The sequence below is a fragment of the Citrobacter sp. LJND-P06 genome (genome assembly GCF_058188415.1).
The window spans coordinates 1842578-1899922 of the sequence record NZ_CP187317.1 but is presented as its reverse complement, the minus strand read 5'-3'; the positions used below and the strand labels follow the sequence as shown (position 1 = coordinate 1899922).

Genomic DNA, 57345 nt, shown 5'->3' with positions numbered 1-57345 from the left:
CAGAGGTCGGTTCATCAAACAAAATGACCTCCGGGCGCATGGCCAGCGCACGTGCGATCGCCACACGTTGCTGCTGCCCGCCGGATAAGCGCCGCGGGTAGCTGGTCTCTTTTCCGGCCAGCCCAACTTTTGCCAGCAGTTCATACGCACGGGCCGTTGCTTCCGCTTTTGATTCACCTTTGACAATCACCGGGCCTTCAATGATGTTTTCCACCACCGTACGATGCGGAAACAAATTGAAGTTCTGGAATACAAAACCCACATGTTGACGCAACTGGCGAATCAGTCCCTTCTGCTGATTTAAGGACCGGGCGGTATCAATGGTGATATCCCCCACTTTAATCGTACCGGCTTCCGGCACTTCCAGAAGATTGATACTGCGCAGTAAGGTGGTTTTGCCCGAACCGCTCGGCCCAATAATGGCGACGACCTCACCCGGTTTGACCTCGAGATCGATGCCATGCAGCACCGTCTGCCCATGGAATTTTTTCACCAGGTTTTTGACTTCGATGGCACTCATTTCGGATCTTTCTCCTGGCGGTTAAGCTGGTCTTCAAAGTAGTTCTGCAGCGCCGATAGCACCGTCGCCATCACCCAATAGATCAACGAGGCGGCCAGATACATGGTGAAGACTTCCAGCGTACGCGAGGTGATCAACTGCGCCTGACGGAACAGTTCCGGTACCTGAATCGTCGCCGCCAGCGAGGTATCTTTCACCAGGCTGATAAAGCTGTTGCTCAGCGGCGGCAGTGCCACTCGGGCAGCCTGCGGTAAAATGGCGCGGCGCAGCGTTTGCCACGGCGTCATGCCGATACTCGCCGCAGCCTCCCACTGACCTTTGTCAATGGAGGAGATCGCCGCACGCAGCGTTTCAGAGGTGTAAGCCGCCGTATTGAGCGACAAACCGATCATCGCCGCCGGGATGGGGTCCAGCTCAATACCAAACTGCGGCAGACCGTAGTAGATCATAAACAGTTGGGCAATCAGCGGCGTCCCCCGGAAAATGGAGATATAAAAGCGCGCCAGCCACCGAACAGGCAACAGCGGCGACATGCGCATCAGCGCCAGAATAAATCCCAGCAGCAGACCAAAAAACATCCCGCCAATACTCAGTTGCAGCGTGAACACCGCCCCTTTGAGCAGATACGGCAGAGAATCAATCACCAGTTGGATACTTTCTTGCATTCGCGTTTTTCGACCTGGTTGTTATACGTGAGGATGGTAGGCAAACAACGCAGGCGCGCCACCGGTATGAATAAACAGAATTGGCCCTTCGTCTTTGAAGCGTTTCTGACTGATGCCATCAATCAGGCCCGCCATCGCTTTCCCTGTATAAACAGGATCCAGCAAAATGCCCTCGAGACGCGCCAGCAGTTTCACCGCTTCCATCCCTTCGTCGTTCGGCATACCGTAGCCCGGCGCAAAATAGTCGTCCCACAGCAGGATCTCCGCCGATGCGGTCAGTTCTAATTCTTTGGCAATCGCCTGTTGCAGGGCGACCACTTTGGGCTGCTGGTCGGCAACTTTACGCGAAACGGTCACCCCGACCAGCTCAACCTCCGGCATCAGGTGTTCAAGCCCTACCGCCAGCCCCGCATGCGTGCCGGCGCTGCCAGACGCCACCACTACGGAAGAGAGTTGCACCGCACCTTCACACTGCTGGGCAATTTCCAGCGCGCTTTCGACATACCCCAATGCGCCCAGGGCGCTGGAGCCGCCAACCGGTATCACATAAGGGCGGAATCCTTGCGCTTCCACGCGGGTGGCCAGTTCATGGAGTTGTGCTTCCGGGTCGTTCAACGCGGCGCACATTTCGATTTGAACATTAAACAGATCGAGCAGCAGGCGGTTACCGTTAGTCAGATAATTTTCCGCCGTGGTGCCAATGGGATTTTCCAGTAACGCAATACAGTGCAATCCCAGTTTTGCCGCCACCGCCGCCGTCTGGCGGACATGGTTAGACTGAATCGCGCCTGCCGTGATCAGCGTATCCGCCCCTTCGCGCAGCGCATCCGCCGCCAGAAACTCCAGCTTACGCAGTTTATTGCCGCCCATCGCCATTGGCGTGACGTCATCCCGTTTGATGAAAATATCGCGTCCCAGATAGTCAGAAAAACGCGGCAAGTATTCGAGCGGCGTTGGCGCGCCGATAAATTCCAGACGTGGAAAGCGCGTTAAATTATGCAGTGGCATGTAGCCTCCGATGTTTATTGTGTTGTGGTGTTCTTTTTATTATGCACGTTCATTCGGATGAAATAAAAAAGGCGCCCGTGAAAGCGCCTTTTTTTTGCATTGTTGACGATTATTTCGTCACATCTGCGCCAAACCATTTTTCAGACAGCGCTTTCAGCGAACCATCTTTCTGCATATCGGCAATCGCCGCGTCCACCGCTTTGTGCAAATCCTCGTTACCTTTACGCAGCGCAACGCCGGATTCCTGACGGGAGAACGCTTCACCGGTCACCGCCAGCGTGTCTTTGGTTTTCTTCACCAGATCCAGCGCCGCCAGGCGATCCACCAGGATAGCGTCGATACGACCCACGCGCAGATCCTGATATTTGGTCGGGTCATCGTCGTAAGTGCGAATATCGACACCTTCAACGTTCTGGCGCAACCACTCTTCGTAGTTGGTTCCCAGACCCACCCCCACTTTCTTACCTTTCAGATCCGCAGCGGTTTTAATGCTGCCTTCATTGCCTTTTTTCACCAGCGCCTGGATACCCGAAACGGTATACGGGGTAGAGAAGTCGTATTTCTTCTTACGTTCGTCGGAGATGGTCACCTGATTAATGACGACATCAATACGTTTGGAATCCAGCGATGCCAGCATACCGTCCCATTTGGTCGGTTTCAGCTCAGCTTTAACCCCCAGATGTTTCGCCAACTCCTGCGCAAACTCCACTTCAAAACCGGTCAACTTACCGTCATCGCCCTGAAAACTGAACGGAGGATATGTCCCTTCCAGTCCTACCAGCAGCGTGCCGCGCTCTTTCACTTTGTTTAACAGACCTTCATCTGCAAAAGTCTTCACGCTCATTCCGGCGACGAGTGCAACAGCCATCACACCCATCAGAGCCTGACGTCCCAGAAGTGCTAATTTCATAGTTACCCCGAAAGTTGTTATTTATCACGGTAGTGTAGAGGGTTTGCCATTAATCACAAAAACGACTCCGCTACATCTTATGCTTTTTTAATATATATCAGAAGTCGCGGAACAGCAGGAATTCTGCATCTGTCCAGGGGGGACATGCGCTTTGTATTGTTCATACTTGCGCAGCGCGATCCGATAGTTATTGGTGCTGGTTTCGGGTAACCAGGGGGACAGGCTTTCATCAAGAAAACCATCCTCTACCAAATCGTGGGTGATGTTTTGTTCCGTGAGATGATTGCCGAGTCGGCGCAGGCGGACGACGTATTCGCGCACCGTGCCATGACTCATTTCGGTCTGCTCAAATAAAAATTGTTTAAAGCCGATGATGTCGAAAAAGTCGCTTTGCGCTTTGCAGTGCAAATCACCGCAAAAACGGCACAGCGCGACCCACTCTTTTTGCTCCTGCTGCCAGGCGGCGTCATCAAACAGCGAATCCAGTCTGGAAATGGCAATTTTGTTCACAATCTGCCCGCAACGAACCAGCGTTATCCTGTCGAGCAGTTTGTGGCAATGCGCGCAATGCGTCTGGCTGTGTTTAAAATCTTTGAGGTAGCGGCTTAGTGGCCGTCTTTTAGATTGCTGCACCGTCATGAGAACTCCTGGTAGTCAATTCGTTGTGCGGCATTTTTTAGGCGGCGCTAAAACCGCCTATAACTTACCCAGCTTGGTGCGTAGACGTTTGATCGCCTGACTGTGCAACTGGCTCACCCGTGACTCGCCAACCTCCAGAACGGCGCCAATCTCTTTGAGATTGAGCTCTTCCTGGTAATAGAGCGTCAACACCAGTTGTTCACGTTCCGGCAGTGCCTCAATGGCATCCATCACGCGCTGGCGTAAATTGCTTTCAAGAAGCTGTTGTAACGGGTTTTCCTGCTGATGTTCTTCAGTCACCAGCTCGACGCTATCGCCATGCTCTTCCCGCCACTCGTCATAGGAGAAGAGCTGGCTGTTATTGGTATCGAGCAACATCTGGCGATACTCATGCACAGGAATCGCCAGACGCTCCGCCACTTCAGTTTCCGTCGCGTTACGCCCTAATTCCTGTTCCAGTTGCCCCATCGCCTGCGCCACTTCGCGAGCATTGCGTCGGACGCTACGCGGCACCCAATCCCGGCTGCGTAGTTCATCCAGCATCGCTCCACGAATACGCTGCACTGCGTAAGTGGTAAATGCCGTTCCTTGCAGAGCATCATATCGGTCAACTGCATTTAATAACCCGATGCCGCCCGCCTGTAGCAGGTCGTCCAGTTCCACGCTCGCGGGCAATCGCACCTGAAGGCGCAATGCTTCGTGACGCACCAGCGGTACATAACGCTGCCACAGCGAGTGTTTATCCATTACACCTTCAGCGGTATACAGTGAATTCACGATAAACAGCCCTGCGTTAAATGAGTTATCGGCATGATTATCCGTTTCTGCAGGGGTTTTAATCGGATGAATAGTGGGTGAAATGAGGGGTTATTTAGGGGTTACGGGTAAATGACGGGCGTAAAAAACCCCGCCGAAGCGGGGTTTGCGCGAAAAGTGTGAATTATCGCAGCAGAGACAGAACGTTCTGCGGAACCTGGTTGGCCTGAGCCAGAACAGAGGTACCCGCCTGTTGCAGGATCTGTGCTTTGGACATGTTGGACACTTCGGTCGCGTAGTCAGCATCTTCGATACGGCTACGTGCAGAAGACAGGTTGTTTACGGTGTTACCCAGGTTGGTGATGGCAGAATCGAAACGGTTCTGTACCGCACCGAGGTCGGAACGCAGTGCGTCAACCTGTGCCAGCGCATCGTCAATGGTTTCCAGAGGATTGTTGGTGGATTGCTGAGATTTGGCTGCATCTTCATTAATCAATGTTGCAGCGCCACCAGCTGTTTTACCTAAGTAAACTGTTTTATCGACCATAGTACCTGTACCTGTACCATCATCAAATTTCGCTGTTACGTGGTCGCCTTTAGCATTGACATCATACGTTTTACCGTTGATCTGCAGAGTGCTGCCATCTTTAACCGCATTTTGCAAATCAAGGTCAGACATTTTAGCAGCGCGATTAGCATTACCCGTAGCAGTAGTTAACTGTCCAGTTATGCCATCAGTATAAATCTTATCACTACCCGCTTTTATCGTCGCAGTAGTGGTATCCGCCGCAGTACTGTTCTCAATTGTAATATTGACTTCTTTACCACCAATTGTTGCAGAAAGTACTGCGTTACCGTCTGCATCAGCAGTTTTTACGGTAAAGTCAACACCTTTCACACTCGTCGCGGTTCCTGCAGGTTTACCGACAACCGCCGCAGCGAGAGTCTTAGCTTCTGCTGCACCAAAAGTTACCTCAGTATTCGGAGACTCAGCCAGATCGGTAAAATCACCCGTAGCAGCATCAATATATTGTTCTTTGCCACCTTTAGAAACTGCACCAGATTCAATATCCACATTGAAAGTATTAGCACCAATTTTGTAGTTATCAGTACCGGTTGCTTTGAATTGTGCAACTAAATCCCCACTGGTGGCTTTTTTAGCCCCATTTACATTGAAACCATCCATGCCCAGGCTCTTGGAATCAATCTTTTTCAGATCGATATCGATGGTTTCGCCGTCGTTGGCGCCAACCTGGATTTTCATCGTGTTGTCGGAAGCCAGGACTTTCACACCGTTGAACTGAGTCTGACCGGATACGCGGTCGATTTCGCTCAGGCGCTGAGTGATTTCGTTCTGGATGGAGGTCAGGTCGCTGTCGGAGTTAGTTCCGTTAGTTGCCTGAACGGTCAGTTCACGTACACGCTGCAGGTTGTTGTTGATTTCGTTCAGCGCGCCTTCGGTGGTCTGCGCAATGGAGATACCGTCGTTAGCGTTACGGGAAGCCTGAGTCAGACCTTTGATGTTAGAGGTGAAACGGTTAGCGATCGCCTGGCCAGCCGCATCGTCTTTCGCGCTGTTGATACGCAGACCGGAAGACAGACGCTCAATAGCGGAGCTCAGAGTAGACTGAGATTTGTTCAGGTTATTCTGGGTCAACAGCGACAGGCTGTTTGTATTAATGACTTGTGCCATGATCTTTTCCTTATCAATTACAACTTGATGTTTATTGGGCTGTTCTGTTGCCCACGGTTTCTTACCGTAACCCTTGTATCGGCACCTTAAATTCGAACTTTAGAAAATTTTTAATTTCTGCCCTCTTTTTTCTTAGCCCACGAAATACCCTCTTTATTCACCATTATTCCGCGCATTATTTTCCTGAAACTATTATTAAACTTTGCCAACAGATTGCCGATAACGCGGTTAACTACTGTTTGCAATCACAAGGAATAAGGCATGGCTTCGATTTCATCACTGGGCGTCGGCTCAAATTTACCGCTGGATGCATTGTTGACGAACCTGACCACTGCAGAAAAAGGACGTTTAACGCCGATCACGCAACAGCAGAGCGCGAACACTGCGCGCCTGACGGCTTATGGCACGCTGAAAAGCGCGCTGGAAAAATTTCAGACCGCCAATACCACGCTGAATAATGCCGATCTGTTTAAGAGCACCACTGTGACCAGTAGCACCGAAGACCTGACCGCCTCCACCACCACAGGCGCAGCACCTGGCATCTACACCATTAGCGTCAATAAACTGGCGCAGGCGCAATCGTTAAGTACCAATATTGATATCAGTTCAACAAAAGATGCGTTGGGCGATACCTCCGCTGAAAGTCGCACCCTCAAAATTGAACAAAAAGGCCGCAAAGAGCCGCTGGAAATTAAACTCACGAAAGATCAGACCTCGCTGGAAGGTATTCGTGACGCAATTAACGATGCCGATAGCGGTATTTCCGCGAGCATCGTTAAAGTGAAAGAAGGCGATTATCAACTGGTGCTGACGTCCGATACCGGTACCGAAAATCAAATGACCGTTTCGGTGGAAGGCGACAGCAAGCTCAACGATTTGCTGGCCTACGACAGCACTACGGGCACCGGCAATATGAAACAACTGGTCAGCGCGCAAAATGCGCAATTGACCGTTAACGGTATTGATATTGAACGCCCGAGTAACACCATTACCGATGCGCCGCAGGGCGTCACGCTCAATCTGACCAAAGAGGTGACTGACGCACGCCTCACCGTGACCAAAAGTAATGATAAAGCGACAGAAGCGATTAAAGGTTGGGTGGATGCGTACAACTCGCTGATGGATACCTTTACCTCCCTGACGAAATACACCGAAGTAGACCCAGGTGCGGAAGCGCAGGATCAGAGCAACGGCGCGCTGATCGGCGACAGCGTGGTTCGCACAATCCAGACCGGTATTCGCGCGCAGTTTGCCAACAGCGGCAGCGATGGCCCGTTCAAAACCTTAAGTGAAATCGGCATTACCACTGACGGGACGTCCGGCAAGCTGAAGATTGACGATGAGAAACTGGGCAAAGCGCTGAAAGAGAATACGACGGCAACGCGCCAGTTGCTGGTCGGTGACGGTAAAGAAACCGGTATTACCACCAAAATTGCCACCGAAGTGAAAGCCTACCTCGCCGATGACGGCATTATCGACAGCGCCGAGGACAGTATTAATGCGACATTGAAAAAGCTGACCAAACAGTATCTTGCAGTAAGCGCCAGTATCGACGACACCGTCGCCCGTTATAAGGCGCAGTTTACGCAGCTGGATACCATGATGAGCAAACTCAATGGCACAAGTAGCTACCTGAACCAGCAGTTTTCTGCCATGAGCAGCTCCTGATAACACGAGGTAACCATGTATACCGCCAGCGGTACAAAAGCCTATGCAAAAATCGGCGTGGAAAGCGCCGTAATGAGCGCCAGCCCGCATCAGCTAATCGAAATGTTGTTTGACGGCGCCAACAGCGCCCTGGTGCGCGCACGCTTGTTTATGCAACAGGGCGACACTGTCGCGAAAGGCGAAGCGTTAAGCAAAGCCATCAACATTATCGACAATGGACTTAAAGCCGGTCTGGATGAGGAGAACGGCGGCGACGTCGCGACCAATCTGTCGTCACTGTACGACTACATGATCCGCCGTTTGCTGCAGGCAAACTTACGTAATGACAGTCAGGCCATTGAAGAAGTGGAAGGGTTACTCGGCAATATTGCAGAAGCCTGGAAGCAGATCTCACCGAAAGCATCTTCCCAGGAGTCTCGTTAATGACCTTAGCCGTGGAGTTTATCAACCGTTGGCAGCGCATTGCGCTGCTCAGTCAATCGCTGCTGGAACTTGCGCAGCGGGGTGAATGGGATCTGTTACTGGAACAGGAAGTTTCCTATCTACAAAGCATTGAAACGGTTGTGGAAATACAAACTCCACCGGGGATTACGCGAAGCGTTCAGGAGCTGATTGCGGGCTATATTAAACAGACGCTGGATAACGAACAGCGTCTGAAAGTCCTGCTGCAACAGCGTCTGGATGAGCTCAGCAGCCTGATAGGCCAGTCAACGCGCCAGAAGTCACTCAACCATGCCTATGGTCGTCTCTCGGGCATGCTGCTGGTGCCCGACGCCCCTGCCGCGCCTCAATAAAATCCCGCTTAGCATCAATTATCTTCCATACTCCAGAGGTCGGCTAAACGACTTCTGGAGCACGGAAGATGAAAAACCCCACGTTATTGCAGTACTTCCACTGGTATTACCCTGAGGGCGGCAAGCTGTGGCTTGAACTGGCTGAACGCGCGGGCGGACTTAACGATATCGGTATCAATATGGTCTGGCTACCCCCGGCCTACAAAGGCGCTTCTGGCGGTTATTCCGTGGGTTATGACTCCTACGACATGTTCGATCTCGGCGAGTTTGATCAAAAAGGCACTGTTGCCACCAAATACGGTGACAAAGCCCAGTTGCTGGGGGCGATTGATGCGCTCAGGCACAATAACATTGCCGTTCTGCTGGATGTGGTGGTCAACCATAAAATGGGTGCAGACGAGAAAGAAGCCATCAGAGTACAGCGCGTCAACGAGCAGGATCGCACGCAGATTGATGACGAGATCATCGAATGTGAAGGCTGGACGCGCTACACCTTCCCTGCCCGCGCCGGTCAGTATTCACAGTTCATCTGGGACTTCAAATGTTTTAGCGGCATCGACCATATCGAAAATCCCACCGAAGACGGCATTTTTAAGATAGTCAACGACTACACCGGCGAAGGCTGGAACGACCAGGTCGATAACGAACTGGGTAACTTCGACTATCTGATGGGCGAAAATATCGACTTTCGCAATCACGCGGTAACGGAGGAGATCAAATACTGGGCGCGCTGGGTGATGGAACAAACCCAGTGCGATGGCTTCCGCCTGGACGCCGTCAAACACATTCCCGCCTGGTTTTACAAAGAGTGGATCGAACACGTCCAGGAAGTGGCGCCAAAACCGCTTTTTATCGTCGCAGAGTACTGGTCGCATGAGGTGGACAAACTGCAAACCTATATCAACCAGGTCGACGGGAAAACCATGCTCTTCGACGCCCCTTTGCAAATGAAGTTTCACGAAGCGTCGCGTCAGGGGCGTGAGTACGACATGAGCCAGATTTTTACCGGAACGCTGGTCGAAGCCGATCCGTTCCACGCCGTGACACTGGTCGCTAACCACGACACTCAGCCCCTACAGGCGCTGGAAGCCCCCGTCGAACCGTGGTTTAAGCCGCTGGCCTATGCGCTGATCCTGCTACGGGAAAACGGCGTACCGTCTGTTTTCTATCCCGACTTATACGGTGCCCACTATGAAGACGAGGGTGGCGACGGGGAAATTTACCCCATTGATATGCCGGTGATTGAGCAACTCGATGAGCTTATTCTTGCCCGTCAGCGTTTCGCCCACGGCATCCAGACGCTCTGGTTTGATCACCCTAACTGTATCGCGTTCAGCCGTAGCGGAACCCAGGAAGACCCAGGATGTGTGGTGGTGCTCTCGAATGGCGACGATGGCGAGAAGACGATCACCTTAGGCGCGAATTACGGCAATAAAACCTGGCGTGATTTTCTCGGAAACCGAGAGGAAAGTGTGCTCACCGATGAAAACGGCGAAGCAACGTTTTACTGTAACGGAGGAAGCGTCAGCGTGTGGGTGATTGAAGAGGCCATATAAAATACCACCCCGGCAGCACAATACCGCCGGGGTTTGCCTGTCAGGGCAACGGCGTCGCCAGTGGCGATTTTTGTAATTCCTCTGCGCACTCCGTCGTCGGGCGATCCACGCGTTGCAGCGTCATGCCGTCATACGTCAGCGTGTTCCCGGTACGTTCAATCGGGTAGATCTCACGTTTGGTCGTCACGTTGGTCAGCTCGCCCGAAAACATAGTCAGTTTCCCCGGCACGGCAATCACACGCTGCCACTGGCGGCAATCCAGCGTATCGCCCTCTTTTGTCACCACCAGGCTGGCAATAGCTTCCGGGCTCATCATCTTGCGCTGTGGCCCCTTCGACTGCCAGTACCCTTCCAGACCGGCGGGCGCAGGCGTTTTCACCACCTCGTTATAATTTTCCACCTCGGCACACCCGGCAAGAACCAGTAGTGCACCAACGATTGCTAATTTTTTCATCATTCATCCTGCATGCGAAGAAAATGGGATTGTGGCATTAAAGCCCTGATGTCGCCAGCCTTTCTGGGAGCATGGCTTACTTTGATCTCGTCGGTATTACTTCTTTTTAGTCGTGGGAAAAAAATATTATCGGTGTACTATCCGCACTTCTTTATATTCCTTCTGAGTTCAGAGGCTAAAAAGTATGTCCTGGCACCACTTCAAACACACTTATCTGATTAAATTCTGGGCCCCGGCCCCTGCGGTCATCGCAGCAGGTATTCTCTCCACCTATTATTTCGGCATCACCGGCACGTTCTGGGCGGTAACGGGGGAATTTACCCGTTGGGGCGGTCAACTCCTGCAATTGTTTGGCGTTCACGCCGAAGAGTGGGGTTACTACAAGATCATTCATCTGGAAGGCTCTCCCCTGACCCGCATCGACGGTATGATGATCCTCGGCATGTTCGGCGGCTGTTTTGCCGCAGCGCTGTGGGCCAACAACGTCAAATTGCGTATGCCACGCAGCCGTATTCGCATCATGCAAGCAATTATAGGCGGAATCATCGCCGGCTTCGGTGCCCGTCTGGCAATGGGCTGTAATCTGGCCGCATTCTTCACGGGCATTCCGCAGTTTTCCCTCCATGCCTGGTTCTTCGCACTGGCTACAGCGATAGGCTCCTGGTTCGGCGCCCGCTTCACCCTGCTGCCCATTTTTCGTATCCCGGTAAAAATGCAGAAAGTCTCTGCGGCTTCTCCGTTGACGCAAAAGCCGGATCAGGCCCGTCGCCGCTTCCGTCTGGGCATGCTGGTCTTTATCGGGATGATCGGATGGGCGCTGTTGACGGCAATGGATAAGCCGAAACTGGGGCTGGCGATGCTGTTCGGCGTCGGATTCGGTCTGCTGATTGAACGCGCGCAAATCTGTTTCACCTCGGCGTTTCGCGATCTGTGGATCACCGGACGTACCCATATGGCGAAAGCGATCATCTTCGGTATGGCGGTCAGCGCCATCGGCATCTTCAGCTACGTGCAATTAGGCGTAGAGGCGAAGATCATGTGGGCGGGTCCGAACGCGGTGATCGGTGGTCTGCTGTTTGGCTTTGGCATCGTACTGGCGGGCGGTTGCGAAACCGGCTGGATGTACCGTGCGGTCGAAGGCCAGGTCCACTACTGGTGGGTCGGGTTAGGCAACGTGATAGGCTCCACCCTGCTGGCCTATTACTGGGATGACTTCGCTCCCGCGCTGGCTACCAGTTGGGATAAAGTGAACTTACTCAACACCTTTGGTCCGTTGGGCGGATTGTTGGTCACTTACCTGCTGCTGTTTGCCGCGCTGATGTTGATCATTGGCTGGGAAAAACGTTTCTTCCGTCGTGCCGGGCTGACGCCTGCTAAGGAATCTGTATGAAAGAGATAGTCCCTGATTATCGCCTCGATATGGTCGGCGAACCGTGTCCCTATCCGGCGGTCGCCACGCTGGAAGCGATGCCGCAACTGAAAAAAGGGGAAATACTGGAAGTGGTCAGCGATTGCCCGCAATCCATTAATAACATTCCGTTAGATGCGAAAAATCACGGCTATACGGTGCTGGATATTCAGCAGGATGGCCCAACGATTCGCTATTTGATTCAGAAGTAAAAACATTCTCCCGTTGCGCCGTGCAACGGGAGTCTCTCTGTCACCCGTCAGCGCGCAGAACTTGCTTTGAGTTTCCCGGATTTTTTCAGCATGCGGATCCCTAAGCAGGCCAACAGCACGGTCAGCGCAAGCGCCCCTGAAACCATCCAGTCTTGCGGAGCCGTGTTCAGCCCCCTGGCGCTCAGTGCCACCAGCATCAACAGGCTAATACACATCGTGCTGTATTCTTTCACAATCACCCGACGCCAGTGAAAAGAAAAGGTGCGCAGCGTCTGGGGCAGCCCTGCCAGACGTGGCAACAAGCGCGGCGTGGAGGCGCAATATTGCCGATATGTTTCACCAAAACGTCCTTCAAGGTAGCGTTCTTCTGCGGCAATAATACAGGCGTACGCCAGGAAGAGGACTGGCATCGTTATCGTCAGATACCACAGGTTATTGGCCATCACGCCAAAGCCAATGATTAACAAAAGATTGCCGAGGTACAATGGGTTTCGGCAGTGCGCAAATAATCCGCTCTGCACCAGATTATCGGCATACACCTGACGATTACGCCCGCCACGCACAATGTAATCCAGCCCCACGGTCAGAATACGAATGCCTTGTCCGGCCAAAACAATCAGTCCGCCGATAACCAGCATCGCGGTGGGTGCATCAACGGCGTTCGTATGGCCCAAAAACAGCGTTAAATATAAAAAAGGAAATAACGTGTTGCGGGTACGAAATAGAAAATTACCAACCGATACCCTCATTTAATGGCCACCATTCCGCAGAAGTTATACCAACGGAAAAATACCTCGACACTACTAAATCCGGCGTCGTGCAGCATTTGTCGATTTTCAGCTTCACTAAATGGGATGAGGACATTTTCCAGCGCTTCGCGTTTCTGGCTAATTTCCAGCTCGCTGTAGCCGTGGCGACGTTTCATGTTGTAGTAATAATTGATGTACTGACGATTAAGCTCCGGTGATTCACAAACCACTTTTTCAACCAGAATTAACGCGCCGCCAGAATTCATTCCCTGATAGACGGAGGAGAGCAGCATTTTGCGGTGCAGAGGGCGGACAAACATCAGCGTCAGAAGCATGGTCACCACGGAGGCGTTATCCAGCGCTGGCATATCTCTGAGGTCATGACAGAGAAAACGCGCATCGCGGGAAGACCCCAGTTGCTCAAATTTCTCCCGGCATTTGTCCAGCATCTCTGGCGAGTTATCGAATCCAGTAAAGGAGACACTGTTCGGCAGCAGATTGTCCAGCAACGCCAGCGTCGTGCCGGTCGCACAGCCCAGGTCATACAGTTGGGTTCCCGGCACGGCATAGCTTGCCGCCATCTCCCCGGTCATCCGCTGGATCTCCTGATAAAACGGCACAGAGCGATCGACCATATTGTCAAACACACCGGCTACCTGACCATCGAAGCAAAAATCGCCGGCCACTTTTTCTTCCGCAAACAAGTTATCCAAATTCATAGTTATTCCACTAAACAGAGGTATAGCCGCCCCGAAACAGGCAAGGCTGAAGAGATATTTAGGATATGTTTAACGTGGTTATATTAAGATAACATTAGGAAGTGGAACAAAATCAGAAGTTCTAATTAATTTGATAATAATAAACTTTACTTTAGCATGTTCTACAACATCATTAATACACGCATTCAAACTCGCCTTTATCATTTTACCTCTTTAGTAGCAAAATCATCACCTTTTACTCCATTGAGCTCATAAAAGAAGTTTTACTTATTTTGATGGTATTTCACCAAAGCATAATTAAATGAATACTTAATAATAAGAACATGCGCTTGCATGGGGAAATTAATGCGGTGAATGCGAAATTCCAAAATAGAGAATGACGTTGCATGACAACTCTGCAACCTGAAGAGGCGGAAGCGTCGGCGTCAGTCGATCAAGACCAATCGACGCGACCTTTATTGCGATCGCGCTTAGAAACAATATCAATGTATAGCGTGTTGAAAATAAGGGTTTTGCGCTACACCTGCATGCTCATCACTTCCTGATACGCTGACACCAGTTTGTTGCGCACCTGGATCCCCATCTGCATAGAGACGGAGGCTTTTTGCATATCGGCCATCACATCGTTGAGCGCAATCCCGGGTTCACCCAGCGTGAATTTTTCTGCCTGCACGCGAGCGGCCGTCGATGTATCACTAATACGATCCAACGCCGCATGTAACTGACCGGCAAAACTCACGGTCGGTTGTGGGAGCGCGTCTTGCGCTTTCGCGGACATCGCCGTTGCCTGTAACTGGCTAATGACCCCTTCAATCCCCTGTATTGCTGACATTCTGTTCCCCTGGATGATTTTTTACGCAGCAGAGATTAACAGCTTGTCAATAAGATAAAGGCGCTAAATAACGATAAAAAACCACGGTTTTTGAGGCATAGAAAAATTCGAAACCGCAAATAATGAGACCGTCAATTTTTCGAGTTTGCTGACCCGGGAGTGAGTCTTGTTCCACTTTGCAAAAAACGCCGTCCACGATCAGTCACGAGGTGCGAGATGAGTGCGACTGCATCGACTGCAACCCTACCTAAACCTCTCGAGTGGCTTAACCGTCTACGCGCGAATCCCAGAATCCCCCTGATTGTGGCGGGAGCTGCCGCTATTGCCATTGTGGTTGCAATGGTGCTGTGGGCAAAAGCGCCCGATTACCGCACGCTGTTCAGCAATCTGTCCGATCAGGATGGCGGCGCTATCGTCACGCAACTGACCCAGATGAACATCCCCTACCGTTTTACGGAAGGCAGCGGTGCAATTGAAGTTCCCGCTGATAAAGTGCATGAACTGCGTCTGCGCCTGGCTCAACAAGGATTACCGAAAGGCGGTTCTGTCGGCTTCGAGCTGCTGGACCAGGAGAAGTTCGGCATCAGCCAGTTTAGCGAGCAGGTCAATTATCAGCGTGCTCTGGAAGGCGAACTGGCCCGAACCATCGAAACGCTGGGGCCGGTGAAACACGCACGCGTCCACCTTGCGATGCCTAAGCCGTCGCTGTTTGTTCGCGAACAAAAATCCCCTTCGGCCTCCGTCACGGTGAATCTGGAGCCAGGACGCGCGCTGGATGAAGGGCAAATTAGCGCCGTGGTGCATCTGGTTTCCAGTGCCGTCGCCGGTCTGCCGCCTGGGAATGTCACGCTGGTTGATCAGGCGGGTCATCTGTTAACCCAGTCGAATACCAGCAGCCGCGATCTCAATGACGCACAGCTAAAATACGCCAGCGATGTGGAAGGCCGCGTGCAGCGCCGTATCGAATCGATACTCGCGCCGATCGTCGGTAACGGCAACGTCCATGCGCAGGTGACGGCGCAACTGGACTTCGCCAATAAAGAGCAGACGGAAGAACAGTACCGTCCGAATGGCGATGAGTCGCAAGCGGTGCTGCGTTCGCGCCAGCTTAACGTCAGCGATCAGGTCGGTTCCGGGTATCCCGGCGGCGTTCCGGGCGCACTGTCTAATCAGCCAGCGCCGGCCAATTCAGGGCCGATCAGCACGCCGCCAGCCAATCCGCAGAATGGCCAAAACGCCCAGCAGACCAGCAATAGCAGCTCGGCAGGGCCGCGCAGTACGCAGCGTAATGAAACCAGCAACTATGAAGTAGACCGTACCATTCGCCATACGAAGATGAACGTCGGTGATGTCCAGCGTCTCTCAGTCGCGGTGGTGGTCAACTATAAAATGTTGCCGGACGGCAAGCCGTTGCCGCTGACAGCCGATCAGATGAAACAGATTGAGGCGTTAACCCGTGAAGCGATGGGATTCTCCGACACGCGTGGCGATACGCTGAATGTGGTGAACTCGCCGTTTAGCGCGACGGATGAAAACGCGGGCGAACTGCCATTCTGGAAACAGCAGGTCTTTATCGAACAACTGATCTCTGGCGGTCGCTGGCTGTTGGTGCTGCTGGTTGCCTGGATCCTGTGGCGTAAAGCGGTGCGTCCGCAACTGACCCGCCGTGCTGAAGAAGCCAAAGCGGCGCAGGAACAGGCGCAGATTCGTCAGGAAACCGAAGAAGCCGTCGAGGTTCGCCTTAGCAAAGACGAGCAAACGCAGCAGCGTCGGGCGAATCAACGCCTGGGCGCTGAAGTGATGAGCCAGCGTATTCGCGAAATGTCAGACAACGATCCGCGCGTCGTGGCGCTGGTCATTCGCCAGTGGATGAATAACGATCATGAGTAATACCCTTTCCGGCACCGATAAAAGCGTCATTTTGCTGATGACCATTGGCGAGGATCGCGCGGCGGAGGTGTTCAAACACCTCTCCCAGCGCGAGGTACAAACCCTGAGTGCGGCAATGGCGAATGTCCACCAGATCTCCAATAAACAGCTAACGGACGTACTGGCGGAGTTTGAGCAGGAAGCCGAACAGTTTGCGGCACTGAATATCAATGCCAACGAATATCTGCGTTCGGTGCTGGTGAAAGCTCTGGGCGAAGAGCGTGCTGCCAGCCTGCTGGAAGACATTCTCGAAACCCGCGATACCGCCAGCGGCATTGAAACGCTCAACTTTATGGAGCCGCAAAGCGCCGCCGACCTCATCCGCGACGAACACCCGCAAATTATCGCCACCATTCTGGTGCATCTCAAACGCGGCCAGGCAGCAGATATTCTGGCGTTGTTCGACGAACGTCTGCGCCACGATGTGATGCTGCGTATCGCCACTTTCGGCGGTGTACAGCCAGCGGCATTAGCAGAGCTGACGGAAGTGCTGAACGGTCTGCTCGACGGCCAGAATCTCAAGCGCAGCAAAATGGGCGGCGTGAGAACGGCGGCAGAAATCATCAACCTGATGAAAACCCAGCAGGAAGAAGCGGTTATTACTGCGGTACGCGAATTCGACGGCGAACTGGCGCAGAAAATTATCGACGAAATGTTCCTGTTCGAAAATCTGGTGGATGTCGACGATCGCAGCATCCAACGCCTGCTACAGGAAGTGGATTCCGAGTCGTTGCTGATCGCCCTGAAAGGTGCAGAACAGCCGCTGCGCGAGAAGTTCCTGCGCAATATGTCGCAACGTGCCGCCGATATTCTGCGCGACGATCTCGCCAACCGTGGCCCGGTACGTCTGTCTCAGGTCGAGAACGAACAAAAAGCGATTCTGCTGATTGTGCGCCGTCTGGCGGAAACCGGCGAGATGGTGATTGGCAGCGGCGAGGATACCTATGTCTAACGAACTGCCGTGGAAGATCTGGACTCCGGAGTGCCTCGACCCGCCGCTTGCCGAGTTTGTCCCTGCCCAGCAGGACGACGATGCGCTCTCTGCGGATGTCGAGGACGAACCCGCACTGAGCGCCGAACAGCAGCTTGAGCAACAGCTTACGCAGTTGAAAATCCAGGCCCATGAGCAGGGTTATAACGCGGGTCTGGCAGAGGGTCGAACGTCCGGCCACCAGCAGGGATATCAGGAAGGCATGGCGCAGGGTCTGGAACAAGGCCAGGCGCAGGCGCGTTCGCAACAGGCGCCGATTCACGCGCGCATGCAGCAACTGGTCAGCGAGTTTCAGAACACCCTGGATGCGCAGGATAGCGTTATTGCGTCACGCCTGATGCAGATGGCGCTGGAAGCGGCGCGTCAGGTGATTGGTCAGACGCCGGTGGTGGATAACGCCGCGTTGATTAAACAGATCCAGCAGTTGTTACAACAGGAACCGCTGTTCAGCGGTAAGCCGCAGTTGCGCGTTCACCCCGATGATTTGCAACGCGTGGAAGAGATGCTCGGCGCAACGCTCAGTTTGCACGGCTGGCGTCTGCGCGGCGATCCCACCCTGCACCATGGCGGATGTAAAGTCTCCGCGGATGAAGGCGACCTTGACGCCAGCGTCGCCACGCGCTGGCAAGAACTCTGCCGTCTGGCAGCGCCCGGAGTCGTCTGATGACTACCCGCCTGACCCGCTGGCTGAATACGCTGGACAACTTCGAAGCCAAAATGACGCAACTGCCTGCCGTGCGTCGTTACGGTCGGCTGACCCGCGCCACCGGACTGGTGCTGGAGGCAACAGGACTGCAACTCCCGCTCGGCGCAACCTGCATTATTGAGCGCCAGGATGGGACAGAAACCAACGAAGTCGAGTGCGAAGTGGTCGGCTTTAACGGCCAGCGTCTGTTTTTAATGCCGCTGGAAGAGGTCGAAGGCATTCTGCCGGGGGCCCGCGTCTATGCCCGAAACGGTCACGGCGACGGGCTGCAAAGTGGCAAGCAATTGCCGCTGGGCCCGGCGCTGCTTGGGCGTGTACTGGACGGCGCAGGGAAACCGCTGGACGGTCTCCCCTCCCCAGAAACCACCGAAACAGGTGCGCTCATTACCCCGCCGTTTAACCCGCTACAGCGTACAGCGATTGAGCATGTGCTGGACACCGGCGTGCGTCCGATCAACGCCCTGTTAACCGTGGGTCGCGGACAGCGTATGGGGCTGTTTGCCGGTTCCGGGGTCGGGAAAAGCGTCCTGCTCGGCATGATGGCACGCTATACCCGCGCAGACGTGATCGTTGTGGGTCTGATTGGCGAACGTGGCCGTGAAGTCAAAGATTTTATCGAGAATATTCTCGGCACCGACGGGCGCGCGCGCTCAGTGGTGATTGCCGCACCGGCGGATGTTTCGCCGCTGTTGCGAATGCAAGGGGCGGCCTACGCCACCCGTATCGCCGAGGATTTTCGCGATCGCGGCCAGCACGTGCTGCTGATTATGGATTCATTAACCCGCTATGCGATGGCGCAGCGTGAAATCGCGCTGGCGATCGGTGAACCGCCCGCGACGAAAGGCTATCCCCCTTCGGTCTTCGCCAAATTGCCCGCGCTGGTCGAACGTGCCGGTAACGGTATTCACGGCGGCGGTTCCATCACCGCGTTTTATACCGTACTGACCGAAGGTGACGACCAGCAGGATCCGATTGCTGACTCCGCGCGTGCGATCCTTGACGGTCACATTGTGTTATCCCGACGCCTTGCCGAGGCCGGGCACTATCCGGCCATTGATATTGAGGCGTCGATCAGTCGTGCAATGACCGCGCTCATCACCGAGAAACACTACGCGCGGGTACGCAATTTCAAACAACTGCTGTCCAGCTTCCAGCGTAACCGCGATCTGGTCAGCGTTGGCGCCTATGCCAAAGGCAGCGATCCGATGCTGGATAAAGCCATTGCGTTGTGGCCCCAGCTCGAGGCGTTTCTGCAACAAGGTATTTTTGAACGGGCAGACTGGGAAGATTCCCTTCAGGCTCTGGATCTGATTTTCCCGACGGTGTGATAAAGCAGGAGGGTAAACGTCATGGCACAACACGGCGCACTGGCAACGCTGAAAGATTTAGCTGAAAAGGAAGTGGATGATGCCGCACGCCTGTTGGGTGAAATGCGGCGCGGATTTCAGCAGGCGGAAGAACAACTGAAGATGCTGATCGATTATCAGCATGAATACCGAACCAACCTCAATACTGATATGGGACAAGGCATTGCCAGCAACCGTTGGATTAATTACCAGCAATTTATCCAGACACTGGAAAAGGCCATTGAGCAGCATCGCCATCAACTCAACCAGTGGACGCATAAAGTCGACACTGCGCTGAATAGCTGGCGTGAAAAGAGGCAGCGACTGCAAGCCTGGCAAACCCTACAAGACCGACAAACCGCGGCAGCCTTACTGGCTGAAAACCGCCTGGATCAGAAAAAGATGGATGAATTTGCTCAGCGTGCAGCCATGAGGAAACCTGAATGATCACATTGCCCCCACTGGTAACGACGCAGACAGACGTGACCGGCGGCTCACCAGATGCCGGAAAAACAGGCGACGCCGCGCAGGATTTCCTGGCGCTGCTGGCAGGCGCGTTAGGCGCGAACGACACGCAGGGGAACGCGGTTGTGTTGCCGTTTACCGACGTACAGACTGCAATTGACCCGCAGCAAAAAGGACTGTTGTCTCAACATGGCGAGGCGTTCTCCGCCGAAAAACTGGCCGACCTGCTGGCGCGCCCGAACCTGGCGACTGACGAAACCCTGACCACCCTGACCGACGCGCAGCAGTGGCTTTCCACGCTCACGCCGACGATGAAAAACAACGCGCTGACGGCACTGAACAAATCCGCACAAGCGGACGAAAAAACACCGCATCTCAGCGACGAAGACCTCGCCAATCTGAGCGCTTTGTTTGCCATGCTGCCCGGCCAACCGAGCATAACGCCCGTCAACAGCAGCGCTGCGGCCCAAAGCGGTGCCTCGCTGAGCACAGCGTTGCGTAGCGAGACAGCTCAGACAGCGCAGGAGCTCGCCTTTACGTTCCCCCCTGACGAGGGGAAAAAAGGCAAGCCGGATGCCGCAATCCACAGCGCTGGCACAGAAACCGATCAGACTCAGCCGTTGACGCCGCTGGTCGCCGCTGCTACCGCCAAAGCGGATCTCGAAAGCAGCCCTTCCCCGGTGGCGCCAGGCCTTGCAATGACGGCGGTCAGCAGTCCGGCAGCACAGCCACAGCCGCTTCCGACGGTTGCCGCGCCGGTGCTCAGCGCGCCGTTGGGTAGCCATGAGTGGCAGCAATCGCTGAGCCAGCACATTACGTTGTTCACCCGTCAGGGGCAGCAGAGTGCCGAACTGCGCCTGCACCCGGAAGATCTGGGCCAGGTGCAAATCTCGCTGAAGCTTGATGACAACCAGGCGCACTTGCAGATGGTGTCGGCGCATAGCCACGTCCGCGCCGCGCTGGAAGCGGCATTACCGGTCTTACGTACGCAACTGGCGGAAAGCGGGATCCAACTGGGCCAAAGCAGTATCAGTAGCGAAAGTTTTAGCGGGCAGCAGCAGGCGTCGTCCCAGCAACAACAGACCGCCCGGTCGCAGGGGCAAGAGTCCCCGCTTGCCGACGATGACGGCAATCTGGCCGTGCCGGCCTCATTGCAGAACGCGTCCCGCGGCAATGGCGCGGTGGATATCTTCGCCTAACGCCAGAGGTAGCATGATTATCCGTGTCTTTTCCACGCTTTGACGGGAACAGGACACGGGATAATCAGCCAATAAGCTGTACCGAAACAGGAAGCCCGTATCAGATGACTGACTCCGCGATGAACAGAAAGAGCAAACGCTCTATTTGGATCCCTTTGCTGGTGCTAATTACCCTCGCCGCCTGCGCGACCGCGGGTTATAGCTACTGGCGTATGCAGACGCATCCGTCTGTCAGCGCCAACCCACAACCGGCTCCGCCAGCCGCCCCGGTGTTTTTCGCGCTGGATACGTTTACCGTCAATCTGGGCGATGCGGATCGTGTGCTGTATATCGGCGTGACGCTACGACTGAAAGATGAAGTGACCCGCTCGCGCCTCAGTGAATATCTGCCTGAAGTGCGCAGCCGTTTGCTGCTGCTGTTTTCCCGCCAGGATGCCTCCGCGCTCTCCACGGAAGACGGCAAACAAAAACTGATTGCCGCCATTAAAGAGACGCTCTCTACTCCGCTCGTTGCTGGACAACCGAAACAGGAAGTCACCGACGTTCTTTATACAGCTTTTATTCTGCGGTAAAGACATGGGCGATAGTATTCTCTCTCAGGCTGAAATCGATGCGCTGCTCAACGGCGACAGCGAGACCAAAGACGAACCGACGACAGGCATCGTAAGCGAAAACGATATTCGTCCCTATGATCCCAACACCCAGCGCCGCGTGGTACGTGAGCGTCTGCAAGCGCTGGAGATCATTAACGAACGTTTCGCACGCCAGTTCCGTATGGGGCTGTTTAACCTGCTGCGTCGCAGCCCGGATATCACCGTCGGCGCTATCCGTATTCAGCCGTACCACGAATTTGCGCGCAACTTACCGGTGCCGACCAACCTGAACCTGATCCACCTGAAACCGCTGCGCGGTACGGGTCTGGTGGTGTTCTCCCCGAGTCTGGTGTTTATTGCGGTGGATAACCTGTTCGGCGGCGACGGTCGTTTTCCGACCAAAGTTGAAGGCCGGGAATTTACCCACACCGAGCAGCGCGTCATTAACCGCATGCTGAAACTGGCGCTGGAAAGCTATAGCGACGCCTGGAAAGCCATTAATCCACTGGAAGTGGAGTATGTGCGTTCTGAGATGCAGGTGAAATTTACCAATATCACGACCTCTCCGAACGACATTGTGGTCAATACCCCTTTCCACGTTGAGATTGGCAACCTGACCGGCGAGTTTAACATCTGCCTTCCCTTCAGCATGATTGAACCGCTGCGGGAATTGCTGGTTAACCCGCCGCTGGAAAACTCGCGCCATGAGGATCAGAACTGGCGCGACAATCTGGTGCGTCAGGTTCAGCACTCAGAACTGGAGCTGGTCGCGAATTTTGCCGACGTTCCGCTGCGTCTTTCCCAGATATTGAAACTCAAACCCGGTGACGTACTGCCGATTGAAAAACCCGATCGCATTATTGCTCATGTGGACGGTGTGCCTGTGCTGACCAGCCAATATGGCACCGTGAACGGTCAGTATGCGTTACGTGTAGAACATCTGATCAACCCGATTTTGAATTCGCTGAATGAGGAACAGCCCAAATGAGTGACATGAATAATCCGTCCGATGACAACAATGGCGCATTGGACGATCTGTGGGCTGACGCGTTAAACGAGCAAAAAACACCGACGGGTAAAAGCGCGGCCGATGCCGTGTTCCAGCAACTGGGCGGCGGCGATGTCAGCGGCACATTGCAGGATATCGACCTGATCATGGATATTCCGGTCAAACTGACGGTTGAACTGGGCCGTACCCGCATGACGATCAAAGAGCTGCTGCGTCTGACGCAAGGCTCCGTTGTCGCACTTGACGGTCTGGCCGGAGAGCCGCTGGATATTCTGATCAACGGCTATCTTATCGCGCAAGGTGAAGTCGTGGTGGTTGCCGACAAATATGGCGTGCGCATCACTGACATCATTACGCCGTCTGAGCGTATGCGTCGTCTGAGCCGTTAATCATGAAAACCCAGGCCATTGTTTCACAACCTGCCACCGTTCCCGGTTCGCCGCTTGCTCAGGTCAGCGGCGCATTGCTGGGAATTATTGTGCTGATACTGGTCGCCGCCTGGGTGATTAAACGCCTGGGATTCGCGCCCAGGGGAAACAAAGCCCGTGGGCTCAATGTGTCTGCCAGCGCCTCGCTCGGCCCACGCGAACGGGTGGTGATTGTGGATGTTGACGATGCGCGTTTAGTGCTTGGCGTTACGGCGTCCTCGGTCAATTTACTCCACACCCTGCCTGCCATCGCGGAGAGTGCAGACGAAAAACCGGCCTCTCCTGCTGATTTTCAGGCCATGATGAAGAACTTGCTAAAGCGTCCCGGGAGATCCTGATGCGTCGTTTGTTATCCCTCACGCTCATGGGTGTATGGCTTTTCTCTCCCGCTGCACTGGCTCAGTTACCGGGACTGGTCAGCCAGCCCTTACCCGGCGGCGGACAAAGCTGGACGCTTCCCGTGCAAACGCTGGTGTTCATCACCTCGCTGACCTTCCTGCCCGCTATCCTGCTGATGATGACCAGTTTTACCCGTATCATCATTGTGTTTGGCCTGCTGCGTAACGCGCTGGGAACACCGTCTGCGCCGCCAAACCAGGTATTGTTAGGACTGGCGCTGTTCTTAACGTTTTTCATCATGTCGCCGGTGATTGATAAAATCTACGTCGATGCCTATCAGCCGTTCAGCGAAGAGAAGATTTCCATGCAGGAGGCGATGGCGAAAGGCGCGCAACCGCTGCGCGAATTTATGCTGCGCCAGACCCGCGAGGCTGACCTGGCGCTGTTTGCGCGTCTGGCAAATAGCGGGCCGCTACAAGGGCCGGAAGCGGTTCCGATGCGCATCCTGCTCCCGGCTTACGTGACCAGTGAGCTGAAAACCGCCTTCCAGATCGGTTTTACGATATTCATTCCTTTTTTGATAATCGACCTGGTGATCGCCAGCGTGTTGATGGCGCTCGGGATGATGATGGTTCCCCCCGCTACCATTGCGTTGCCGTTCAAGCTGATGCTCTTTGTTCTGGTTGACGGCTGGCAATTGCTGGTGGGCTCACTCGCACAAAGCTTTTACAGCTAGGGGACGAAATGACGCCTGAATCGGTCATGATGATGGGCACCGAGGCGATGAAAGTCGCCCTCGCGCTTGCCGCCCCTCTCCTGCTTGTCGCCCTGGTCACCGGTCTGATTATCAGCATTTTGCAGGCGGCAACCCAGATCAACGAAATGACGTTGTCTTTCATTCCGAAAATAGTGGCAGTGTTTATTGCGATTATCGTTGCCGGCCCGTGGATGCTTAACCTGTTGCTGGATTACGTGCGCACGTTATTCACCAATTTACCCTACATCATCGGGTAACGCGCGCGATGTTGCAGGTAACGAGCGAACAGTGGCTATACTGGCTTAATCTTTATTTCTGGCCGCTGCTGCGCGTGCTGGCGCTCATTTCGACGGCCCCCATCCTCAGTGAACGCGCGGTGCCGAAACGGGTAAAGTTGGGGCTCGGGATGATGATAACCTTTGTCATTGCTCCTTCGCTTCCCGCCACCGATGTGCCGATTTTCTCCGCCAGCGCATTGTGGCTGGCGATGCAGCAAATCATGATTGGCATTGCTCTGGGATTTACCATGCAATTTGCCTTTGCCGCCGTGCGTACCGCCGGTGAACTGATAGGATTGCAGATGGGGCTTTCTTTCGCCACCTTTGTTGACCCTGCCAGCCATCTCAATATGCCCGTGCTTGCCCGAATCATCGACATGCTCGCAATGCTGCTTTTTCTGACTTTTAACGGGCATTTATGGTTGATTTCGCTGCTGGTCGATACTTTTCATACCCTTCCTGTCGGCGACAACCCGGTTAACAGTAATGCGTTTCTGGCGCTCGCCCGGGCAGGCGGTATGATCTTCATCAACGGGCTTATGCTGGCTTTACCGGTGATCACCGTGCTGTTAACGCTCAACCTGGCGTTGGGGCTGTTAAATCGTATGGCGCCGCAGTTGTCGATCTTTGTGATTGGTTTCCCATTAACATTAACCATCGGTATTTCGTTAATGGCTGCCCTCATGCCATTAATTGCGCCTTTTTGCGAACACTTATTCAGCGAAGTTTTCAATTTATTGGCTGATGTGGTGAGCGAACTTCCGCGAAATAAATAACCCACAGTATTTATCCTGTTTTGCTAAGGATTATCCGAAATTTAAATTTCAAAAACATCTACCAGGATATATCCGCCACCTGTTATTTGTTTTTATCTCACTCACATAACGCAACATTTACTTTACTTTAAGATAATTCCAGGCAAATTATACGTAACTTTACGGGATAGTAAGTCCGCCTGAAAAATCGCAGAAGTGTCATATTGAACCACTATTATTGTTCAGTTGGGTTACTAAAAGATATTCAGGTAAGGGGAATTATCGTTACGCATTGAGTGAGGGTATGCCATGTCAACGATTATTATGGATCTATGCAGTTACACCCGGCTTGGGTTAACCGGGTATCTGGTAAGCAGAGGGGTGAAGAAAAGGGAAATCAACGACATTGAAACCGTTGACGAACTCGCCATCGCTTGTGATTCACACCAGCCGTCTGTGGTGTTTATTAATGAAGACTGTTTTATCCACCACCCATCTAACAGTCAGCAAATAAAGCAAATCATTAATCAGCATCCCAATACATTATTTATTGTTTTTATGGCAATTGCCAATGTGCATTTTGATGAGTATTTGCTAGTTAGAAAAAATTTATTGATCAGTTCTAAATCAATCAAACCAGATTCGCTGGATGATATCCTTGGCGATATTCTGAAAAAAGAGACAGATATTTCCGAAGGTGTTAATTTACCAACGTTATCGTTAAGCCGGACTGAATCCAGTATGTTACGCATGTGGATGGCCGGTCAGGGAACCATTCAGATTTCAGATCAAATGAATATCAAAGCGAAAACCGTGTCATCCCATAAGGGGAATATTAAACGAAAGATAAAAACGCATAATAAGCAGGTTATCTATCACGTGGTACGTCTGACAGATAATGTTACAAACGGTATTTTTGTTAATATGCGCTGAAGCCTCCGGACTGGCGGGAATGCCGCCAGTTCGGGTAAATCGTGCTGACGTGACGCGTTAGTCTGCTTTCTCCACGAAGATGCCATCCTGATGGCCCGATTCGTTAAAGAACCAGATACCGAGCGGGTAGTCTTCCAGCGAAACCAGGTACATTGTGCCTTCACTAAACTCTTCTACCGCCAGTACCACGCCAGGCCGGCGAGGGCCGCCGTCCGTTTTGACTGTCACCCGATCATTCACCTTCATCGTAATCCTCCTGTGGCTTTGTGCCAGTGTAGAACAATTTCCTTTTTCTGGCAGTGTCTGCCCCGCGTGATTGCTGGTTTTCTCTACGGTCTATACTTATAAGTGCCACGGTTGAATGAGGTATTGAAGATGAAAACCGCGAAAGAGTTCAGCGATATGGCCAATCGCGATGTCAGTATCGATGTTGACGCCCTGCTGGCGGCAATTAATGAAATCAGCGAGAGCGAAATTCGTCGAAGCGAGAACGACCCTGAGAGAGCCAGCGTCGATGGCCGTGATGACCATACATGGCATGAATTAGCCGACGCCTTCGAGCTCGATATTCATGACTTCAGCGTAACGGAAATCAATCGCTGACTTTAGGCGAAAAAAATCCCGGTCCTGAGGGCCGGGATCAAACTTGCTTATGCAAGAAGCACTTGAAAATTCGTTACACCAGGAAATCTGATGTGCTCCAAACCTTATCTGCAATTTTTTTGCAAGACAAGTAAATATTTTTATCACGAATGATTACTCTTACTAATGGTTGTGGCTGAAATTGAGAAATCCCCTACCCACCGTCAGGGTATACCGGGAGCGTTCCCTGTCTGGGGTCTCTACAAAGGCATTGAGTTTTAAGACTTATCCTGGTCGTAAGGCTGCGGTCTCACAGGCGTCGAGGTATAAAAATGCTATCACTCCTTAACCCCCTGCTGATTTTTACCGATCTCGATGGCACCTTACTGGATAGTCATACTTATGAATGGCAACCGGCAACGGACTGGCTGGCCGCCCTGCGCGAGAATCATATTCCGGTTATCCTGTGTAGCAGCAAAACCGCGGCGGAGATGCTGTATCTCCAAAAGACGCTGGATCTGCAAGGGTTACCGTTCATCGCAGAAAATGGCGCCGTCATTCAGTTAGACACCCACTGGCAGACCCACCCTGATTATCCGCGTCAGATCGCCGGTACGCCCCACGCAGAAATCAGTCTGGTGCTGAACAAACTTCGCGACAAAGGGCGCTACAAATTTACGACATTCGACGATGTTGATGAGCTGGTCATTGCCGAATGGACCGGGCTTAGCCGCACCCAGTCGGCGCTGACACGTTTGCATGAAGCTTCAGTTTCGCTTATCTGGCGTGACAGCGATGAACGAATGGCGCAGTTTGCCGCAAAGCTCAGCGAGCTTGGCCTGCAATTTCTCCACGGCGCGCGCTTTTGGCATGTACTGGATTCTTCCGTTGGCAAAGATCTGGCGGCGAACTGGCTGACAGGTGAATATCAGCGGCAATGGAAGAAACACCCCATCACCCTGGGTCTGGGAGATGGGCCAAATGACGCCCCGCTTCTGGATGTTATGGACTACGCGGTAATCGTGAAAGGACTCAACCGCGAAGGCGTCAGGTTAAAGGCGGATACCCCGCAACGGGTATACCATACGCAACAGGAAGGCCCGGAGGGCTGGCGCGAAGGGATGGATTATTTCGTCGCCATGCTCTGATCGACATCGCTGGCGCACACGCGGTTACGTCCGGTCTGTTTGGCCCAATAGAGCCGCTGGTCTGCCAGCGACTGTAGCTGCTCAATGTCGTAATCCCCCGTTTCCTGCGAACTGCTGACGCCAAACGAGGCGCTAATCCAGATGGTGGTGTTGTTCGCAACCAGGATCTCTTTGCCATTGATCCGACGACGGATACGTTCGGCAATTCGCTCAGCCTGAGACAACGTCGCCCCCGGCAGAATAATGCAGAACTCCTCACCGCCGACACGCCCGGCAAGATCATGCGCGCGCAGCGTTCCGCCGATTAACCCTGCCGCGTGCGACAGCACCCGATCGCCAGCCTGATGACCAAAACGGTCATTCACGCTCTTGAAGTGATCCAGATCGAGCTGAATCACCGAGAAAGGCTGTCTCCCCTCCCGGCTGCGTTTGGCCTGGATGCGCGCCTTTTCAAACAGTCCGCCCCGGTTATACAGCCGGGTCAGGGTGTCATGCCAGGCCTGCCATTGCAGCGAGTTTTGCATCACAAACATATTGCTGACCATATGCCGGATAACCCCCCACGAAATCAGCAACATGGCCGTAACGAGCATCCACAGCAGCCCCAATGCGATGCTGATACTGCCAAAGTCCCCCTTCAGCCCTTCTTTTAAGGTATGCACACGTACAAGCACGCCATCAAAATTGTCCAGTCGCACCCAACTGATGTAGCGACTTCCCATGCGTTTACCGCCAACGGTATCTTTCGCCATGTCGGCAACGAGAATGGCTTGCTCCTGCTCATCAAACACATTGACCTTGCGCTTTTCCGAGGTTGAGGTCGTCAGCAGGCGGAGTTGGCTGTCGTAGAGTTGGTACTCACCTTCCATGTCTTTTACGATGGCGTCCTGCAGAAAACGCTTTATGGATAAAACAGGGATATCCATGGCGAGCACGCCATACCAGTAGTTTTCATGATCCAACGGCACACTGGCCGTGACCATCTGCTGCCCTTCACGGGCCGCGTTCACCGGGGACGTAAACCAGCGGACACCGCGCTGCGGGTTCAGTCGTTGCGTTTGTTGCTTAAACCACGGCTGATTCACATAGTCATAATAGCGGGTGAGTATATCTGCGCCGTACGGGGTGGGCTGTGTTGCGACATAGAATCCGGAGCGAGAAACATACATCACCTGGTGTGCCATTGAGGCGGATGAATGAGCCAGACGCATCAGGTATCCGGCCTCCAGTGCGGCCGTCAATTCATTCGCCAGATTCGCGTTTTCACGGGTGAGCAGACTGGCCTGGTCGACAAGCTCATCAGAAACGCCATTAAGCGACAGGGTGCGACGTCGGTCGAGCTCGAGCTGCCAGAAACGCTGCTTTCGCAGTTGCTCAAATTGGGTGACGGCACCATGTAATACCGCAAAATCGAGCGGTGTAAGCAGCGCGTCATGCGTACCGTTTCGCAAAAAAATCAGTTTATCGACGTTGAATTGCAGTTGTCGGTCGAGGACGTTCGCGACACTATCCAGGTGATTTTGCTGGCTGGAAATGTAGGCGTCTTCAAGCACCGCAACTTCACGCCAGGTGAGTAAGGTAGAGAAGATCATCACCGCCACAAAACAGAGATTTACGACGTGTCCTGGCCTGAAACGTCGGAGGGCCGTTTTCAGCCAGCTCCTGTTTTCCATCGTTGTCTCATGCGGCACTCTGACGACTCCCTGAAAGTTGAATATCCTTATCCTGACATAACCCGGCCGCTATGTGTTGCCTTGCAACCGTATTTTTGTTTACTAAAAATAAAACGCCCGGCATTCACCGGGCGTTTCTTCGTCAGGCTTCTTCCCGAATTCGCCTTCCGTCACCGGGCACGAGTTCATTCTCATGGAATGCTTCTCGTTTTACGCCAAAACCGTCATACCAACGGCACTCGACCATTCCACTGGAATAACCGGTGACAATCATACGAGGCCCGCCATCTTTCATGGTCACTTCCTCGCTGACAACAAACACCATACCTGCCTCCTCTTCAGGTGAAACTGTTTCACCTTAGACGACGATGGCCTTTTTTGCGTACTTTGCCAGGGTGCAATTAGTGCGATACGCCCCGAACGCGTGCGATCGCTTTTACCAGGGCAACAACAATGGCGCCCACGATAAAGCCCAGCACGAGGTTAAGCAGCGTCGGCAGGATGAGTGCAATAAACGCGGTTTGCTGCTGGGCAAAATGTTCGATGGCATGGTGTAACGGCGCGATCCCGTGAACCACAATTCCGCCTCCCACCAAAAACATCGCTAGCGTCCCTACAACGGACAATGCTTTCATCAGCCAGGGGGCGACGACTAACAAGCCTTTCCCGACGAACTGTGCCACCGCACTGGTTTTTTCCACCAGCCAGAAACCTATATCGTCCAGTTTTACGATGATGCCTACCAGTCCATAAACACCGACGGTGACGACCAGAGCAACCCCCGACAACACCAGCACCTGATTCAGCAACGGCGACTGCGCAACAATCCCCAGGGTAATGGCCACAATTTCGGCGGAGAGAATAAAGTCAGTCCGAATTGCCCCTTTAATTTTGTCTTTTTCGAAAGTGAGAGGATCCTGCGCGGCGATGGCCTCCAGACGCTGCTGCCGGTCTGCCGGACTTTCTTTGTGTTTTCGCGCCTCTAACGTGTGGAGCACTTTTTCCACGCCTTCGAAGCAGAGAAATGCCCCGCCAATCATCAGTAACGGGGTGATGGCCCAGGGAATAAAAGCGCTGATGAGCAGCGCCAGCGGCACCAGAATCACTTTGTTTACCAGCGAGCCCTTGGCCACACTCCAGACCACGGGAAGCTCACGGTTAGCCCGCACGCCAGAAACCTGCTGCGCGTTGAGTGATAAATCATCGCCCAGCACACCGGCCGTTTTTTTCGCAGCCAGTTTTCCCATCATAGAGACATCGTCCAGCAACGTGGCGATATCGTCGAGCAACGTTAGTAAGCTACTTCCTGCCAAGATAATTCCCTCTGTGTTTTTCTTTTTGACACTGCAAGTATGAAGTAAAACCGCTAAAGCTGAAACCGACCGAGTTAGCAACATTTTTCTAACAATACAGAGAAATTATAAATCTCGCCAGACACATAGTTTTGCAGTTTACTATGTTGCTCCTTTTTATTTCCACCGTGAGGATTTATGCGCTTCAGGCAGTTGTTACCACTTTTTAGCGCGCTTTTCGCGCTGTACATTATTTGGGGTTCCACGTACTTCGTGATTCGTATTGGGGTGGAAAGTTGGCCGCCATTGATGATGGCTGGCGTGCGTTTCCTGTCTGCGGGGATCCTCCTGACCGCATTTTTACTCCTGCGCGGGCACAAGCTCCCTCCCCTGCGCCCACTGCTTAACGCAGCGCTGATTGGCGTTCTGCTGCTGGCCGTCGGGAATGGGCTGGTCACCGTCGCGGAACATCAGAATGTGCCTTCCGGTATCGCCGCCGTCGTGGTCGCTACCGTTCCGCTCTTTACCCTCTGCTTTAGCTGCTTTTTTGGTATTCAAACGCGAAAATTAGAGTGGGCAGGGATCGCCATTGGTCTTGCAGGGATCATCATGCTTAACAGCGGTGGCAACTTAAGCGGAAATCCCTGGGGCGCGGTATTGATTCTGATTGGTTCAATGAGCTGGGCATTTGGTTCGGTATACGGTTCGCGTATTGCGTTACCTGTCGGGATGATGGCGGGCGCCATTGAGATGCTTGCCGCAGGCGTTGTGCTTATGTGCGCGTCTTTTATCGCGGGCGAGAAACTCACCGCCATACCGACGCTTTCCGGCTTTTTAGCCGTGGGCTATCTTGCTCTTTTTGGATCCATCATCGCTATCAACGCCTACATGTATTTGATCCGCAATGTCAGTCCCGCGCTGGCAACCAGTTATGCCTACGTTAACCCGGTTGTTGCGGTATTACTGGGAACAGGACTTGGCGGTGAAAGCCTCGCGTTTATCGAGTGGCTGGCGCTGGGAGTGATTGTTTTTGCGGTGGTACTGGTCACGCTGGGGAAATATCTGTTTCCGGCAAAACCGGTTATCGTCGTGGCTGAATCCGGTAAATCATTACAGTAAGTGAATACCCTGAGTGTCGATCTGCGCTGTGGCGCCGCCCCCGCAGATCCACTCTTCAATCCGCTCAGATAACGCCGCATCATCGAGTTTCTCCCGCCCGCGCAAGGCGCATTCCCACAGGATTAACACTCGCCAACCCAGCGCCTGAAGTTGCAGAAGATCCCGCCGGTCCCGTTCGACGTTTTTGCCAATTTTCTCCAGCCAGAATGCGGTGCGGGTGGCAGGCACTTTGAACAGGTAGCAATGGTGGTGATGCCAGAAACACCCGTGAGTGAAGATGACGCAGCGGTACGCGTCGACGACAAAATCCGGGCGTCCGGGAAGAGTGGCATCCTGCACGCGAAATGCCATTCCCTGTTCAATAAGCAGGCTGGCGAGGCGCCGTTCGATCGCCGTATCGCGGGTCGCTATCGCCCGCATATTTTTACTGCGCGTCGCCTTATCGTGTACGTCCGCCATGCTGACTCTCTTGCTGGCGCAACGCAACGGCCTGTTTAATTTTCGGCTCCAGCAATTTGGCCACCGCGGCAAATGCGGGAACCACAACAGAGTTGCCAAACTGGCGGTATGCCTGGGTGTCAGACACCGGAATACGGAACTGATAACCCTGCGGCGTCTCAAATCCCATTAACCGGGCGCACTCTCTGGGCGTTAATCGACGTGGACGGTACTGTTGGTTCTGCGGATCGTCAAAATCCCGCTCACCCAGGGCCATATCCCAGCCACGATCGATTAAGATTTCCGCGCCATCTTTGTTACTTGTAGATTCAAGCATAAGAACCATACTTTGTAGATTCATGAAAATGACAATCCATAACAAGGAGTATCTATGAATATCAATCGTAAGAAAACCCTAAGGCAAGTCATCATGACATCAGTCACAGAGGTGAACGATCCTGAAGGAGAGTATATTGAGCTTGATTCAAAGAACAGTTACTCAAGGAAAGAGATACCTCCAATAAGAGTGAATGGAAAAATAATTAAAAACTATAGATACAATTTCTTCCCTATTATTTTAAATAAAGATGGCTCACCATGGAGAGAAGGTGTTTTATATATAATTGGAAAAACAAATAATGACTATAATTATAATATTTTAACTTATCATAGCATTATGTCAGACTTGACTCACTTTAAAAACTTCATCGATGATAATAACATAGATATATTTAACTTTCCTAAAATGAAACTATTGCGTCCAACTTATAGATACAGAAACTATCTACTCCTTCTTGTTCAAAATGATGAACTGAGCTCGCATACAGCAAAAAGGAGAGTGTCAACAATGATTAAATTCTATCGTTATTTAACTGAAGAAAATAATTTTAAACCATCTAATCCACCGTGGGATGAACGTGATTTATATATCAAAACTAATGATTCAAGAGGTTCTGTTTTTCATCTTAAAAATCTCACAACAGACTTAAAAATAAAATCACCCATCAATGACAATCCATTTTCAAAATACTTAATAGATGAAGGCAGACTTAGACCTTTACCAAAATCAGAGCAATTAATTTTAATTGAAATTATACACAACCTTAAAAACACTGAAATGCTATTGATACATTTAATTGCTTTGCTTACTGGAGCAAGGATGCAAACAGTTTTAACTTTAAAAAAATCATGTTTTTCAGAACCATTAGATATCATTGAAAATAGTTTCTCTCTTGCAATTGGACGAGGCACAGGTATTGACACAAAGAATGATAAGAATTTAATTCTTATATTTCCAAGGTTGCTATATGATAAAATAAGGGTTTATAGTTTAAGTAAACGTTACTTAAACAGACTAAATAAAATAAAAAATACTAATTATAGTGACTATCTGTTCTTAAGTAATAGGGGGGTGCCATACTACCTTAGCAAGGACTCGTTAAAATACCCTAACACTCAGCCACATGAAAGAACAATGCACAATGGAGAGGCTGTAAGACAATTTATTTCCAAAAGAGTTATTCCTTTAATGAGATACAAACTATCCAATGATAATTATATTTTTCGGTATCATGACCTACGAGCTACATTTGGTATGAATTTATCAGAGTCTCAAATTAGACTTGTTGATGAAGGTAAGCAAAGTTTGCATGAGGCCAGAGAGTACGTTAAAGCAAGAATGGGGCATGTAACCACTGAAATGACTGATAGATATCTAAATTATAGAAATAATTTAGATGCAGTGATAACACATCAAAAGGATTATGAAGAATACATTAATACGATCCTGTGTTATATCAATAAGGAACACTTATGAAAAATATAAATACCGACACAATTATTATATCGCATCCGTTTATTGAAAATGTAGAGCAAATAGATTTAAGTGTCACAGCAATTAAATTCAACAGGAGGAATCACTATATAAACTCACTATTCTATCAAAAAATAGTGATAGATTGCAGGGTAATATATGTTGATGAGTTTAATTCTAATAGACGAGTGCTTATAAGAAAACTATATAATGAAGTATTGAATAAGTTGACTTTTGGAGCCCAGAGAGAATCAAAAATCTCGTATGATTTATCTCGGTTCTTCCAATTCATACGATGGTGTGATTCAAACAAAATACATAACTGCCTAGACGATGATATAAGTTGCATTGAGGCAATCAATAGATATACTGATTATTGTTGGGAGCAGGTAGCTTTAGGCAAAAACAAAGCGACTACAATAACAGCAAAGTTATTGACTTTAATTAATTTATTAAAAAATATAACAGATGAAAAATTTCACACACACCTCTCAAATGTGAAAGTGTCTAGACAAGATAGGGAATTAACACTGCCCCCTGATGACAAACATGCCAGTGAAAACATTCAAATATTGCATGCCATTATTAATGGTGCATATGATTTTATCATTCATAAAAATAAATATCCATATGCTTGGAAAATACCTGAATTCCTAAATATCCATAACAATGTAATTTGGATTTTCCCGATAAGAAGTTGGTGTCAAACAAATTTAAATGAAAATGGGACAACCAAACAAACAAAAGTAAACTCAGGGTTCAATTATAAATATGGTAGAGTTGTTACTAACAAAGAACTAAGAGAAATTGGGATTACTGATCGTGAAACTCAGATGCGAACAATCCGTCGAGCTGCATTGATTCTCAGAAAAACAAATGAGCATGATATCAATTCTCAACAGAAACATGATTTTTTACGCGATGCCATTGCATCTTTTTCATTTCTTTTGATTGCAAACACAGGTATGAATCCTACACAATTATTAAATCTAAAGTGGGAAGGTGAATATGGAATAGAAAAGGAAAGCATTGATTTTTATTCCATAAAATATAGAGCGTTTAATAAAAAGGTACACTTTAGGATAACCAGTAAATTTCTGCCTGTATTTAAAACCTACTTAAAACTAAGAGAATATTACTTACTTGGCAAAGCATCCGACTACTTAATACCAAGTTTCGGTGAAATGTATGAATCTCATAAAGACTTGACTGAAATATCTAATAATATAAAGTCTTTAATGAAAGACTTAGGCTATACAAATGGTTTGATTGTCGCACGTGAGTGGCGATGCTTGAAAGCTGAATGGTTGATTAACAACGCAGATCCTTCTGTTGCAGCAAAGCTTTTGCAAAATACAGAAACTTCGATATTAAATCATTACTCTTCGGGGACATTTACTAAACAAACAGAGGACCTTAGTAATTTTCTTACTAAACTGTCATGTATAGATATAGTAACGGATAGCCCCTATAGAACATCAACGTCTGTTGGCGGATGCAATGAACCCGATAAACCGATTAATATATCCTATGACACTGTATTTAAATCAGACTGTAAACAGCCAGAAGGTTGCTTATTCTGTGGGAATTTTTTAATACATTCAGATGAAAATGACTTACGAAAAATACTTAGCTGTAAGTATTGTATAGAGAGCACTCAGGGTTTATCTCGCTCTTATGATGATTGGCATAAAATTTATGACCCCGTAATAACGAGAATTGATGAAATAGTTAATAGTATTTCTGAGATAAACCTCCATTTAGTAGATAAAATAAAAAATGAAGTGTACAACGAAGGTAATCTTGATTCCTACTGGTCTGGTAAATTAGAAATGCTAATTAACATCGGAGCTATTAAAAATGAAAACTAATAAATTAGTTACTGCTAACATTTTTCTTACCGAAAAAATGACTCAACCCGATCCTATTTATCCTTCAAGAAAATCATCTCCGTTACCATCTCATGTTATAAGTAGAAATACTAATGGAGATACCATTTCTATATACTCAGATGATGAATGGGATTTCAGTTGTTACGATAAAAAGAATCGACGTTGTCTGCTTTCATTCAAGCATTGGGCCAAAGGTGAGACTGGACCTCTTATAAGCAGTTTGATTTCTGACTTAAAAAAAACAGTATTTGCTTATATTTGGTATAGGGATGGTAAAAAATACCAAGTTAAGAATATATCCAACCTTGGGTCAACATTAAATATATTAGCCAGATACTGTATTGAATCAAACATATCTATTCCTGAATTATTAATATCTAAACAGCATCTTAATAATTGTTTGATAGCCTTAAAACCTGGCACTATGTATGATGTTAGGAGATTCTTATTAGCTTTTAACAATGTCGACAGTAAATACAAACCATTTGATATTTGTGATTTAAAAAAACTTGTTGAGATGAATGCAACTATAATTAGTTATAGAAACAACCTTAAACAATTTCCACCAATTCCTCCTAGGATTTACCTCGCATATATTAATAGCATGACCTCAAATATAGAGCTGTTAGAAGAAAACATTGATACCTTATTGGGATTTATATTGGAAATCAAATCTAAATATGCAGAGATTTGTAAACTAAAAAGTAACTCCAGATATATTAACACACTTCAAAAGTACAACTTTGATAACATCATAAACAGTCACAAATTAGAATTTGTTTTTAACTGCTTTGCTGCCAATAAAAATATCCAAGGCGTCATATATTTATTAAATAGCATACTATTCACATGTCGATTAGCGATCCAAATGTTCACAGGCATGAGAATAGATGAAGCAACAAACTTGCATCATAATTGCGCGCAAATATACCATAAAAATAATCAAATACATTACATTATAAATGGTAAAACAACTAAACTAATGGAACGAAATGCGCAGTGGGTTACCAATGAAGTTGGCTATAAAGCCGCTTGTATTGCCAGTAAAATAAGTCACTTAATTGTTAATCAACTAGAAGGTTACTCTAATGAAACTGGAAGCATTCCTCTTTTTGTCCGTACATCATATCTGGGTTTAATCAAAGCAGCACCTAAAATAGAAAACTCAGTAATTTTACCTGCAGAGTTAGCACCATTTGATGAAATAAAGAAAATTTCATGGCTTCGTATAATTATAGAAAAAGAGGATGTATTGGAACTAAAGAGAATAGATCCATTCAGAGCATGGGAGTCAGAATCTAAATTTGACATAGGAAATCATTGGCCAGTTCAGACGCACCAATTTAGACGTTCTCTTGCATTGTATGCTTCTAGATCTGGATTAGTAACATTAACCTCGCTACGTAGACAATTACAACACTTATCAACTCAAATGACCCTTTACTATTCTCGTGGAAGTGTATTTGCGCAGGATTTAATTTCAAATGATAAAACCCATTTTGCTGCAGAATACCAAGAAATACAAAGTTATACGCAGGCACTAGATTACGTAAATTTAATCATACTATCTGACAATAAATTATTTGGCACGCAAGGTAAAATCATTGAAAACAATATAAAAAATAATATTTTTTTCGATAAAAAAGAGACTATAAAATTATTTAAAATAGGCCAACTAGCATATACAGAGACATGTCTTGGTGGATGTACAACATTAGAGGCATGTACGCAACGGGCAACTCGTTCTTTGGTTAGTTGCTTATCTTGTGAAAATGCTATAATTAAGAAGGATAAACTTGAGTTAGTAATTAAGGCACAAAATAAATTATTAGAAACAATAGACAAAAACACGTTGACTTATAGGACAGAGAAACAAGATCTTCAATTGCTTGAAAAGTTTCTCAATTTTTACAATTCAAAATCTGGAGAAAACAAATGAACAATATTAATGATTATTATTCTGCTTTAGAACGTTTAATCAACAACGTACCTCTAATTGTTCCTTTAGGCACAAAAATAAGTTATGACGCTGTTTCTCTTGAAGCAGGAAAATCTAAAGGTAGCATAAAAAAATCAAGGCCAATCTTCTCTGAGTTAATCAAGAAAATAGATAGCCTTAAAGTATCTCGAAAAGATCATAATGAAGATAATATTAGAAAACTTCGCCTTGAAATTTTACAATTGAAACATCAGCTTGATTTATCTCTCGCAAGGGAGATCTGTTTAATTAGCGAAGTACATGAACTAAAAAAACTCAAGTGATATATATAATTCGATTCAAAAAATGTATACTCGTTTGCTAATGATTATTTATGAAAACCAAAGATAGACTAATTCAACCTCTTTTATATTAGGTTGCAATAATATTGTAAGCAAACCATAACATTGGTGTCAATATATGATAAATGTTTATAAACATCATACTGATATACTTCCCTAGAAGGGTGATTCAAATACAGTAACCATTTTTTCTTTGAAACGACCTAAAAACAATAGCACATCCGAGGAAGAAGGATCAGAGATGGTGAGAGATGAAACGTCTAAAGTTGTAAATTGTGAGCCACCTATATTAAAGGATTTCGCTCTAGCTGTTACCTCTTGAGTAGGTGCTTTATATATACCATTAGGATTTTTCAATCCTGTTTCTTTTGTTAATTTTCCCTCATGTGGATTCAAAGAGTCAAAAATAACATTTGAATCAGGAACATCCTCTTTCAAACGACTCGCAAACTCACAAAGTTGAGGCTCAGCGAAAGTATATAACCATGCTTCTTGATTAAACTCATTATTCACTCTCAAAATTCGCCCTAAAACTTGCCGAAAATATAGCTCTGTTTTAACTCTACTAATGTGGCAACAGACCTGTAACCTCGGAATATCAGTACCTTCGCTAACCATCCCTACACTGACAATCCATTGGATTGAATTGTATCGAAACTGCTCGATTCTTATGGCTGAAGTAGGATCTTTATACGTCACGAGAACTGTTGTTTGGCCAAACAACTTTTCCAGTATTTTCAATATAATCGAGGCATGTTGTACTGATGACGCAACTATCAAACCACCTGCTTCAGGATTTTCTTCACGTATAGTTTCTAGTCGAGATACTGCCAATGAAAGTATGTATTTCATAGCTGTACTATTGTTGATAACATCCTGATATTTAACACCTGAATTTTTTAATAATTCTTGTAAACTATTGAATATCTTTTTTGAGTTTTGATTATCAGCCAGACTTAATTGATCATTGTCGATAAGTATAATATTAGGCAAACGGCAGACGTTATCGCGTGTAGCTTCTTTCAGACCATAAGTGAAATCACAGTGAATTACCCCATCTGGCTCACTATAACGAGCCATAGCTATAGGTGTTTTATCTGAACGCCAAGGCGTTCCCGTTAATGCCAAAGTATATTTAGCATAGCTTTGAATATTAGAGATAATCTCTTCACCCCAACTGTTTGCATTATTGATTGAACTTCCTGCGCAATGGTGAATTTCGTCAAAAATAACTAGAACACGATTTTTCTTTAAAAGACTCCAGAAACTCTCATTGAAAAAAAGCATGTTCTGGTAGGTATACGAGCATCCAACAGCCCCAATGACACCATCAAATCGTGCGTTAAAACGCTTACTAAAAGTATCATGGATCGATTTTGATACAGAAATCGAGGGTGAAAAACAGAGAATGAAATCAATTTGTCCAGTGTCATATAATTGAAATGCTAATTCTGCTGCCATGTATGTTTTTCCTGCGCCAGGGGTGGCTAGACATAGAAAATGACGCTGACTCTGGTAACTATTCAGCGCTTCATTTACGCAATCTTGCTGCCATTGTCTTAATCTCATCGTGATACCGTGCTCCCACGACAATGAGATAGTACATTATTAATGGCCGTAATTTTGCCCAATAATTTTGAGCTGATTTCACGTGATTTCATATATAGCTCTTCCAACTCTGTATGCATAGTCGGTAACGTTGCAAAGAGAGCCTTATATTCTTCCGACTCACCAATACTTACAAGAAGTGAGACCTGATACTCCTTTAACTGGGACTCAAGTACTTGTACTGACCTGCTGCCCGGGTCGATTTGAGTATTTGCAGGCAGTGTTGTATCAGCCGAACAAGCAGTAGTACCAACTGTTGATAAACGTACTGGAACAAATTTTAGTGTTTTATGAAAGGTGGAGTTGCGGGGATTTGGAGTTACTTTTTTGCATAGCAGCCCTCTTTTAACCATAGCGACGAGCGTTCTATAGAGCGCCTTGCGGTCATCCACACAACTTTTAGCCTCATGGCTTTGTTGTAACATTCTGTCTCTTAGTGATTTAACTGTGAAGGCATCAAAGCTCTCGCAGGATAGTGCAATTTGGATATGAGCATAGTTTTTGTGCTTCAGTTGCGGCATTAGTCTCTCAACATTAGAAAACATATAAAAAAACGGATTATAATCCGTGGCTTTAAATGCCGCAACTTTGGATAGTTTTTGTCTTTAACGAGACAAAAATGAAAGACTTAGCTATCCTTTTCGGAAGGAGATTGCGGAAGAAGCGTAAAGAACTGGGCGTATCTCAGGAAAAACTAGCGTTGTTGACAGATATCGACAGGAGCTATGTCGGTAGAATAGAGCGCGGTGAAGTAAACATTACCCTTGAGAAGCTTTATCAGTTCGCCGAGGTTCTCAATTGTGATGCAAAGGATCTTTTGCCTTAACCTTAGTATCCGTAGATCAATCTGATAAAAAGTGAAAATGGATAAAATTCATCCACCCGTTTAATGAGACGATTAAACCAGCCTGATCCTACTCGTGTAATGCGGACACGGTTTTAAACGAGGTTCTGGTTTTCAAATTGTTCAGGGCTGAGGCTGCCTGAGGCGCTGTGACGAAGCCAGCAATTGTAGTCGCACTCGATATAATCAAACACCGTTACTTGCATACCTTCCCTACGGTCAATACGTTCTCCATGGATACATTGCACCTTCATCCAATGAAGATTCTTTCCAAACCGGCATTATCATAACAGGAACTGTGGATCGACAATAAAATTTGTAGCTTAGAGGGAATTTTTCAGTAAAAAAGTTTGTAAGTACATAATGTGGTGATGGGCCGAAAACCCCCGGTCTGATGAAGAAGATCCGGAACAAACAATTTCCGGATCACAGTAGAAGACAAACAGGATTTATGCCGGAAACGCATCAATTACAGTGAATTGTTGCGATTTATATATTATTGCATACAGAGCAAAAGAAATTGATGTTAAACAGTTAGAGAACAATAATGACCAGGTCTGAAGGAAAGAAATACACTGCTGGAACAGGAGCCAGCTTCATCCGCGCAGGGACGGTATCATCTTCGCCTGATGGAGAAAGTCGATCGGACCATATGGCAGCGCGTGATGATCCCCTCAGTAGCAGAAAACGGGCCGAACGGTGAACAGGAGCGGCAAGCTCGACATTGCCATCCGCACCTTCACCCTGCCCGGTAAGGTGAACCCGGGCGTCGCGTGACAGGCTCCCTTGCGAGGTACATGCCCGGCAGGAAGAGAGCCGTTCAGTTTTTTTGGTTCACACACAGTGCAAAGGGTGACTGCGGATTTCCCAGTAACCAGGCATTACCTAAAGGGCTTAATCGTAACTGGCGCCCGGTACCTTCAGGAACATAAAAGAAACTTCGGGTGAGAATATCATCATCAGCATTATCCCTGGATGTTTTTATATAGCCCATGTTTCTCACGATTATTTCCCCGGGAACCTTAATATCATAGTCAAAAGTGATGTTACGGGAGACAGTCTGCCTGCCAGTGGCAGTGTCAATACTGCCAGAGAGCACGACCAGCCCTTCAAAATCACTGTCCAGTCTGAACGTTAACTCCAGAGTGGAAATATAATCTGGTTTTGCATGGTCATAATGAAGAATGGTTGAACAGTTTATTTTCAGGCCGGGTTTCTGTGAACGCTTCAGCCACATCAATCCAGCGGTCGTGACTATCAGCCCTGAGATGATTAAGGCAATCCATTTCTTCTTAATTCCTGTGTTCATAACCACTCCAGTAATAATTCAGACAGGAAATGTATTCATTATCTTTCAGGGTACACCGGCTGATAAACGCCCTGCCTTCACGGCCGTAAAGATAAGCCTCGGAAACCTGGTAAAGGAAGGTCATGCCGTTCAGACAGGAAATATTTTCCTCTTTTACCAGTTCGGTAAAAAGCTGTTTTTTACGTTCTGAAAGCGCCGGGGAATTATTCTGCGTGGTGTAAACCGGGCACTGGCCATAGCTGAAGAGAAAATACGTCGGCATATCTTTCTTCTGTGTCTGCTCGTCTTTATGAAGCAGTGTGCCGGCAGGGAGCAAATAAATTCCCGTCGCGATGGCACACAGGGCGATTGTCGCTGTAATAAATAAACGACCGGAGAAAAAGGACGCGTCCGTTTTTTCAGCCGTGTCGTTAACAGCATGAGCAGTACTGCTGTCGGGGGCTGAATCAGGAACAATCTCCGCCTCCTCCTCTTCAATAACCTGCACGTCCACATCACCGTTAAACATAAAGCCTATTCTGGGGATAGTGGTTATACACTCCGTTTTAACACCAAAAGCCCTGAACTGTTTTCTCAGCTCGGACAGGTATTTATTCAGCGTGTGATTTGAAGAATGCAGGCCATGTAAATCCCAGACGTTATGGAGCAGGTCATCCCGCGGCACAACCTGAGCGCGCTGTTCAATCAGGTACGAAAGCAGTCTGTTCATTATCACCGTCAGGACGATGAGTGAGCCCTCATCATCCTGTAACCACATCGCGCCGTCCTCAGTGCGATACTTAATCCGCATATCGATCAAATAAACCATTTCCGATTCTCCGCGCCTCATGGTGGAAGGGGCCAGAAGACGCAACCTTCCTGTGATAACGTACCCTGCCGACTCGTTTCCAATGATACCACAACCTCCCTTCCAGACGCTTTTCGCAGAGCTATAGCTTGTAATTTTCCTTTTTAACAGTTTTATTGTCGGTAATTAGACATATTGGCGATACATATTGTCACCAGGAAACGGGCATGGCTACCATACCTCCAGAAAATGAGGTCACTGGAATGCACGGGCATGATGGCTTCACCGGGCAAATTGCCGGGGCAGAACGGCTGCCGTTGCCGGAAGAGAATAAGGAGCGAATGAAATGAAACTCATCACGATACTGATGAAATTTGAACGTATGTTCAGTTCCTGGCATACGGCAGTCAGGAACAGGATTGTATCAGCGGAGTTAAGTGAAGCGGAATTCATACCGTATATACAGCCAGTCTATAACTCCCGGGAGCTGATTGGCGGAGAAGTCCTGCTGAGGGTAAAACAGAAAGGGATCCTGTATACCCCGGAAAGTTATATTTCAATGATGGAGTCCGGCGAGGTTATTAACGATGTAACCTGCGATCTTATGAAGAGCGTGAAGCATCACTTCACGCCTTATATGGAACTGTTGCCGGAAGGTTTTCATTTATCATTCAATATATGTGGCAGGCAACTGAACTCACCCCGGGTGATTGAGGCCCTTGAAGATTTTAATGCCCATTTTAACGGGAAGATTGCCGTCATTCTTGAAATTGTCGAGCGCGGAACCATGGTGCTGGATGACTTTGCACTGGATGCCATGCAGCAACTTACGGGATCGGGGGTGCAGTTTGCTGTTGATGATTTCGGCTGCGGGAGCTCAAGCCTTAAATACCTGGAGCATTCCGGCTTTTCAACAATCAAGATAGATAAATGTCTTACCGTTGCCAGCAATGGTTCGTTAATTTATTCCGCGATCATTGACTCCATTGTCTCTCTCTCAAAGAGCCTGCAAATCCAGGTCGTTGCCGAGGGCGTGGAGAATAAAGAGCAGCTGGCCCTTCTGAAAGATAAAGGCGTACAACTCTTTCAGGGATATTTATTTTCAAAGCCTTTAAGTATGCGGGAGTTCTGTTCATACATTTAACGGCTCTTCTCCTTTTATTTTTTAGGCGTGCGTTATCGCGAATGAGTTAAATGCCATTAGCAAGCCACGGCACGTGCTGTAAATAGCAGGCGCTCAGGCGCATCGTCACATCCTGAGAAATTGTTCAGCCTGCCGCAAAAAGACATTGCTTTAAATACAGCGATGCCTTTAACCGAATTATTACAGATTTAAAATTATCACAGAGGATAAATACGATATGTCAGCCAGCTTTTCTAACCCACCTGAGTTTCCGACCTGCACCGGTCCGGAAGGCATTCTGTTTGACTTTAATTACGGTGCCCGCGTTTATCTTCCGGAAGGAAAATGGCACGTCATTTTAATGGATGATGACAGCGGCAATATTCTGTTCAGCTGTGATTCAGAAGGCGGGTGGGTCACCAGTAATAAAAAATATTATGTTCGTTTCCGTATTCAGGTCTTCCATCAGGGTGAAGCAAGTCCGCTCCTGGATGAAACGCTGAACATGAAGGACAAGCCGGTCGTCGTCTTTTTCCCCACCGGCACGCTGGGCGACATGCTGGGCTGGTTCCATTACGCCGAGCGATTCCGCCAGCTGCACCGGTGCCAGCTTGAATGCGTCATGGGGCAGGAAATCATTGACCTGCTGAGCGCGCAGTATCCGGAGATCACGTTCTCCACCAAGGACCGTCTGCAGACGGTGAATCCCTACGCGTCCTGGTATATCGGCCTTTTCTTCAAAGGCGACACCAGTCATCAGCCGGTTGATTTCAGGAAGGTCGGCTTTCACCGCAATGCCGGCTACATCCTCGGGGTCGATCCGCGGGAGTGTCCGCCGCGCCTGAGGCTGGATGCACAGCGACAGATTGCGGAGCCCTACGTTTGCATCGGCGTGCAGTCCACCACTCAGTCGAAATACTGGAACAACGGACATGGCTGGGCAGAGGTGGTTGCCCATCTGAAGTCACTGGGATACCGGGTGCTGTGCATTGACCGCGAGGCGCATTACGGCCAGGGCTTCGTCTGGAACCACATTCCCCAGGGCGCCGAGGACTTCACGGGCAATATTCCGCTTCAGGAGCGGGTGGACCTGCTGAAGCACGCGAGCTTCTTCATCGGTCTGGGCAGCGGGCTGTCCTGGCTTGCCTGGGCTTCCGGTATCCCGGTGGTGTTAATCAGCGGATTCAGTCTCCCCAACAGTGAATTTTACACCCCCTGGCGGGTGTTCAGCAGCCACGGCTGTAACGGCTGCTGGGATGACACATCGGTGGATTTTGACCACACGGACTTTTTGTGGTGCCCGCATCACAAAAACACCCCCCGACAGTATGAGTGCACGAGCCTGATAACCGGTAAGCAGGTGACCGGCATGGTGGACCGTCTGCACTCGGAATTAACTGACAAGAAAGGGACGTAAATATGAACAAGATATATACCACCGTCTGGTGCGAGTCGCGCCAACAGTGGGTGGTCACTTCTGAACTGGCCAGAGGCCCGGGCCGCCCGAAGCTGGCACCGAAGAAAAGCGCCCTGGCACTGCTGCTGGGTACCATGCTGCTGCCCTCAGGGCCGGTTAAGGCCGTGGACTATGTGGGCGTGACGGTAACGGGTACACAGAGTCTTAATTCAGGCGATACTGCTACCTCCACGACCATCAATAATGGTTATCAGTTCATTAATAGTGGTGGCAAGGCCACCATCACTACCATCAACAGCGGTGGGAGTCAGTTCATTGACAGTGGAGGCACTGCCACTTCTACTACCATCAACAGTCAGGGCAAGCAGAGCGTCGACAATGGCGGCTCGGCTACCTACACTCACATAAACAATGGTGGTTCTCAGAGCATCAGTGAAGGAACGGCCACCACCACTTTTATAAGCGGTGGTGCTCAGCACGTTTACAGTGGCGGCTCGGCTACCTCCACTTTTATAAGCGGTGGTGCTCAGAACGTTTACAGTGGCGGCTCGGCTACCTCCACTTACATAAGCAATGGTGGTGCTCAGAACGTCTCGAATGGCGGCTCGGTCACCTCCACCACCATTCGCATCAGCGGTGCTCAGAACGTTTACAGTGGCGGCTCGGCCACTACCACTATCATTAGCAACGGCGGTGCTCAGAACGTCTCCAATGGCGGCTCGGCTACCTCTACTACCATCTACAACGGTGGTATTCAGAACGTCTCCAATGGCGGCTCGGCTACCAACACTTTTATAAGCGGTGGTGCTCAGAACGTCTCGAATGGCGGCTCGGTCACTTCCACCATCATTCGCATCAGCGGTGCTCAGAACGTTTACAGTGGCGGCTCGGCTACCTCTACTACCATCTACAACGGTGGTTATCAGGGCGTTTTCAGTGGCGGAACGGCCACCTCTACCACCATCAACAGTGGTGGTGAACAGCACGTTTCCAGTGGTGGCTCTGCCACCTCTACTGCCATCTACAACGGTGGTTATCAGGGCGTTTTCAGTGGCGGAACGGCCACCTCTACCACCATCAACAGTGGTGGTGAACAGCACGTTTCCAGTGGTGGCTCTGCCACCTCTACGACCATCAACAGTGGTTATCAGTATGTTTTCAGTGGTGGCTCGGTCACCTCTACTACCATCAACAGCGGTGGTAATCAGCATGTTTCCAGCGGTGGCACGGCCACTGACACAACGCTTAACGGTGGGTCTACAGGCACTTTTTCAAACGCCCTACAAATAATCTACGATGGAGGTAATGCCACTAACACCATCATCAACAATCGTGGCTCTCAGTACATATCCAGTGGCGGCTCGGCCACCTCCACTACCATCAACAGTGGTGGTTATCAGCACGTTTCCAGCGGCGGCTCGGCCACCTCTACTACCATCAACAGTCGTGGTTATCAGTACGTCTCCAGTGGCGGTTCGGCCACCTCCACTACCATCAACGGAGGTTATCAGAGCATCCATTTTGGCGGCACAGCTACAGGTACCACTATCAACAACAGTGGTAGTCAGGGCGTTAATGGCTTAGCTACCACCACTACCATCAACAGTGGTGGTTATCAGTACGTCTACGATGGTGGCTCAGCCACCTCTACTACCATCAACAGTCGTGGTTATCAGAACGTCTCCAGTGGCGGCTCGGCCACCTCCACTACCATCAACAGCGGTGGTTATCAGAACGTCTCCAGTGGCGGCTCGGCCACCTCCACTACCATCAACAGCAGCGGAACTCAGTACGTTTATAGTGGCGGCTCTGCCACCTCCACTACCATCAACAGTGGTGGTAATCAGCATGTTTCCAGCGGTGGTGAGGTAATCACTACTACCATCGACGGTGGTTACCAGAGTGTCACTGGCACAGCCACTTCTACTACCATCAACAATGGTGGTAGTCAGCGCATCTACAGTGGTGGAACAGCTACCAGCACCACTATCAACGATGGCACTCAGAACGTTAATGGTACAGCCACTGTTACAACAATCTATAGTGCCGGGATCCAAAACGTCTCAAGTGGCGGCATGGTCACTTCTACAACCATCAATAATGCTGGAATCCAGAACGTCTCTAGTGTCGGCATAGCCACTTCTACCACCATTAACAACGCTGGAGTCCAGAACGTCTCTAGTGGCGGCATGGCCATCCTTACTACCATAAACGATGGTGGGGAGCAGTACGTCGCCTGGAATGGCATGACTACCTCTACCACTATAAATAGTGGTGGCACTCAGAGCGTCAACGGTATTGACACCTTTGCTACTATAAATGATGGCGGAACTCAGAGAGTTAGCGGCGGAACTACTTCTGCTACTACCATTAAGAGTGGTGGTGAACAGCATATAGAATGGGGGGGGGCAGCCACATCAACGAGGATAAGCAGTGGAGGAATTCAGCACATCTCCCGTGGCGGCACGGCTTCAGGTGCATTTCTTTACGGGGGCGGAGTCCAGCACGTTTCTGGGGGAACTGCCATTAACACCGGCATCTATTGGAGTGGAACTCAGCACATCTCCAGTGGCGGTACTGCCTCCGGTACCTTACTAGACCATTCAGGAGCAGCACAATACGTTTACGCTGGCGGCTCGGCTACCAGTACCAATGTCAGTAATGGAACCCAGTACATTTACAGTGGCGCCTCCGCCATTAGTGCGACCATTAGTGCTGGAGCACAGCATATCTCCAGTGGCGGTACAGCCACTGGAACCACCATCGATAACAACATCGCCGCTGGCAGTTCTGGAACCCAGCACATCTACGCTGGCGGCGTTGCCATAAGTACGGCTCTCAAACGCGGATTTCAGCACATTTACGATGGCGGCACTGCCACAGGTACTACTATTGTTGGTGGTATCTTCGCTGGAATCCAGTATGTCTACACTGGCGGCATGGCCACTGACACCACAATTAATTCTAGCGGCCGCCAATACGTCTCAGGTGGAAGGGTCACAGCCACAACCATCAACATTGGGGGTACTCAGTACGTCTCCAGTGGTGGTTCAGCCACCTCGACGACCATCAACAGCAATGGTACTCAGTACGTCTCCAGTGGTGGTTCAGCCACTGACACTACCATCAATGGTGACGGCACTTTCTTTAATGCTGGCACTCAGACTGTCTACAGTGGCGGGACGGCCACCTCTACCACCATCAATGGTGGCGAACAGCGTGTCTCCAGCGGTGGTACAGCCACTGACACTACCATCAATAGTGGTTATCAGTACGTCTCCAGCGGTGGTACAGCCACTGACACTACCATCAATGGTGGTTATCAGATCGTCTACAGTGGCGGGACGGCCACCTCTACCACCCTAAATGATGGCAGTCAGCGTGTCTCCAGTGGCAGCATGACCACCAATACCACCATCAATGGCGGACAGTCCTGGCTGATGACCGGGGCACTGGCCAGCGGCGAGACTCAGATTAACGCCGGTGGCGAACTGCTGATGTACGCAGGCTCCCTCGCAACGGACGTACATATCACGGGCGGCACCCTCTCTGTCTCCGACCTCACTGATGCCTCAGCCAGTTTGACTCCGGCTCAGGTTGATAAGCTCACCATGAACGGCGGTAACGTCAATTTCCTGCGCAACAGCGACGGTGAATTCGCGAAACTGACGATTATGGAGCTGAACGGCACCGGGAACTTCCTCTTAAACACTTCTCTTGCCGACCGTAAAGGCAACTTCGTCACCATCGAGCAGGGCACCGGTCAGTTTGGTATTGCCGTGGCTGACTCCGGTAAAGAGATATCAGACCACACGGACCTGACGCTGAACCTCATCCATGAGAAGGGCGGTGACATTGATTTTGAAATGGTCACGGCGTCCGGGCGAAGCACCCGGGTTGTGGACGGCGGGACGTACATGTACACCCTGTACAGCCAGCAGAATAAGGACGGCCTCACCGGCGGTAACGTCTGGTACCTCGGCGCAACCGACGATGGCGGTGAAAACCCGGGCGGTGGTGAGAACCCTGGCGGAGGCGAGAACCCTGGCGGCGGTGAGAACCCTGGCGGCGGTGAGAACCCTGGCGGCGGTGAGAACCCTGGCGGCGGTGAGAACCCTGGCGGCGGTGAGAACCCTGGCGGCGGTGAGAATCCTGGCGGTGGTGAAAATCCTGGCGGCGGTGAGAACCCTGGCGGCGGTGAAAACCCTGGCGGCGGTGAGAACCCTGGCGGCGGCGAGAATCCGGGCGGCGGTGAGAATCCGGGCGGCGGTGAGAACCCTGGCGGCGGTGAGAATCCGGGCGGCGGTGAGAATCCGGGCGGCGGTGAGAATCCGGGCGGCGGTGAGAATCCGGGCGGTGGTGAGAACCCGGGCGGCGGTGAGAACCCTGGCGGCGGTGACAACGGCAACGCGGGCGGTAACGGCAGTGGTGGCAAGAAGCCGATGACTACCCCGGCAACCGATGCTGTTCTGGCCATGTCCAATGCCGGTCTGAACGTTATCCACGGCGAGCTGGATGGCCTGCGCACGTATCGTGCAAGCCTGGATAAAACCGGACCGGAAAGCAACGTCTGGGGACACTACCTCGGCAGCAAAACAGATACCGATACCAGCAATGGTACGGCCTACACCCTGAACCAGAATGGCATGGAAATCGGTGCTGACATCCGGACTGACTTTGACCGCGGCAGCCTCGTCACGGGGGCGTTCATGTCTTACAGCGACAACACGGTAAAACATGCTCGCGGCGGTAAAAGCAAAATCGACAGCTACGGCCTCGGCCTGTATGCCACCTGGTTCGACGCCAGCGGCTTCTACGCTGACGGCGTGGTGAAGGGCAACCGCCTGAACAACAAACTCAGCGCCGTCATGACCAACGGGGGTAAAACCAGCGGTGACTGGACACAGTATGCGCTCAGTACCGCAGTGGAAGGTGGCTACCAGTTCAGTATCCGCGACGACCTGAGCCTCACCCCTTATGCCCGGATGGCGTTCGTGCAGATGACCCGCGAGGACGTGAAGCTCAGCAACGGCATGAAAGGAAACACCGGCACGCCGCGCTCCGTCACGGGTGAAGCGGGCGCGAAGCTTGCCGGTAAGTTCGGCCTGGGCGCGACGGAGTTCAGGCCTTACCTGTCCGCGGCGGTGGTGCAGGAGTTCGCTGACTCGAATGAAGTCACCATCAACGGGCGTAACCGCTTCGACAACAACGTCAAAGGCACGTCAGGTAAGTACGGCCTGGGCGCGTCGGTGGACGTGGGCAAAGACGTGACCCTGTACGGTGAGGCGAACTACCGTCAGGGAAGCCATATCGAAACACCGATCCAGGGTGTGGCCGGTATCCGGATCGGATTCTAAAACTGATGTTACCTGTAGGGGCCTTAAGGCCCCTTTTCTCTGATGACTGAAACCACGTGGTTATGTTTATGTCACACATGATTTTGACGAAAGATATTTTTTTACGTAACGCATTGTCTGTGATGCTTCAGCAGGCACCTGCTACCAGAAAACTGTGCCTTATTGATATTGAGTCATTTAGCAGTCTGGGGTCGATTTACAGGCTACTTAAAAGAAAGAACTTTAGTGATGGCCATCGTCTGATTTTTATCGGGGGAAAAGATGTTAGCTCAAGAGTACTTGAACCGTTGGTGACGATATACAGAAAATCCTGCTTTGTGGAATTTCGATGGCAACTGGTCAACGGGCGCACACATGCAATTGACTACGCGTTAAACCATATCGCTAATTGCAGGAATCTGAGTATGCTTACTGAGAAAGAAAAGAAGACGCTTTTTGCTTTACTGGGAACTGATGATATAGAGGCTGCGTCACGCAAAATTTTTCTGGCGCCAAAAACCATCTATACCTACACCCGTAACATCGGGCAAAAACTGAACTTGAAGTCGATACTACATGTCAGGCAATTTGTCTTTTCTGAGTTCGAACAGGATATTGAAAACGTCTCACGCTGACTAATATATTGATTTGTCTAAGTATGCGAAATTGTTCATAACCACCCAAGATGATTTTCAGGGAGGAGATCAGGCATCGGTCTTTCGCCAGCGCGTCACAGATGCTGGAATCGCCTCCCAGCGGAACGAACCCGTCTGGATAGTGAGGGATTCAGGCTGGCTGACAGGACAGACCCACGCCGGGTCCCCGTGTTCCGTAGAGCTGTCTGTAATGATGGATTCATCTATTTCGAACCTTAAGTAGTCAGGACGAACCCTGTATAACATCAGGGTCAATCTGGCTGGGTTCTCAAAAAGTGCGTGGAACTAAAACGGGTCTATTTACAAAGGCATTTGTACAGAATTTGTGCATAGGATCGAGGTCACCTGATTATTTCCATTCAGGGTTAACATCCATTAGTCGTTTGCGCCCCTCCATGTTCTGCACTGGAGCCTCAAGATGCTCCAAAAACATCAGGTATCGCTCATCATCCAGAACAAACACTCGTCGATCTATAATAATGTTAGATGCCTCAAAGACAGCCTGTTTTATGATAAAATCATTACGAGTCTTGTTTAGCAAGAGTGCAGCATAATCGATCACCGCCAGTTCTTCACTGGTGACCCGTAATTTGATTTGCTTGTCGCGAGTGGATTTGCGAGAGGCATTGAGCATAGACTCCTCCAGTTGATATCATTAAGAAAAACGCAAGGGCAGCGAACTACTCTACAAATTATCCAATACGCTTTGTAGTGGTCAACAAAAACTAGCCACCGCTTTTAAGTTTTTTCAGATTCGTTAGTCGGTCATTCACCTTTAGAGAGTAGTGCATTTGGGTATATATGGTAAATTCCAAAACTGAATTTTCCAGTTAAATCTAAGGTATATCATCCAATAAATGCAGAAAGCTTGCCATACATAGCAAATTATTGCATAGCACCTGCCTGCCTCTTAATTACCTCACTAAATCGAATCTAGAAGCAAGTGCATAGGTGAAATTACGCATTTGCTCACGCTAGGTTAGTATCTTTGACGACATCAATAAATTCAGATAGCGGCATTAAGAAACCCTGACTGTCAGGTGAATAAAGGGAGAGTATTGGGGATGGAATTACCAACTGTAACTGGTGGTATCTCATTTCCTCTAGTTGGTTAGTACTGATTACTGATTGTAAGGTGATCAAATGCTTTTTAGGGATACGACCAGCCTCTGCTAAAACCTGTCGCCAGCGGTCTTTGCATGTAGTTTTAGCTGCGAGAAGGAACAGTTTATCATGTGAATACCCTTGTTCATGATAGGCAGAAAATGACGGAAATAAAAAATCGGGTTTTGAATTATTTTCCGTAACATTACGGCGACTACCTTTTTCAAACAATAGGCCGTGTTCCATAAACACAGCTTCGAGATGATTCTCAAAAGCGAAACCGACGCGACTCTTGCGGCGGTTGTGAACACTCAGAGAATATTGAATAAAGGCGTCAACATCATTCTTCTCCGCTCCAAATCCAGCCTGAAGCTGCTGCCTGACGATATGTCTTTCCATTACACGAAATAGCATTTCCTCTTCACCCAGCCAGGCCATGAGAGTTTCATCAGGAGAGCCAATAGAATGACGACCAACTCGCTCACGGGCCAATTCTGAAAAAATTTTAGAAGTAGGGAAACCATCAGGATATCGAGTAAGCAGCCATTCCAAAGTAGCATCTCGGGGGTCTAGTTCCGGCTCAAAAATAATTCCAATTTCTTCTAGAAAAATTCTAATTGGCAACAACAACGTTTTATTTGATAGCTCGGCGCCATGGAAATGATGATCAGTAATATTACCTAGGGCAAGCCCGAACAACGACCGCAATTGCCATTCGACTTGACTATTTTTGGGAGCAAAACACATTACTAGCTCATTGTCATGTCGAAGAGCAGTTAGAAGAAAATCGCCTTCCCCCATCCGCTCCGTGACCTCATTACTAGGATAGTAAAGACGATACTCGGGACCACGGTGCGATTTACCAGCTCTTGCATTATACCAAGTTACTGTTGTTCTTAATGTCAGGTTATTGTCATCATCGTCAGATAACCAAACCATTAAACATGAGATTTGTCGCTTTTCTCCGTACGAAACATCACCAATTGCTTGTCCAAAGCCAACTTTAACCAATCCTCCAATCTCATGCTGATTAGACCTAGAAGGTACAGCATCAACAGCACTCAGAGATTTTCCTGCCGCAAAGTTAAAATGTTCGCTAAGTCTGGTATCCATTGTGTCGACCTATCATATATTGATTACTTTCAATTTAACGATAATCAATTCACAAAAAAAGCGCCGTTGGGCGCTTTTTTGTTTGAAATCAACTCACGTTGCTTAGTTTCTTCGATTTTCGTATTTCAACAGCGCGGGCAATTCTTGAATCAAGTAAACGGGCCACTGCGGCAAAAACTGGTACTATGACGGAGTTTCCAAACTGTCGGTACGCTTGAGTGTCTGATACAGGAATCCGAAAAGATACTTTTCCAGGCTGTTCGAACCCCATAAGTCGAGCACATTCTCTCGGGGTCAACCTACGCGGGCGTCGAGACATATTTTCTGGATCATTAAATTCCTTTTCACCAATACTCATATCCCAACCACGATCAATCAGAATTTCAGATCCGTCCTTGTGATACCTGGCACTGAGCGTTCTGCAACTGGCTGATTTATCTAAAGAATTAACAAGACCAAATCCAAACCCATTCCCTTTCTCTTTATGCTTTTTGGCATACTTATAAAGATAATCCCAAAGTTTGGGCGTCAAAATGTACTTCTCATTAACATCAGTATCGAGCAAATCTTTAACTGTCGGCCGCCGCTGCGGGAACTCTTTGACTATGTCTCTAAGAGTGAATCCTTCAGCAAGATTTAAATCGCGCCTGAATCCCACCAGTACAATACGTTCACGATGTTGAGGAAGAAAATTTTTGCCATCAATAATCTTAGGATCATCAGCCCCCATAGAATCAGCATCTGCGACGTCATAACCTAGTTCGTTTAGGGTATCCATGATGACACGGAAGGTTTTACCTTTATCATGACTCTTCAGATTCTTCACATTCTCTAAGACAAAAACAGCAGGCTGCTTTGCCATAATAATGCGAGCAACATCAAAAAAGAGTGTTCCTTGCGTATCGCATTCGAACCCGTGTTTACGTCCTAATGAATTCTTTTTACTGACACCTGCAAGGCTGAAGGGTTGGCAAGGAAAACCAGCCAAAAGGACATCATGATCAGGAATACTATTATCGATGTGGGTGTAAGCTTGTTCTTCAGTAATATCATCCTGATTACTCAGTGTGACATCCCGAATATCAGAGTTGAAAATATGATCATTTTCATCACAATACCAATTAGCTTTATAAGTTCTGACGGCATAGTCATTCCACTCGCTGGTGAATACGCATTTTCCGCCAATGGCCTCAAAACCACTACGAATCCCGCCAATACCGGCAAATAGGTCAATAAAGCGGAAACGACTCTGAGCATAGTGAGGTGGAGGTGAAGGTAATAAACTCCTTAGCATTTTGATTTCGACATCAACTAATTTTTTGCTAGTCAACTTACCATTTACCCAGCGATTAATTGTTTCGCGCGTCCAGTCACTTCCACTCACCGCACGTAATACTTCTGCTACAACCTTCTGGTCATAGATCTCCAGAACCTTATTCAAAAGACACAATTCTTCATCTTGTTTACGCTTATCTGCGTCTCGTGATTGTTCAATAAGTTCATCAATGACCGGTTGTAACTCTTGCATACTAACTCCATCTGGGTTGAATGTGTGACGAGTAATCACGAATAAAACCCTAACATAACTAGCTGTTTATGTATACAGTATATTTTTGAAGGGTTGTAGTTGCTGCTAGCGCTGCGGTGCAGATTTATTGCGATGCGGCCGTTTGAGGCGCAGTGATAGTCCCTGTTCGCGGTAGTAGATGGTAAATGCGTTTATGGTTATCTCTCCAGCCCTCCCGCCTGAACTGGATGTGACCCCGCCGGTAGCCGTAATGCTCGCGCTTTTCAGTGATTTCCCGTATCCGCAGGCGCAGGGCACTGTCATCGGCCGCTACAGAGCGGTAGCGGAACGAACTGCGCCTGACCCGCAGTACGAAGCAGACCTGCGGGTCCCTGACCCATTCTCGCAAACGCGCCAGCGACAGTTCTTTTTTGCCAGCACCGTCCTGCAGCATCTCCTTGTCGAGACTCAGATCGGCCACCAGTTTCCTCAGTTGCAAATTCACCTCTTCCAACTGCCGCATATGCTTCGGTTCTGAAGGGAAAATACCGCCGTATTCTTGCACCATGTATAGAACGCGGCATCGGGTATTTCCAGCTTACGACAGACCTGGCGTACCCAGTTCAGCCTGCTTCAGGGCAAAGATAATCTGTTCTTCGGTGAATCGTGACTTTTTCATCAGTACATCCTCCGTTCAGGGGGGATCATCATGCCGGAATTCTGTTTCTGAATGATTCTGGATTTTGGGCCAGGGTCATCACCGGTACACCTGACATTATTATTTAAAAATCTTCCCAACAAGTTGACTTAGTCGCAACATGATTTTAAAGAAAACACCCTGATTGATACCCTCATTAACATCAATGATACGTTCCTTATCATTAAAAAGTGGAACCCAGTATTTCATTATATGATTTTCACTGAAGAACAATGAGTGCCCACCATTAAAGTATCGGTTTTTTATCTTCTGACCATTAAACATTTTAAAACCGAGAATCCCGGCTAATCCTGCATTTTTGACAATAGCTTCATTCAAAAGTAATGGGTAATCATTGATTGCACACTCATTTACAATATGCACTTCTCGGTTGCTAGATAAAAAATCAAATTTATAATTTTCAGGGAGAACACTCCCGCAGAGAATTATAAGATCTAAACTATTGGTCAATCTATTATCATCTAATCTCTTTATTCCCTCCATCAGTAAAAAGGTACCAAAACTATGTGCAACGCAAACAATCTTATTACTTCTATTTGTATTAATCCATTGCCTTAGCTCACTGGTGAAATGCTCTAGTATTTCTTCTCTTTTTTTAGATTTAAGAAATGAATAAGTTGATATTAATGTATGTTTATAATGAAAGAATGTTTGTGATTTCGATTCAGTATTATTTGAGATAATCCTCTCAATATCCTCTTGCCAAGAAGCGTAACTTCTAATGCCATGAATAGTTAAAACAGAAATATTGAAGTTACCCCTTTCATAATTTGAGAATACATTAAGGAAATGTTTTATTTCTGCTTTAGCATTATTTAACCAGGAATAATCTCCTGCAATGCTCTGTTCTAATCTAAAACCTTTATCCTTGAATGCAACAGTCTTTTCTTCTAGGTTATCAATAATAGCGGTATACCCCAGAATAAAACCAGGGGTTTTTACTTTGTTTTTATAAATAGATTCTACTATTGTTAGACCACCGAAGTTATCCGGTGTGTCACCAGATAGCGTAGGTAGGCCCATGTCTATTAAAGCAATTGAGTAATAAGTGCTTCTGAGTAACTGAATGGCTGAGTTGATAGAGTCGCTTTCATCAATCCATTCTTCAGGTATATCATGTTCATGATTAAGCCGTTGAATTATATTTCTTCTGCGTATTTCATCATCATCCACAATAATTATTCTATTCATTCTAATTCCAATATGTTAGTTATTTCTTTTTTCCAGTTAAGACTTGAGTTGTCGTAATATACACAGCCAAGAGAATTTTTAAGA

Annotated in this window: 57 protein-coding genes and 4 pseudogenes (2 of these 61 only partly in view); 33 read left to right on the top strand and 28 right to left on the bottom strand. The window is 49.2% G+C overall.

Annotation, left to right across the window (positions count from 1 at the left end):
• From tcyN to ACO7SM_RS09040, 7 genes are all read right to left on the bottom strand, one after another.
• Positions 1-520, bottom strand: the 5' portion of a protein-coding gene (gene tcyN / locus ACO7SM_RS09070; protein ID WP_490470545.1) for an L-cystine ABC transporter ATP-binding protein TcyN. The gene continues 233 nt to the left of window position 1, outside the view; the window shows 520 of its 753 coding nt (coding positions 1-520); its start codon is at positions 518-520; its stop codon lies off the left edge, out of view.
• The gene (gene tcyL / locus ACO7SM_RS09065) at positions 517-1185 is read right to left on the bottom strand and encodes a cystine ABC transporter permease (RefSeq protein WP_192612571.1); all 669 of its coding nucleotides are present in this window, start codon (positions 1183-1185) and stop codon (positions 517-519) included. Before tcyL ends, tcyN begins: the two co-directional genes overlap by 4 nt.
• A 21-nt stretch (positions 1186-1206) precedes the next feature.
• The gene (dcyD, locus tag ACO7SM_RS09060; RefSeq protein ID WP_490470544.1) at positions 1207-2193 is read right to left on the bottom strand and encodes a D-cysteine desulfhydrase; all 987 of its coding nucleotides are present in this window, start codon (positions 2191-2193) and stop codon (positions 1207-1209) included.
• A gap of 109 nt (positions 2194-2302) precedes the next feature.
• On the bottom strand, positions 2303-3103 hold the full coding sequence (gene tcyJ, locus ACO7SM_RS09055) for a cystine ABC transporter substrate-binding protein (protein WP_490470543.1): 801 nt from the start codon (positions 3101-3103) through the stop codon (positions 2303-2305).
• A gap of 87 nt (positions 3104-3190) precedes the next feature.
• Entirely contained in the window at positions 3191-3742 is a 552-nt protein-coding gene (gene fliZ, locus ACO7SM_RS09050) for a flagella biosynthesis regulatory protein FliZ (RefSeq protein WP_490470542.1), read from the bottom strand.
• Between the two features lie 57 nt (positions 3743-3799).
• The gene (locus tag ACO7SM_RS09045) at positions 3800-4519 is read right to left on the bottom strand and encodes an RNA polymerase sigma factor FliA (protein WP_490470541.1); all 720 of its coding nucleotides are present in this window, start codon (positions 4517-4519) and stop codon (positions 3800-3802) included.
• A gap of 163 nt (positions 4520-4682) precedes the next feature.
• A complete protein-coding gene (locus ACO7SM_RS09040) occupies positions 4683-6191 on the bottom strand; it encodes a flagellin N-terminal helical domain-containing protein (protein ID WP_490470540.1) in 1509 nt (502 codons plus the stop codon).
• 261 nt (positions 6192-6452) lie between these two features.
• Here ACO7SM_RS09040 and fliD point away from each other — a divergent pair, with 261 nt between their 5' ends.
• The 4 genes from fliD (at position 6453) to amyA (ending at position 10209) form a co-directional block, all read left to right on the top strand.
• On the top strand, positions 6453-7859 hold the full coding sequence (fliD, locus tag ACO7SM_RS09035; protein ID WP_490470539.1) for a flagellar filament capping protein FliD: 1407 nt from the start codon (positions 6453-6455) through the stop codon (positions 7857-7859).
• A 15-nt stretch (positions 7860-7874) separates the two neighbouring features.
• Positions 7875-8282 (top strand): flagellar export chaperone FliS, encoded by a 408-nt coding sequence (gene fliS / locus ACO7SM_RS09030; protein ID WP_490470538.1) that lies wholly within the window; start codon positions 7875-7877, stop codon positions 8280-8282.
• Complete coding sequence (gene fliT, locus ACO7SM_RS09025; protein WP_490470537.1) at positions 8282-8653, top strand: flagella biosynthesis regulatory protein FliT; 372 nt, start codon at positions 8282-8284, stop codon at positions 8651-8653. Before fliS ends, fliT begins: the two co-directional genes overlap by 1 nt.
• A 68-nt stretch (positions 8654-8721) precedes the next feature.
• Positions 8722-10209 (top strand): alpha-amylase, encoded by a 1488-nt coding sequence (amyA, locus tag ACO7SM_RS09020; RefSeq protein ID WP_490470536.1) that lies wholly within the window; start codon positions 8722-8724, stop codon positions 10207-10209.
• Between the two features lie 40 nt (positions 10210-10249).
• Here the strand turns inward: amyA and yedD are convergent, their stop codons facing one another.
• The gene (gene yedD, locus ACO7SM_RS09015) at positions 10250-10663 is read right to left on the bottom strand and encodes a lipoprotein YedD (RefSeq protein WP_490470902.1); all 414 of its coding nucleotides are present in this window, start codon (positions 10661-10663) and stop codon (positions 10250-10252) included.
• 184 nt (positions 10664-10847) lie between these two features.
• Here yedD and yedE point away from each other — a divergent pair, with 184 nt between their 5' ends.
• Both yedE and yedF read left to right on the top strand, forming a co-directional pair.
• Positions 10848-12053, top strand: coding sequence for a selenium metabolism membrane protein YedE/FdhT (gene yedE / locus ACO7SM_RS09010; protein ID WP_490470535.1), 1206 nt, complete (start codon positions 10848-10850; stop codon positions 12051-12053).
• Positions 12050-12283, top strand: a complete 234-nt coding sequence (gene yedF / locus ACO7SM_RS09005) for a sulfurtransferase-like selenium metabolism protein YedF (RefSeq protein WP_039030671.1) — start codon at positions 12050-12052, stop codon at positions 12281-12283. Before yedE ends, yedF begins: the two co-directional genes overlap by 4 nt.
• A 47-nt stretch (positions 12284-12330) precedes the next feature.
• Here the strand turns inward: yedF and ACO7SM_RS09000 are convergent, their stop codons facing one another.
• The 3 genes from ACO7SM_RS09000 to fliE all read right to left on the bottom strand — a co-directional run bounded on the left by ACO7SM_RS09000 (position 12331) and on the right by fliE (position 14583).
• A complete protein-coding gene (locus ACO7SM_RS09000; RefSeq protein WP_490470534.1) occupies positions 12331-13032 on the bottom strand; it encodes a methyltransferase family protein in 702 nt (233 codons plus the stop codon).
• Positions 13029-13751: a carboxy-S-adenosyl-L-methionine synthase CmoA gene (gene cmoA, locus ACO7SM_RS08995; RefSeq protein WP_490470533.1), complete on the bottom strand. Its 723-nt coding sequence runs from the start codon at positions 13749-13751 to the stop codon at positions 13029-13031. The genes ACO7SM_RS09000 and cmoA overlap by 4 nt, the downstream gene beginning before the upstream one ends.
• A 517-nt stretch (positions 13752-14268) precedes the next feature.
• Complete coding sequence (fliE, locus tag ACO7SM_RS08990; RefSeq protein WP_192612586.1) at positions 14269-14583, bottom strand: flagellar hook-basal body complex protein FliE; 315 nt, start codon at positions 14581-14583, stop codon at positions 14269-14271.
• A gap of 216 nt (positions 14584-14799) precedes the next feature.
• Here fliE and fliF point away from each other — a divergent pair, with 216 nt between their 5' ends.
• From fliF to rcsA, 14 genes and pseudogenes are all read left to right on the top strand, one after another.
• Positions 14800-16473 carry a flagellar basal-body MS-ring/collar protein FliF gene (gene fliF, locus ACO7SM_RS08985; RefSeq protein WP_490470532.1) on the top strand — a complete coding sequence of 558 codons (1674 nt, stop codon included), beginning with the start codon at positions 14800-14802 and terminating at the stop codon, positions 16471-16473.
• Complete coding sequence (gene fliG, locus ACO7SM_RS08980; protein WP_490470531.1) at positions 16466-17464, top strand: flagellar motor switch protein FliG; 999 nt, start codon at positions 16466-16468, stop codon at positions 17462-17464. The genes fliF and fliG overlap by 8 nt, the downstream gene beginning before the upstream one ends.
• Positions 17457-18167 (top strand): flagellar assembly protein FliH, encoded by a 711-nt coding sequence (gene fliH, locus ACO7SM_RS08975; protein WP_490470530.1) that lies wholly within the window; start codon positions 17457-17459, stop codon positions 18165-18167. Before fliG ends, fliH begins: the two co-directional genes overlap by 8 nt.
• Positions 18167-19537, top strand: coding sequence for a flagellar protein export ATPase FliI (gene fliI / locus ACO7SM_RS08970; RefSeq protein ID WP_192612590.1), 1371 nt, complete (start codon positions 18167-18169; stop codon positions 19535-19537). Before fliH ends, fliI begins: the two co-directional genes overlap by 1 nt.
• Before the next feature lie 21 nt (positions 19538-19558).
• Positions 19559-20002, top strand: coding sequence for a flagellar export protein FliJ (gene fliJ / locus ACO7SM_RS08965; protein ID WP_490470529.1), 444 nt, complete (start codon positions 19559-19561; stop codon positions 20000-20002).
• Complete coding sequence (fliK, locus tag ACO7SM_RS08960; RefSeq protein WP_490470528.1) at positions 19999-21219, top strand: flagellar hook length control protein FliK; 1221 nt, start codon at positions 19999-20001, stop codon at positions 21217-21219. The genes fliJ and fliK overlap by 4 nt, the downstream gene beginning before the upstream one ends.
• A gap of 104 nt (positions 21220-21323) precedes the next feature.
• The gene (gene fliL / locus ACO7SM_RS08955) at positions 21324-21791 is read left to right on the top strand and encodes a flagellar basal body-associated protein FliL (protein WP_490470527.1); all 468 of its coding nucleotides are present in this window, start codon (positions 21324-21326) and stop codon (positions 21789-21791) included.
• A 4-nt stretch (positions 21792-21795) separates the two neighbouring features.
• Entirely contained in the window at positions 21796-22800 is a 1005-nt protein-coding gene (fliM, locus tag ACO7SM_RS08950) for a flagellar motor switch protein FliM (RefSeq protein ID WP_490470526.1), read from the top strand.
• A complete protein-coding gene (gene fliN / locus ACO7SM_RS08945) occupies positions 22797-23210 on the top strand; it encodes a flagellar motor switch protein FliN (RefSeq protein ID WP_192612595.1) in 414 nt (137 codons plus the stop codon). The genes fliM and fliN overlap by 4 nt, the downstream gene beginning before the upstream one ends.
• 2 nt (positions 23211-23212) lie before the next feature.
• On the top strand, positions 23213-23587 hold the full coding sequence (gene fliO / locus ACO7SM_RS08940) for a flagellar biosynthetic protein FliO (protein ID WP_490470525.1): 375 nt from the start codon (positions 23213-23215) through the stop codon (positions 23585-23587).
• Positions 23587-24324, top strand: coding sequence for a flagellar type III secretion system pore protein FliP (gene fliP / locus ACO7SM_RS08935; RefSeq protein WP_490470524.1), 738 nt, complete (start codon positions 23587-23589; stop codon positions 24322-24324). Before fliO ends, fliP begins: the two co-directional genes overlap by 1 nt.
• Positions 24325-24332: 8 nt before the next feature.
• On the top strand, positions 24333-24602 hold the full coding sequence (gene fliQ, locus ACO7SM_RS08930; RefSeq protein ID WP_490470523.1) for a flagellar biosynthesis protein FliQ: 270 nt from the start codon (positions 24333-24335) through the stop codon (positions 24600-24602).
• 8 nt (positions 24603-24610) lie between these two features.
• A pseudogene (fliR, locus tag ACO7SM_RS08925) lies at positions 24611-25387 on the top strand (flagellar biosynthetic protein FliR); the annotation flags it as partial.
• Positions 25388-25687: 300 nt separating this feature from the next.
• On the top strand, positions 25688-26311 hold the full coding sequence (rcsA, locus tag ACO7SM_RS08920; RefSeq protein WP_301697512.1) for a transcriptional regulator RcsA: 624 nt from the start codon (positions 25688-25690) through the stop codon (positions 26309-26311).
• Positions 26312-26368: 57 nt separating this feature from the next.
• Here the strand turns inward: rcsA and dsrB are convergent, their stop codons facing one another.
• Positions 26369-26557, bottom strand: coding sequence for a protein DsrB (dsrB, locus tag ACO7SM_RS08915; RefSeq protein WP_490470522.1), 189 nt, complete (start codon positions 26555-26557; stop codon positions 26369-26371).
• A 129-nt stretch (positions 26558-26686) separates the two neighbouring features.
• On the opposite strand from dsrB, the gene yodD reads away from it, so the two are divergent.
• Together yodD and ACO7SM_RS08905 are read left to right on the top strand one after the other, a co-directional pair.
• The gene (gene yodD, locus ACO7SM_RS08910) at positions 26687-26914 is read left to right on the top strand and encodes a YodD family peroxide/acid resistance protein (RefSeq protein WP_490470521.1); all 228 of its coding nucleotides are present in this window, start codon (positions 26687-26689) and stop codon (positions 26912-26914) included.
• A gap of 311 nt (positions 26915-27225) precedes the next feature.
• Positions 27226-28041 (top strand): mannosyl-3-phosphoglycerate phosphatase-related protein, encoded by an 816-nt coding sequence (locus tag ACO7SM_RS08905; protein WP_490470520.1) that lies wholly within the window; start codon positions 27226-27228, stop codon positions 28039-28041.
• Here the strand turns inward: ACO7SM_RS08905 and dgcQ are convergent.
• From dgcQ to ACO7SM_RS08890, 3 genes are all read right to left on the bottom strand, one after another.
• Positions 28020-29732 carry a cellulose biosynthesis regulator diguanylate cyclase DgcQ gene (dgcQ, locus tag ACO7SM_RS08900; protein ID WP_490470519.1) on the bottom strand — a complete coding sequence of 571 codons (1713 nt, stop codon included), beginning with the start codon at positions 29730-29732 and terminating at the stop codon, positions 28020-28022. The genes ACO7SM_RS08905 and dgcQ overlap by 22 nt on opposite strands.
• Positions 29733-29856: 124 nt before the next feature.
• Positions 29857-30039 (bottom strand): YodC family protein, encoded by a 183-nt coding sequence (locus tag ACO7SM_RS08895; RefSeq protein WP_203360824.1) that lies wholly within the window; start codon positions 30037-30039, stop codon positions 29857-29859.
• A 76-nt stretch (positions 30040-30115) separates the two neighbouring features.
• A complete protein-coding gene (locus ACO7SM_RS08890; RefSeq protein ID WP_490470901.1) occupies positions 30116-31033 on the bottom strand; it encodes a DUF808 domain-containing protein in 918 nt (305 codons plus the stop codon).
• 171 nt (positions 31034-31204) lie between these two features.
• Between ACO7SM_RS08890 and yedA the strand changes: the two genes are divergently transcribed.
• Positions 31205-32125 (top strand): drug/metabolite exporter YedA, encoded by a 921-nt coding sequence (gene yedA, locus ACO7SM_RS08885; RefSeq protein ID WP_490470518.1) that lies wholly within the window; start codon positions 31205-31207, stop codon positions 32123-32125.
• On the opposite strand, the gene ACO7SM_RS08880 is transcribed toward yedA, so the two are convergent.
• A complete protein-coding gene (locus ACO7SM_RS08880) occupies positions 32117-32584 on the bottom strand; it encodes a very short patch repair endonuclease (protein ID WP_490470517.1) in 468 nt (155 codons plus the stop codon). The two genes, yedA and ACO7SM_RS08880, sit on opposite strands and share 9 nt — an antisense overlap.
• Positions 32565-32882: pseudogene (locus ACO7SM_RS08875) on the bottom strand (DNA cytosine methyltransferase); the annotation flags it as partial. The gene ACO7SM_RS08880 and the pseudogene ACO7SM_RS08875, both read right to left, overlap by 20 nt.
• A 72-nt stretch (positions 32883-32954) precedes the next feature.
• Here ACO7SM_RS08875 and ACO7SM_RS08870 point away from each other — a divergent pair.
• From ACO7SM_RS08870 to ACO7SM_RS08855, 4 genes are read left to right on the top strand one after another with little or no spacing between them, the layout of a single operon-like run.
• The gene (locus ACO7SM_RS08870; RefSeq protein ID WP_490470516.1) at positions 32955-34379 is read left to right on the top strand and encodes a hypothetical protein; all 1425 of its coding nucleotides are present in this window, start codon (positions 32955-32957) and stop codon (positions 34377-34379) included.
• Positions 34376-36247: a hypothetical protein gene (locus ACO7SM_RS08865; protein ID WP_490470515.1), complete on the top strand. Its 1872-nt coding sequence runs from the start codon at positions 34376-34378 to the stop codon at positions 36245-36247. Before ACO7SM_RS08870 ends, ACO7SM_RS08865 begins: the two co-directional genes overlap by 4 nt.
• On the top strand, positions 36237-38207 hold the full coding sequence (locus tag ACO7SM_RS08860) for a site-specific integrase (protein WP_490470514.1): 1971 nt from the start codon (positions 36237-36239) through the stop codon (positions 38205-38207). The genes ACO7SM_RS08865 and ACO7SM_RS08860 overlap by 11 nt, the downstream gene beginning before the upstream one ends.
• Positions 38204-38530, top strand: coding sequence for a hypothetical protein (locus tag ACO7SM_RS08855; protein WP_490470513.1), 327 nt, complete (start codon positions 38204-38206; stop codon positions 38528-38530). Before ACO7SM_RS08860 ends, ACO7SM_RS08855 begins: the two co-directional genes overlap by 4 nt.
• A 174-nt stretch (positions 38531-38704) precedes the next feature.
• Here ACO7SM_RS08855 and ACO7SM_RS08850 read toward each other — a convergent pair whose 3' ends face one another.
• Together ACO7SM_RS08850 and ACO7SM_RS08845 are read right to left on the bottom strand one after the other, a co-directional pair.
• Positions 38705-40117, bottom strand: a complete 1413-nt coding sequence (locus ACO7SM_RS08850; protein ID WP_490470512.1) for a DEAD/DEAH box helicase — start codon at positions 40115-40117, stop codon at positions 38705-38707.
• Positions 40114-40677 (bottom strand): VspR family transcription factor, encoded by a 564-nt coding sequence (locus ACO7SM_RS08845; protein WP_490470511.1) that lies wholly within the window; start codon positions 40675-40677, stop codon positions 40114-40116. Before ACO7SM_RS08845 ends, ACO7SM_RS08850 begins: the two co-directional genes overlap by 4 nt.
• A gap of 98 nt (positions 40678-40775) precedes the next feature.
• Here ACO7SM_RS08845 and ACO7SM_RS08840 point away from each other — a divergent pair, with 98 nt between their 5' ends.
• Positions 40776-40982: a helix-turn-helix domain-containing protein gene (locus ACO7SM_RS08840; protein WP_490470510.1), complete on the top strand. Its 207-nt coding sequence runs from the start codon at positions 40776-40778 to the stop codon at positions 40980-40982.
• Positions 40983-41095: 113 nt separating this feature from the next.
• Here ACO7SM_RS08840 and ACO7SM_RS08835 read toward each other — a convergent pair.
• From ACO7SM_RS08835 to ACO7SM_RS08825, 3 genes and pseudogenes are all read right to left on the bottom strand, one after another.
• Positions 41096-41298: pseudogene (locus tag ACO7SM_RS08835) on the bottom strand (IS3 family transposase); the annotation flags it as partial.
• A gap of 522 nt (positions 41299-41820) precedes the next feature.
• The gene (locus tag ACO7SM_RS08830) at positions 41821-42309 is read right to left on the bottom strand and encodes a hypothetical protein (RefSeq protein ID WP_490470509.1); all 489 of its coding nucleotides are present in this window, start codon (positions 42307-42309) and stop codon (positions 41821-41823) included.
• A complete protein-coding gene (locus tag ACO7SM_RS08825) occupies positions 42293-43162 on the bottom strand; it encodes a winged helix-turn-helix domain-containing protein (RefSeq protein WP_490470508.1) in 870 nt (289 codons plus the stop codon). The genes ACO7SM_RS08830 and ACO7SM_RS08825 overlap by 17 nt, the downstream gene beginning before the upstream one ends.
• Positions 43163-43323: 161 nt before the next feature.
• On the opposite strand from ACO7SM_RS08825, the gene ACO7SM_RS08820 reads away from it, so the two are divergent.
• The 5 genes from ACO7SM_RS08820 (at position 43324) to ACO7SM_RS08800 (ending at position 51607) form a co-directional block, all read left to right on the top strand.
• The gene (locus ACO7SM_RS08820) at positions 43324-43446 is read left to right on the top strand and encodes a hypothetical protein (RefSeq protein WP_490470507.1); all 123 of its coding nucleotides are present in this window, start codon (positions 43324-43326) and stop codon (positions 43444-43446) included.
• A complete protein-coding gene (locus ACO7SM_RS08815; RefSeq protein WP_490470506.1) occupies positions 43443-44240 on the top strand; it encodes an EAL domain-containing protein in 798 nt (265 codons plus the stop codon). Before ACO7SM_RS08820 ends, ACO7SM_RS08815 begins: the two co-directional genes overlap by 4 nt.
• 217 nt (positions 44241-44457) lie before the next feature.
• Complete coding sequence (locus tag ACO7SM_RS08810) at positions 44458-45636, top strand: autotransporter strand-loop-strand O-heptosyltransferase (RefSeq protein WP_490470505.1); 1179 nt, start codon at positions 44458-44460, stop codon at positions 45634-45636.
• 2 nt (positions 45637-45638) lie between these two features.
• Positions 45639-50993 (top strand): AIDA repeat-containing protein, encoded by a 5355-nt coding sequence (locus tag ACO7SM_RS08805; RefSeq protein WP_490470504.1) that lies wholly within the window; start codon positions 45639-45641, stop codon positions 50991-50993.
• A 68-nt stretch (positions 50994-51061) separates the two neighbouring features.
• The gene (locus ACO7SM_RS08800) at positions 51062-51607 is read left to right on the top strand and encodes a hypothetical protein (RefSeq protein ID WP_490470503.1); all 546 of its coding nucleotides are present in this window, start codon (positions 51062-51064) and stop codon (positions 51605-51607) included.
• 370 nt (positions 51608-51977) lie between these two features.
• Here ACO7SM_RS08800 and ACO7SM_RS08795 read toward each other — a convergent pair whose 3' ends face one another.
• The 6 genes and pseudogenes from ACO7SM_RS08795 to ACO7SM_RS08770 all read right to left on the bottom strand — a co-directional run.
• Positions 51978-52262 (bottom strand): type II toxin-antitoxin system TacA family antitoxin, encoded by a 285-nt coding sequence (locus ACO7SM_RS08795; protein ID WP_490470502.1) that lies wholly within the window; start codon positions 52260-52262, stop codon positions 51978-51980.
• Between the two features lie 335 nt (positions 52263-52597).
• Positions 52598-53845, bottom strand: a complete 1248-nt coding sequence (locus ACO7SM_RS08790; RefSeq protein ID WP_490470501.1) for a type II restriction endonuclease — start codon at positions 53843-53845, stop codon at positions 52598-52600.
• Between the two features lie 88 nt (positions 53846-53933).
• On the bottom strand, positions 53934-55373 hold the full coding sequence (locus tag ACO7SM_RS08785) for a DNA cytosine methyltransferase (RefSeq protein WP_490470500.1): 1440 nt from the start codon (positions 55371-55373) through the stop codon (positions 53934-53936).
• 108 nt (positions 55374-55481) lie between these two features.
• Positions 55482-56031, bottom strand: a pseudogene (locus ACO7SM_RS08780) (transposase); the annotation flags it as partial.
• 99 nt (positions 56032-56130) lie between these two features.
• Positions 56131-57261, bottom strand: a complete 1131-nt coding sequence (locus ACO7SM_RS08775; RefSeq protein ID WP_490470499.1) for a response regulator — start codon at positions 57259-57261, stop codon at positions 56131-56133.
• A protein-coding gene (locus ACO7SM_RS08770; RefSeq protein WP_490470498.1) for a response regulator crosses the window boundary here: on the bottom strand, positions 57258-57345 show its end. 359 nt of this gene lie beyond the right edge of the window; 88 of the gene's 447 nt are visible here — the last part of the coding sequence; its start codon lies beyond the right edge, outside the window; it ends in the stop codon at positions 57258-57260. Before ACO7SM_RS08770 ends, ACO7SM_RS08775 begins: the two co-directional genes overlap by 4 nt.

Coding starts and splice junctions, on each gene's coding strand:
- yedE (WP_490470535.1), top strand. CDS start 10,848: ATGTCCTGGCACCACTTCAAACACACTTATCTGATTAAATTCTGGGCC.
- fliM (WP_490470526.1), top strand. CDS start 21,796: ATGGGCGATAGTATTCTCTCTCAGGCTGAAATCGATGCGCTGCTCAAC.
- tcyL (WP_192612571.1), bottom strand. CDS start 1,185: ATGCAAGAAAGTATCCAACTGGTGATTGATTCTCTGCCGTATCTGCTC.
- dsrB (WP_490470522.1), bottom strand. CDS start 26,557: ATGAAGGTGAATGATCGGGTGACAGTCAAAACGGACGGCGGCCCTCGC.
- fliE (WP_192612586.1), bottom strand. CDS start 14,583: ATGTCAGCAATACAGGGGATTGAAGGGGTCATTAGCCAGTTACAGGCA.
- ACO7SM_RS08865 (WP_490470515.1), top strand. CDS start 34,376: ATGAAAAATATAAATACCGACACAATTATTATATCGCATCCGTTTATT.
- fliT (WP_490470537.1), top strand. CDS start 8,282: ATGACCTTAGCCGTGGAGTTTATCAACCGTTGGCAGCGCATTGCGCTG.
- ACO7SM_RS08810 (WP_490470505.1), top strand. CDS start 44,458: ATGTCAGCCAGCTTTTCTAACCCACCTGAGTTTCCGACCTGCACCGGT.
- fliK (WP_490470528.1), top strand. CDS start 19,999: ATGATCACATTGCCCCCACTGGTAACGACGCAGACAGACGTGACCGGC.
- ACO7SM_RS08785 (WP_490470500.1), bottom strand. CDS start 55,373: ATGCAAGAGTTACAACCGGTCATTGATGAACTTATTGAACAATCACGA.
- ACO7SM_RS08775 (WP_490470499.1), bottom strand. CDS start 57,261: ATGAATAGAATAATTATTGTGGATGATGATGAAATACGCAGAAGAAAT.
- fliN (WP_192612595.1), top strand. CDS start 22,797: ATGAGTGACATGAATAATCCGTCCGATGACAACAATGGCGCATTGGAC.
- fliJ (WP_490470529.1), top strand. CDS start 19,559: ATGGCACAACACGGCGCACTGGCAACGCTGAAAGATTTAGCTGAAAAG.
- ACO7SM_RS08905 (WP_490470520.1), top strand. CDS start 27,226: ATGCTATCACTCCTTAACCCCCTGCTGATTTTTACCGATCTCGATGGC.
- ACO7SM_RS08800 (WP_490470503.1), top strand. CDS start 51,062: ATGTCACACATGATTTTGACGAAAGATATTTTTTTACGTAACGCATTG.
- ACO7SM_RS08845 (WP_490470511.1), bottom strand. CDS start 40,677: ATGCCGCAACTGAAGCACAAAAACTATGCTCATATCCAAATTGCACTA.
- ACO7SM_RS08830 (WP_490470509.1), bottom strand. CDS start 42,309: ATGAACACAGGAATTAAGAAGAAATGGATTGCCTTAATCATCTCAGGG.
- ACO7SM_RS08895 (WP_203360824.1), bottom strand. CDS start 30,039: ATGGTGTTTGTTGTCAGCGAGGAAGTGACCATGAAAGATGGCGGGCCT.
- ACO7SM_RS08820 (WP_490470507.1), top strand. CDS start 43,324: ATGGCTACCATACCTCCAGAAAATGAGGTCACTGGAATGCACGGGCAT.
- ACO7SM_RS08860 (WP_490470514.1), top strand. CDS start 36,237: ATGAAAACTAATAAATTAGTTACTGCTAACATTTTTCTTACCGAAAAA.
- fliI (WP_192612590.1), top strand. CDS start 18,167: ATGACTACCCGCCTGACCCGCTGGCTGAATACGCTGGACAACTTCGAA.
- ACO7SM_RS09040 (WP_490470540.1), bottom strand. CDS start 6,191: ATGGCACAAGTCATTAATACAAACAGCCTGTCGCTGTTGACCCAGAAT.
- cmoA (WP_490470533.1), bottom strand. CDS start 13,751: ATGAATTTGGATAACTTGTTTGCGGAAGAAAAAGTGGCCGGCGATTTT.
- fliD (WP_490470539.1), top strand. CDS start 6,453: ATGGCTTCGATTTCATCACTGGGCGTCGGCTCAAATTTACCGCTGGAT.
- ACO7SM_RS08850 (WP_490470512.1), bottom strand. CDS start 40,117: ATGAGATTAAGACAATGGCAGCAAGATTGCGTAAATGAAGCGCTGAAT.
- fliH (WP_490470530.1), top strand. CDS start 17,457: ATGTCTAACGAACTGCCGTGGAAGATCTGGACTCCGGAGTGCCTCGAC.
- fliG (WP_490470531.1), top strand. CDS start 16,466: ATGAGTAATACCCTTTCCGGCACCGATAAAAGCGTCATTTTGCTGATG.
- ACO7SM_RS08870 (WP_490470516.1), top strand. CDS start 32,955: ATGAATATCAATCGTAAGAAAACCCTAAGGCAAGTCATCATGACATCA.
- fliL (WP_490470527.1), top strand. CDS start 21,324: ATGACTGACTCCGCGATGAACAGAAAGAGCAAACGCTCTATTTGGATC.
- rcsA (WP_301697512.1), top strand. CDS start 25,688: ATGTCAACGATTATTATGGATCTATGCAGTTACACCCGGCTTGGGTTA.
- ACO7SM_RS08815 (WP_490470506.1), top strand. CDS start 43,443: ATGAAACTCATCACGATACTGATGAAATTTGAACGTATGTTCAGTTCC.
- yedF (WP_039030671.1), top strand. CDS start 12,050: ATGAAAGAGATAGTCCCTGATTATCGCCTCGATATGGTCGGCGAACCG.
- fliQ (WP_490470523.1), top strand. CDS start 24,333: ATGACGCCTGAATCGGTCATGATGATGGGCACCGAGGCGATGAAAGTC.
- fliP (WP_490470524.1), top strand. CDS start 23,587: ATGCGTCGTTTGTTATCCCTCACGCTCATGGGTGTATGGCTTTTCTCT.
- fliS (WP_490470538.1), top strand. CDS start 7,875: ATGTATACCGCCAGCGGTACAAAAGCCTATGCAAAAATCGGCGTGGAA.
- ACO7SM_RS08790 (WP_490470501.1), bottom strand. CDS start 53,845: ATGGATACCAGACTTAGCGAACATTTTAACTTTGCGGCAGGAAAATCT.
- yedA (WP_490470518.1), top strand. CDS start 31,205: ATGCGCTTCAGGCAGTTGTTACCACTTTTTAGCGCGCTTTTCGCGCTG.
- amyA (WP_490470536.1), top strand. CDS start 8,722: ATGAAAAACCCCACGTTATTGCAGTACTTCCACTGGTATTACCCTGAG.
- fliZ (WP_490470542.1), bottom strand. CDS start 3,742: ATGACGGTGCAGCAATCTAAAAGACGGCCACTAAGCCGCTACCTCAAA.
- dcyD (WP_490470544.1), bottom strand. CDS start 2,193: ATGCCACTGCATAATTTAACGCGCTTTCCACGTCTGGAATTTATCGGC.
- ACO7SM_RS08805 (WP_490470504.1), top strand. CDS start 45,639: ATGAACAAGATATATACCACCGTCTGGTGCGAGTCGCGCCAACAGTGG.
- yodD (WP_490470521.1), top strand. CDS start 26,687: ATGAAAACCGCGAAAGAGTTCAGCGATATGGCCAATCGCGATGTCAGT.
- yedD (WP_490470902.1), bottom strand. CDS start 10,663: ATGAAAAAATTAGCAATCGTTGGTGCACTACTGGTTCTTGCCGGGTGT.
- fliF (WP_490470532.1), top strand. CDS start 14,800: ATGAGTGCGACTGCATCGACTGCAACCCTACCTAAACCTCTCGAGTGG.
- ACO7SM_RS08855 (WP_490470513.1), top strand. CDS start 38,204: ATGAACAATATTAATGATTATTATTCTGCTTTAGAACGTTTAATCAAC.
- fliO (WP_490470525.1), top strand. CDS start 23,213: ATGAAAACCCAGGCCATTGTTTCACAACCTGCCACCGTTCCCGGTTCG.
- ACO7SM_RS08880 (WP_490470517.1), bottom strand. CDS start 32,584: ATGGCGGACGTACACGATAAGGCGACGCGCAGTAAAAATATGCGGGCG.
- tcyJ (WP_490470543.1), bottom strand. CDS start 3,103: ATGAAATTAGCACTTCTGGGACGTCAGGCTCTGATGGGTGTGATGGCT.
- ACO7SM_RS09000 (WP_490470534.1), bottom strand. CDS start 13,032: ATGAGGGTATCGGTTGGTAATTTTCTATTTCGTACCCGCAACACGTTA.
- ACO7SM_RS08795 (WP_490470502.1), bottom strand. CDS start 52,262: ATGCTCAATGCCTCTCGCAAATCCACTCGCGACAAGCAAATCAAATTA.
- ACO7SM_RS08840 (WP_490470510.1), top strand. CDS start 40,776: ATGAAAGACTTAGCTATCCTTTTCGGAAGGAGATTGCGGAAGAAGCGT.